At 61.4% G+C, this 57,540-nt stretch carries 53 protein-coding genes and 1 tRNA gene (1 of these 54 only partly in view); 42 read left to right on the top strand and 12 right to left on the bottom strand.

What is annotated here, in order from left to right:
* Positions 1-884, bottom strand: partial view of an asparaginase gene (locus tag AU074_RS10210; RefSeq protein WP_076014615.1) — the 5' portion only. 205 nt of this gene lie to the left of the window's left edge; the window shows 884 of its 1,089 coding nt (coding positions 1-884); it begins with the start codon at positions 882-884; the stop codon falls past the left edge of the window.
* A gap of 568 nt (positions 885-1,452) precedes the next feature.
* Between AU074_RS10210 and AU074_RS10205 the strand changes: the two genes are divergently transcribed.
* From AU074_RS10205 to AU074_RS10175, 7 genes are read left to right on the top strand one after another with little or no spacing between them, the layout of a single operon-like run.
* Entirely contained in the window at positions 1,453-2,412 is a 960-nt protein-coding gene (locus tag AU074_RS10205) for a sugar ABC transporter substrate-binding protein (RefSeq protein ID WP_076014614.1), read from the top strand.
* Between the two features lie 58 nt (positions 2,413-2,470).
* On the top strand, positions 2,471-4,024 hold the full coding sequence (locus AU074_RS10200; RefSeq protein WP_076014613.1) for a sugar ABC transporter ATP-binding protein: 1,554 nt from the start codon (positions 2,471-2,473) through the stop codon (positions 4,022-4,024).
* On the top strand, positions 4,021-4,998 hold the full coding sequence (locus tag AU074_RS10195) for an ABC transporter permease (RefSeq protein ID WP_076014612.1): 978 nt from the start codon (positions 4,021-4,023) through the stop codon (positions 4,996-4,998). Before AU074_RS10200 ends, AU074_RS10195 begins: the two co-directional genes overlap by 4 nt.
* 3 nt (positions 4,999-5,001) lie before the next feature.
* On the top strand, positions 5,002-6,024 hold the full coding sequence (locus AU074_RS10190; RefSeq protein WP_076014611.1) for a LacI family DNA-binding transcriptional regulator: 1,023 nt from the start codon (positions 5,002-5,004) through the stop codon (positions 6,022-6,024).
* 23 nt (positions 6,025-6,047) lie between these two features.
* Positions 6,048-6,965 (top strand): ribokinase, encoded by a 918-nt coding sequence (gene rbsK / locus AU074_RS10185; RefSeq protein WP_076014610.1) that lies wholly within the window; start codon positions 6,048-6,050, stop codon positions 6,963-6,965.
* Entirely contained in the window at positions 6,962-7,366 is a 405-nt protein-coding gene (rbsD, locus tag AU074_RS10180) for a D-ribose pyranase (RefSeq protein ID WP_017478841.1), read from the top strand. Before rbsK ends, rbsD begins: the two co-directional genes overlap by 4 nt.
* Before the next feature lie 25 nt (positions 7,367-7,391).
* Entirely contained in the window at positions 7,392-8,420 is a 1,029-nt protein-coding gene (locus AU074_RS10175; protein ID WP_076014609.1) for a nucleoside hydrolase, read from the top strand.
* 33 nt (positions 8,421-8,453) lie between these two features.
* On the opposite strand, the gene AU074_RS10170 is transcribed toward AU074_RS10175, so the two are convergent.
* Positions 8,454-8,666 (bottom strand): hypothetical protein, encoded by a 213-nt coding sequence (locus AU074_RS10170; protein WP_076014608.1) that lies wholly within the window; start codon positions 8,664-8,666, stop codon positions 8,454-8,456.
* 143 nt (positions 8,667-8,809) lie between these two features.
* On the opposite strand from AU074_RS10170, the gene AU074_RS10165 reads away from it, so the two are divergent.
* The gene (locus tag AU074_RS10165) at positions 8,810-9,115 is read left to right on the top strand and encodes a hypothetical protein (RefSeq protein WP_076014607.1); all 306 of its coding nucleotides are present in this window, start codon (positions 8,810-8,812) and stop codon (positions 9,113-9,115) included.
* A 147-nt stretch (positions 9,116-9,262) separates the two neighbouring features.
* Complete coding sequence (locus AU074_RS10160) at positions 9,263-9,583, top strand: I78 family peptidase inhibitor (protein ID WP_076014606.1); 321 nt, start codon at positions 9,263-9,265, stop codon at positions 9,581-9,583.
* 73 nt (positions 9,584-9,656) lie between these two features.
* Here AU074_RS10160 and AU074_RS10155 read toward each other — a convergent pair whose 3' ends face one another.
* Together AU074_RS10155 and AU074_RS10150 are read right to left on the bottom strand one after the other, a co-directional pair.
* Entirely contained in the window at positions 9,657-9,869 is a 213-nt protein-coding gene (locus AU074_RS10155; RefSeq protein ID WP_007905882.1) for a cold-shock protein, read from the bottom strand.
* Between the two features lie 289 nt (positions 9,870-10,158).
* Entirely contained in the window at positions 10,159-10,473 is a 315-nt protein-coding gene (locus AU074_RS10150) for a hypothetical protein (protein ID WP_083676663.1), read from the bottom strand.
* 364 nt (positions 10,474-10,837) lie between these two features.
* Between AU074_RS10150 and thrS the strand changes: the two genes are divergently transcribed.
* The 9 genes from thrS (at position 10,838) to AU074_RS10105 (ending at position 18,291) form a co-directional block, all read left to right on the top strand.
* The gene (thrS, locus tag AU074_RS10145) at positions 10,838-12,760 is read left to right on the top strand and encodes a threonine--tRNA ligase (protein WP_003219944.1); all 1,923 of its coding nucleotides are present in this window, start codon (positions 10,838-10,840) and stop codon (positions 12,758-12,760) included.
* Positions 12,760-13,311: a translation initiation factor IF-3 gene (gene infC, locus AU074_RS10140; protein ID WP_172979313.1), complete on the top strand. Its 552-nt coding sequence runs from the start codon at positions 12,760-12,762 to the stop codon at positions 13,309-13,311. The genes thrS and infC overlap by 1 nt, the downstream gene beginning before the upstream one ends.
* 59 nt (positions 13,312-13,370) lie before the next feature.
* Complete coding sequence (gene rpmI, locus AU074_RS10135; protein ID WP_002553160.1) at positions 13,371-13,565, top strand: 50S ribosomal protein L35; 195 nt, start codon at positions 13,371-13,373, stop codon at positions 13,563-13,565.
* A 28-nt stretch (positions 13,566-13,593) separates the two neighbouring features.
* A complete protein-coding gene (gene rplT / locus AU074_RS10130) occupies positions 13,594-13,950 on the top strand; it encodes a 50S ribosomal protein L20 (RefSeq protein WP_003219940.1) in 357 nt (118 codons plus the stop codon).
* Between the two features lie 109 nt (positions 13,951-14,059).
* Complete coding sequence (pheS, locus tag AU074_RS10125) at positions 14,060-15,076, top strand: phenylalanine--tRNA ligase subunit alpha (RefSeq protein ID WP_003219939.1); 1,017 nt, start codon at positions 14,060-14,062, stop codon at positions 15,074-15,076.
* A gap of 26 nt (positions 15,077-15,102) precedes the next feature.
* Positions 15,103-17,481 carry a phenylalanine--tRNA ligase subunit beta gene (gene pheT / locus AU074_RS10120; RefSeq protein WP_076014604.1) on the top strand — a complete coding sequence of 793 codons (2,379 nt, stop codon included), beginning with the start codon at positions 15,103-15,105 and terminating at the stop codon, positions 17,479-17,481.
* 3 nt (positions 17,482-17,484) lie between these two features.
* Entirely contained in the window at positions 17,485-17,787 is a 303-nt protein-coding gene (ihfA, locus tag AU074_RS10115; RefSeq protein ID WP_002553164.1) for an integration host factor subunit alpha, read from the top strand.
* Complete coding sequence (locus AU074_RS10110; RefSeq protein WP_003219935.1) at positions 17,768-18,124, top strand: MerR family transcriptional regulator; 357 nt, start codon at positions 17,768-17,770, stop codon at positions 18,122-18,124. Before ihfA ends, AU074_RS10110 begins: the two co-directional genes overlap by 20 nt.
* A gap of 90 nt (positions 18,125-18,214) precedes the next feature.
* Positions 18,215-18,291 (top strand) — tRNA-Pro (locus tag AU074_RS10105).
* A gap of 83 nt (positions 18,292-18,374) precedes the next feature.
* On the opposite strand, the gene AU074_RS10100 is transcribed toward AU074_RS10105, so the two are convergent.
* From AU074_RS10100 to AU074_RS10085, 4 genes are all read right to left on the bottom strand, one after another.
* Positions 18,375-19,820 (bottom strand): aldehyde dehydrogenase family protein, encoded by a 1,446-nt coding sequence (locus AU074_RS10100; RefSeq protein WP_076014603.1) that lies wholly within the window; start codon positions 19,818-19,820, stop codon positions 18,375-18,377.
* A 146-nt stretch (positions 19,821-19,966) separates the two neighbouring features.
* Entirely contained in the window at positions 19,967-20,812 is an 846-nt protein-coding gene (locus AU074_RS10095; protein ID WP_076014602.1) for a GNAT family N-acetyltransferase, read from the bottom strand.
* Positions 20,809-21,993 (bottom strand): FAD-binding oxidoreductase, encoded by a 1,185-nt coding sequence (locus AU074_RS10090; RefSeq protein WP_076014601.1) that lies wholly within the window; start codon positions 21,991-21,993, stop codon positions 20,809-20,811. The genes AU074_RS10095 and AU074_RS10090 overlap by 4 nt, the downstream gene beginning before the upstream one ends.
* Positions 21,983-23,119, bottom strand: coding sequence for a DSD1 family PLP-dependent enzyme (locus tag AU074_RS10085; protein WP_076014600.1), 1,137 nt, complete (start codon positions 23,117-23,119; stop codon positions 21,983-21,985). Before AU074_RS10085 ends, AU074_RS10090 begins: the two co-directional genes overlap by 11 nt.
* 95 nt (positions 23,120-23,214) lie before the next feature.
* Between AU074_RS10085 and AU074_RS10080 the strand changes: the two genes are divergently transcribed.
* On the top strand, positions 23,215-24,099 hold the full coding sequence (locus tag AU074_RS10080) for a LysR family transcriptional regulator (RefSeq protein WP_076014599.1): 885 nt from the start codon (positions 23,215-23,217) through the stop codon (positions 24,097-24,099).
* Positions 24,100-24,107: 8 nt separating this feature from the next.
* On the opposite strand, the gene AU074_RS10075 is transcribed toward AU074_RS10080, so the two are convergent.
* Together AU074_RS10075 and AU074_RS10070 are read right to left on the bottom strand one after the other, a co-directional pair.
* The gene (locus tag AU074_RS10075; protein WP_076014598.1) at positions 24,108-24,821 is read right to left on the bottom strand and encodes a cupin domain-containing protein; all 714 of its coding nucleotides are present in this window, start codon (positions 24,819-24,821) and stop codon (positions 24,108-24,110) included.
* Between the two features lie 22 nt (positions 24,822-24,843).
* Positions 24,844-25,695 (bottom strand): GNAT family N-acetyltransferase, encoded by an 852-nt coding sequence (locus tag AU074_RS10070; RefSeq protein WP_076014597.1) that lies wholly within the window; start codon positions 25,693-25,695, stop codon positions 24,844-24,846.
* Positions 25,696-26,194: 499 nt separating this feature from the next.
* Here AU074_RS10070 and AU074_RS10065 point away from each other — a divergent pair, with 499 nt between their 5' ends.
* The 12 genes from AU074_RS10065 to AU074_RS10010 all read left to right on the top strand — a co-directional run bounded on the left by AU074_RS10065 (position 26,195) and on the right by AU074_RS10010 (position 40,232).
* Entirely contained in the window at positions 26,195-26,863 is a 669-nt protein-coding gene (locus AU074_RS10065) for a haloacid dehalogenase type II (protein WP_076014596.1), read from the top strand.
* Between the two features lie 21 nt (positions 26,864-26,884).
* A complete protein-coding gene (locus AU074_RS10060; RefSeq protein ID WP_076014595.1) occupies positions 26,885-28,159 on the top strand; it encodes an FAD-binding oxidoreductase in 1,275 nt (424 codons plus the stop codon).
* A gap of 95 nt (positions 28,160-28,254) precedes the next feature.
* Entirely contained in the window at positions 28,255-29,892 is a 1,638-nt protein-coding gene (locus AU074_RS10055; RefSeq protein WP_076014594.1) for an ABC transporter substrate-binding protein, read from the top strand.
* 13 nt (positions 29,893-29,905) lie between these two features.
* On the top strand, positions 29,906-30,862 hold the full coding sequence (locus AU074_RS10050) for an ABC transporter permease (RefSeq protein WP_076014593.1): 957 nt from the start codon (positions 29,906-29,908) through the stop codon (positions 30,860-30,862).
* Positions 30,859-31,734: an ABC transporter permease gene (locus AU074_RS10045; RefSeq protein ID WP_076014592.1), complete on the top strand. Its 876-nt coding sequence runs from the start codon at positions 30,859-30,861 to the stop codon at positions 31,732-31,734. Before AU074_RS10050 ends, AU074_RS10045 begins: the two co-directional genes overlap by 4 nt.
* Position 31,735: 1 nt before the next feature.
* Positions 31,736-33,577, top strand: a complete 1,842-nt coding sequence (locus AU074_RS10040) for an ABC transporter ATP-binding protein (protein WP_076014591.1) — start codon at positions 31,736-31,738, stop codon at positions 33,575-33,577.
* Positions 33,574-33,882 carry a (2Fe-2S)-binding protein gene (locus AU074_RS10035; RefSeq protein ID WP_076014590.1) on the top strand — a complete coding sequence of 103 codons (309 nt, stop codon included), beginning with the start codon at positions 33,574-33,576 and terminating at the stop codon, positions 33,880-33,882. The genes AU074_RS10040 and AU074_RS10035 overlap by 4 nt, the downstream gene beginning before the upstream one ends.
* On the top strand, positions 33,864-35,243 hold the full coding sequence (locus AU074_RS10030) for an NAD(P)/FAD-dependent oxidoreductase (protein ID WP_076014589.1): 1,380 nt from the start codon (positions 33,864-33,866) through the stop codon (positions 35,241-35,243). Before AU074_RS10035 ends, AU074_RS10030 begins: the two co-directional genes overlap by 19 nt.
* A complete protein-coding gene (locus AU074_RS10025) occupies positions 35,240-36,394 on the top strand; it encodes an FAD-binding oxidoreductase (protein WP_076014588.1) in 1,155 nt (384 codons plus the stop codon). Before AU074_RS10030 ends, AU074_RS10025 begins: the two co-directional genes overlap by 4 nt.
* On the top strand, positions 36,391-37,548 hold the full coding sequence (gene argE, locus AU074_RS10020; protein ID WP_076014587.1) for an acetylornithine deacetylase: 1,158 nt from the start codon (positions 36,391-36,393) through the stop codon (positions 37,546-37,548). Before AU074_RS10025 ends, argE begins: the two co-directional genes overlap by 4 nt.
* A 117-nt stretch (positions 37,549-37,665) precedes the next feature.
* Positions 37,666-39,126 carry an NAD-dependent succinate-semialdehyde dehydrogenase gene (locus tag AU074_RS10015; RefSeq protein ID WP_076014586.1) on the top strand — a complete coding sequence of 487 codons (1,461 nt, stop codon included), beginning with the start codon at positions 37,666-37,668 and terminating at the stop codon, positions 39,124-39,126.
* A 20-nt stretch (positions 39,127-39,146) separates the two neighbouring features.
* Entirely contained in the window at positions 39,147-40,232 is a 1,086-nt protein-coding gene (locus tag AU074_RS10010; RefSeq protein WP_076014585.1) for a tartrate dehydrogenase, read from the top strand.
* Positions 40,233-40,942: 710 nt separating this feature from the next.
* On the opposite strand, the gene AU074_RS10005 is transcribed toward AU074_RS10010, so the two are convergent.
* The gene (locus AU074_RS10005) at positions 40,943-41,869 is read right to left on the bottom strand and encodes a glyoxylate/hydroxypyruvate reductase A (RefSeq protein WP_076014584.1); all 927 of its coding nucleotides are present in this window, start codon (positions 41,867-41,869) and stop codon (positions 40,943-40,945) included.
* 193 nt (positions 41,870-42,062) lie between these two features.
* On the opposite strand from AU074_RS10005, the gene gabT reads away from it, so the two are divergent.
* The 3 genes from gabT to AU074_RS09990 are packed head-to-tail and all read left to right on the top strand — an operon-like array spanning position 42,063 to position 44,582.
* A complete protein-coding gene (gene gabT / locus AU074_RS10000) occupies positions 42,063-43,355 on the top strand; it encodes a 4-aminobutyrate--2-oxoglutarate transaminase (RefSeq protein WP_076014583.1) in 1,293 nt (430 codons plus the stop codon).
* A 48-nt stretch (positions 43,356-43,403) separates the two neighbouring features.
* Positions 43,404-44,048, top strand: coding sequence for a 2-haloalkanoic acid dehalogenase (locus AU074_RS09995; RefSeq protein WP_076014582.1), 645 nt, complete (start codon positions 43,404-43,406; stop codon positions 44,046-44,048).
* Between the two features lie 45 nt (positions 44,049-44,093).
* Positions 44,094-44,582, top strand: a complete 489-nt coding sequence (locus AU074_RS09990; protein ID WP_010449292.1) for an Lrp/AsnC family transcriptional regulator — start codon at positions 44,094-44,096, stop codon at positions 44,580-44,582.
* 71 nt (positions 44,583-44,653) lie between these two features.
* On the opposite strand, the gene AU074_RS09985 is transcribed toward AU074_RS09990, so the two are convergent.
* Positions 44,654-46,804, bottom strand: coding sequence for a TonB-dependent receptor (locus AU074_RS09985; RefSeq protein WP_076014581.1), 2,151 nt, complete (start codon positions 46,802-46,804; stop codon positions 44,654-44,656).
* Between the two features lie 434 nt (positions 46,805-47,238).
* On the opposite strand from AU074_RS09985, the gene AU074_RS09980 reads away from it, so the two are divergent.
* The 8 genes from AU074_RS09980 to AU074_RS09945 are packed head-to-tail and all read left to right on the top strand — an operon-like array spanning position 47,239 to position 56,753.
* Positions 47,239-48,942: an ABC transporter substrate-binding protein gene (locus AU074_RS09980; protein WP_076014580.1), complete on the top strand. Its 1,704-nt coding sequence runs from the start codon at positions 47,239-47,241 to the stop codon at positions 48,940-48,942.
* Positions 48,939-49,871, top strand: a complete 933-nt coding sequence (locus AU074_RS09975) for an ABC transporter permease (RefSeq protein WP_076014579.1) — start codon at positions 48,939-48,941, stop codon at positions 49,869-49,871. Before AU074_RS09980 ends, AU074_RS09975 begins: the two co-directional genes overlap by 4 nt.
* A 23-nt stretch (positions 49,872-49,894) precedes the next feature.
* On the top strand, positions 49,895-51,148 hold the full coding sequence (locus AU074_RS09970; protein WP_076014578.1) for an acyl-CoA dehydrogenase family protein: 1,254 nt from the start codon (positions 49,895-49,897) through the stop codon (positions 51,146-51,148).
* 32 nt (positions 51,149-51,180) lie between these two features.
* Positions 51,181-52,233, top strand: coding sequence for an NADP(H)-dependent aldo-keto reductase (locus tag AU074_RS09965; protein WP_076014577.1), 1,053 nt, complete (start codon positions 51,181-51,183; stop codon positions 52,231-52,233).
* Between the two features lie 15 nt (positions 52,234-52,248).
* Positions 52,249-53,112, top strand: coding sequence for an ABC transporter permease (locus AU074_RS09960; RefSeq protein WP_076014576.1), 864 nt, complete (start codon positions 52,249-52,251; stop codon positions 53,110-53,112).
* Positions 53,109-54,767 (top strand): ABC transporter ATP-binding protein, encoded by a 1,659-nt coding sequence (locus tag AU074_RS09955; protein ID WP_076014575.1) that lies wholly within the window; start codon positions 53,109-53,111, stop codon positions 54,765-54,767. Before AU074_RS09960 ends, AU074_RS09955 begins: the two co-directional genes overlap by 4 nt.
* A gap of 37 nt (positions 54,768-54,804) precedes the next feature.
* Positions 54,805-56,205, top strand: coding sequence for an LLM class flavin-dependent oxidoreductase (locus AU074_RS09950; RefSeq protein WP_083676662.1), 1,401 nt, complete (start codon positions 54,805-54,807; stop codon positions 56,203-56,205).
* 59 nt (positions 56,206-56,264) lie between these two features.
* On the top strand, positions 56,265-56,753 hold the full coding sequence (locus AU074_RS09945) for a GNAT family N-acetyltransferase (RefSeq protein WP_076014574.1): 489 nt from the start codon (positions 56,265-56,267) through the stop codon (positions 56,751-56,753).
* Positions 56,754-57,540: the final 787 nt, after the last annotated feature.

The raw sequence follows: 57,540 nt of genomic DNA, 5'->3' as shown, positions 1-57,540 counted from the left end.
AGTTCCTGCAGGGCCGGTACTACCTTGGAAGACACCGAACCATTGCCGGTGCCGGCGTGGATGATGGCTTTCGCGCCGGCCTGGGCCAGGGCCTTGTAGGCAGTGTCGCTTACGTTGCCGTAGGAGTAGGCGATTTCGACGTCCGGCAGACTTTTGATGGTCTTGATGTCGAATTCCGAGTTCATGGTGTGGCGCTTGGCTGGCAGGCGGAACCAGTAGGATTTGCCTTCAACCACCATGCCCAGCGGGCCCCACGCGCTCTTGAACGCTTCAGTCTTGATGTTGATCATCTTGCTGACGTCGCGACCCGACTGGATCTCGTCGTTCATGGTCACCAGTACGCCTTTGCCGCGGGCGTCTTTGCTGCCGGCGACGGCTACGGCGTTGTACAGGTTGAGCATGCCGTCAGCCGACATGGCGGTACCCGGGCGCATCGAACCGACCACGACGATTGGCTTGTCGGTCTTTTCCACCAGGTTGAGGAAGTAGGCGGTCTCTTCCAGGGTGTCGGTACCGTGGGTGATCACGATGCCATCGACGTCCTTGCTGTCGGCCAGTTCGGCGACGCGGCGACCCAGTTGCAGGAGGTTTTCGTTGGTGATGCTTTCGGAGGCAATTTGCAACACTTGCTCACCGCGAACATTGGCGATCTGACTAAGCTCAGGAACGCCGGCGATCAATTGTTCGATGCCGACTTTGGCGGCCTGGTAGGTCGCACTGTTGGCCGCGCTGGCGCCAGCGCCGGCGATGGTGCCGCCGGTGGCGAGGATCACCACGTTGGACAGTTTTTGCTGGGTTTCAGCTTCTTTTGCCTGAGCGGCAACAGGGAACAGCAGCAGGAGGGCTAACGCGCCCGGAACGAAGGTTTTCAAAGCAGATTTCATTATTCTTCTCTCTAGTTTTTGATGAGTGCTGATGCAGGTTCATCTAGAAACACCCGGGCGGTTCTGAACGCCGCGAGGTGCTGAGTAAGAGCAGGATTTGTACCAGCGGTATTTTGTTATTCAATAGAATTTAACTTATTGATTTATATCTATTTTTATTTGATTTTCAGGCAAGGTTTTTCGTTTCGCGTCCGGCTTTCCGAACAAAGCGCCGGGTTGCTGTTCGGTTGTCCGAAAAGGATGACGGGAAAAAGACGGAGTAATACGGGGCAGGCACACCGCAGCCTGTCGTTTTAGAGAACGGTCAGGCGCCGCTGATGTTTAAGCAGAACACTCAATGGTCGAGAGGGCAGGGCGTAGAGCGGATTCATCAAAAGGCTGTTTTCTTCCGTTGACAAATCCCGACAAGCTTCTCATAGTTTGACCTAACGCAAACGTTTGCGAGATGTTTCACGGGGTGCTCCCTGAGTGTCGTGAAAGCTCGTATCAGCCGCCCGGGTGGGATGGCTGCCGAAGCGTTCTTCGGTGCAAGCGTTGCTCACAATAATCATAAGATCGGAGTGAACCCATGAAGCTGCCATTCGCTGGACGTCTTCTTGCTGTCGCTGTGCTTGCTGCCGCATCCGCTGCCCTGCCTCTTTCCTCTGCATTTGCTGCCGAGACCGCCGCCAAACCCAAGGTCGGCCTGGTCATGAAATCCCTCGCCAACGAATTCTTCGTCACCATGCAGGACGGCGCCAAGTCCTACCAGAAAGAACACGCCGCCGATTTCGACATGATCACCAACGGGATCAAGAACGAAACCGATACCTCTGCGCAGATTGATATCGTCAATCAGATGATCCTGTCCAAGGTTGACGCGATTGTCATTGCGCCTGCCGACTCGAAAGCCTTGGTCACCGTGCTGAAAAAGGCCTCGGACAAGGGCATCAAGATCGTCAACATCGACAACCGCCTCGATGTGGACGTACTGAAAAGCAAAAACCTGGATATCCCATTCGTAGGGCCTGACAACCGCAAAGGCGCACGCCTGGTCGGTGAAGAACTGGCCAAGCACCTCACCAAGGGTGACCAGGTGGGCATCATCGAAGGTGTGTCTACCACCACCAACGCCCAACAGCGTACCGCTGGCTTCAAGGACGCGATGGATGCCGCTGGCATGAAGATCGTTTCTACCCAGTCCGGCGAGTGGGAAATCGACAAGGGCAACGCGATCGCCGCTGCCATGCTTCAGGCAAACCCGAACATCAAGGCACTGTTGGCCGGTAACGACAACATGGCCCTGGGCGCCGTCTCCGCCGTGCGTGGCGCTGGCAAGGCCGGCAAAGTGCTCGTGGTTGGCTACGACAACATCGAGGCTATCAAGCCGATGCTGCAGGACGGCCGCGTCCTGGCCACCGCCGACCAGGCGGCTGCCCAGCAAGCCGTTTTCGGTATCCAGAATGCTCTGAAGCTGGTCAAGGGTGAAAAAGTCGATTCTGTGGATGGCATGATCGAAACCCCGGTCGAACTCATCCTCAAGAAGTAATTCCCCGGCAGCACCAAACAGCGTCCGCTCACTCGAGCGGACGCCTGGAGACGTTCCTATGTCATCTTCCGCACCGAACGCTGTCCTCTCGGTCAGCGGTATCGGCAAGACCTATGCCCAACCGGTTCTGTCCGACATCACCCTGACGCTCAATCGTGGGGAAGTGTTGGCGCTTACCGGTGAGAATGGCGCGGGGAAAAGCACCCTGTCGAAAATCATCGGCGGGCTCGTCACGCCGACCGACGGCCAGATGCAGTTCAATGGCCAGGCCTACACGCCGGGCAGCCGTACCCAGGCTGAAGAGCAGGGCATCCGCATGGTCATGCAGGAGCTCAACCTGCTGCCGACCCTGACGGTCGCCGAAAACCTTTTCCTTGATAACTTGCCAAGCCACGGTGGCTGGATCAGCCGCAAGCAACTGCGCAAGGCCGCGATCGAAGCCATGGCCCAGGTTGGCCTGGACGCTATCGACCCGGACACCCTGGTCGGCAGCCTTGGCATCGGCCACCAACAGATGGTCGAGATCGCCCGCAACCTGATCGGTGATTGCCACGTATTGATCCTCGACGAACCCACGGCGATGTTGACCGCCCGTGAAGTCGAGATGCTGTTTGAACAAATCACCCGCCTGCAAGCCCGCGGCGTGGCGATTATCTATATTTCTCACCGGCTCGAAGAGCTCGCCCGTGTCGCCCAGCGCATTGCGGTACTGCGTGACGGCAAGCTGGTGTGTGTCGAGCCGATGGCCAACTACAACAGTGAGCAACTGGTCACGCTGATGGTGGGCCGCGAACTGGGCGAGAAAATCGACCTGGGCCCGCGCACCATCGGCGCGCCGCTGTTGACGGTAAAAGGCCTGACCCGCTCGGACAAGGTCCGCGACGTGTCCTTTGAAGTGCGTGCCGGCGAAATCTACGGCATCTCCGGCCTGATCGGTGCTGGCCGTACAGAGTTGCTGCGCCTGATCTTCGGTGCCGATATCGCCGACAGCGGCACGGTGGCCCTGGGCACCCCCGCGCAAGTCGTCAGCATTCGTTCGCCCGTCGATGCGGTCGGTCATGGCATCGCCCTGATCACCGAGGACCGTAAAGGCGAAGGCCTGCTGCTGACTCAATCCATCGGCGCCAATATTGCCTTGGGCAACATGCCGAAGGTCTCCAGCGCTGGCTTGGTGAATAGTCGTGACGAAACCGCCTTGGCCAAGCGCCAGGTCGACGCCATGCGCATCCGCAGTTCCAGCCCGGCGCAGTTGGTGTCGGAGCTGTCGGGCGGTAACCAGCAGAAGGTGGTGATTGGTCGCTGGCTGGAGCGCGATTGCGAAGTGATGTTGTTCGATGAGCCGACCCGGGGCATCGACGTTGGCGCCAAATTCGATATTTATGCGTTGCTCGGCGACCTGACCCGCCAGGGCAAGGCGTTGGTGGTGGTGTCCAGCGACCTGCGTGAGTTGATGCTGATCTGTGACCGCATCGGCGTGCTTTCCGCCGGGCGCCTGATCGAGACCTTCGAGCGCGACAGCTGGACCCAGGACGAATTGCTTGCGGCTGCATTTGCCGGCTATCAGAAACGTGATGCGCTGCTCAACGACGCAGCGCCTAGGAATACCCCATGAAAACCACTTCCTCCCCCGCAAAACGTGGCGGCAACTTCTACGGCCTGGGCACTTACCTGGGCCTGGCCGGTGCTTTGCTGGCGATGATCGCGTTGTTCTCGTTCCTGAGCGATCACTTCCTCTCGTACGACACCTTCAGCACCCTGGCCAACCAGATTCCCGACCTGATGGTGTTGGCGGTCGGCATGACCTTCGTACTGATCATCGGCGGCATCGACCTTTCCGTAGGCTCGGTGCTGGCTCTTGCTGCATCGGCTGTCAGCGTGGCAATTCTCGGCTGGGGCTGGAGTGTGTTGCCGGCAGCCATATTGGGCATGGGCTGCGCCGCGTTGGCCGGGACCATTACTGGTTCCATCACCGTGGCCTGGCGCATACCGTCGTTCATCGTGTCCCTCGGCGTGCTGGAAATGGCCCGCGGCGTGGCGTACCAGATGACCGGCTCGCGCACCGCATACATTGGTGATTCGTTCGCCTGGCTGTCCAACCCGGTGGCCTTCGGGATTTCGCCTTCGTTCATCATCGCGTTGCTGGTGATCATCGCCGCGCAGCTTGTGCTGACGCGTACCGTGTTCGGTCGCTACCTGATCGGCATCGGCACCAACGAAGAGGCCGTGCGCCTGGCCGGTATCAATCCAAAGCCCTACAAGATCCTGGTGTTCAGCCTGATGGGCCTGCTGGCCGGCGTGGCGGCACTGTTCCAGATTTCACGCCTGGAAGCGGCGGATCCAAACGCCGGTTCCGGCCTGGAGCTGCAAGTGATTGCCGCCGTGGTGATTGGCGGCACCAGCCTGATGGGCGGGCGTGGCTCGGTGATCAGTACCTTCTTCGGCGTGCTGATTATCTCGGTACTTGCGGCAGGGCTGGCGCAGATTGGCGCCACCGAACCGACCAAACGTATCATTACCGGTGCCGTGATCGTGATCGCGGTGGTGCTGGATACTTACCGCAGCCAGCGCGCCAGTCGGCGAGCTTGAGCCATGGCAACGATCAAGGATGTGGCGGCGCTTGCGGGAATTTCCTACACCACGGTGTCCCATGTGGTGAACAAGACGCGCCCGGTCAGCGAGCCGGTACGGATCAAGGTCGAGGCGGCTATCAAGCAGCTCGACTACGTGCCCAGTGCGGTCGCGCGATCGCTGAAGGCCAAGACCACCGCGACCATTGGCCTGTTGGTGCCCAACAGCCTCAACCCGTATTTTGCGGAACTGGCCAGGGGCATCGAGGATTACTGCGAGCGGAATGGCTATTGCGTGATCCTCTGCAACTCCGACGATAATGCCGAGAAGCAGCGTAGCTATTTAAGGGTGCTGCTTGAAAAACGCATCGACGGTTTGATCGTGACCTCCGTGGGCGGTGATGACAGCGGCCTGGCAACGGGCCTGAAAGCGGTGCGTACGCCGATGGTCATCGTCGACCGCGCGCTCGACGGGATCGATGTGGACCTGGTGCGCATCGACCACGAACAGGGCGCTTACCTGGCGACCCGGCACTTGCTGGATTTGGGGCACCGCGACATTGCCTGCATTGGTGGCCCGAGCCATACCCGCGTGGCGCAGATGCGTATGGCGGGCTATTACCGCGCCCTGGCCGAGGCCGGGCTTGAAGTACCGGCCGGCCGCGTGCTGGAGAGTGATTTCACCAGTACCGGCGGGTATGCGGCGGCGGCGCAATTGCTGGCGGATAATCCCCCCAGCGCGATTTTTGCCGGCAACGACATGATCGGCTTCGGCGTATTGCGCGCGGCGGCCGAGCGTAATATCCGGGTGCCTGGCGAGCTGTCGGTGATCGGGTTCGATGATATTCAAATGAGCCAGTACGTGTACCCGGCGCTGACCACGGTGGGCCAGTCGATCCTGCAACTGGGAGAGATGGCCGCCGAGCTTTTACTGCGACGAATTGCGACACCCCAATTGCCGATCGATCAACGCATCGTGACGCCGAGTATTGTCCTGCGCGAGTCGACGGCGCCGTTGACCGGCGTATTTGCCCAATACCGCTGAACCGAATTGATGAGTACTGATGTATGCCAGCAAAAGTAGTGGTAATAGGCAGCCTGAACATGGACCTGGTCACCCGGGCCAGCCGGCTGCCCCGCGCAGGTGAAACCCTGATCGGCCAATCGTTTTCCACCGTTCCCGGCGGCAAGGGCGCAAACCAGGCGGTCGCTTCGGCGCGTCTTGGGGCCGAAGTCGCGATGGTCGGTTGCGTGGGCACCGATGCCTATGGCGCGCAATTGCGCGACGCACTGTTGGTGGAAGGTATCGATTGCCAAGCCGTCAGCACCGTCGACGGCTCCAGCGGTGTGGCGCTGATCGTGGTGGATGACAGCAGCCAGAATGCGATTGTCATCGTCGCCGGCAGCAATGGCGAATTGACCCCCGCCAAATTACAGACCTTTGACAGCGTGCTGCAGGCTGCCGACGTGATTGTCTGCCAGCTTGAGACGCCGATGGAGACTGTTGGCCATGCCCTCAAACGCGGTCGCGAACTGGGCAAGACGGTGATTCTCAACCCTGCGCCGGCCAGTGGTCCGCTGCCTGAGGATTGGTACGCCGCCATCGATTACCTGATTCCCAACGAAAGCGAAGCCTCGGCCTTGAGTGGCGTAGTGGTGGATTCACTGGACAGCGCCAAGGTCGCCGCCACGCACCTGATCAAGGCCGGTGCCGGTAAAGTCATCATTACCCTCGGCTCCGAGGGCGCATTGTTTACCGATGGCCAAGGCTTTGAGCACTTGGTGGCGCCCAAGGTCAAGGCGGTCGATACCACCGCTGCCGGTGACACCTTCGTCGGTGGTTTTGCGGCGGCACTGGCTAACGGTAAAAGCGAGTCTGAGGCCATTCGTTTTGGCCAGGCGGCTGCTGCGCTGTCGGTCACCCGTGCCGGTGCGCAACCGTCCATTCCTACATTGCATGACGTGCAAGGTTTAGTGTCCTCATGAAAAAGACTCCCTTGCTTAATATCGCGCTGTCGCGGGTGATCGCATCCCTTGGCCACGGCGACATTCTGGTGATCGGTGATGCCGGCCTGCCGGTGCCGCCTGGCGTTGAGCTGATCGACCTGGCGCTGACCAAAGGCATCCCGGATTTCGTCAGCACCTTGCGCATTGTTCTCAGCGAAATGCAGGTGGAAAGCCATGTGCTGGCGGAAGAAATCCTGCTCAAGCAACCGCCGGCCCTGGCTGATCTCAATACCCTGACCGAACAGGCCGCCCTCGGCGAGCGCCGCCTGCTCAGCCATGAAGAGTTCAAGCAGCTCAGCCGCAAGGCGAGGGCGGTGGTGCGCACCGGTGAGTGCCAGCCTTACTGCAATATCGCGCTGGTCTCCGGCGTAACGTTCTAGAATTCCCAACGACAAGGAGTGCGTCATGCAACGTGGTACCCAAACCCTGCGACACCTTTTCCGGAGTGTGCTGCTTTTGTCCTTCCTAACTGCTGCAAGCGCCCACGCGGCGGAAAAAATCGACCTGATCATCGATACCGACCCCGGTGCGGACGATGTGGTGGCCTTGCTGTTCGCCATGGCTTCGCCCGATGAGCTGAACATCCGCGCGCTGACCACCGTTGCCGGTAACGTGCGCCTGGACAAGACCTCCCGCAATGCGCGCCTGGCTCGCGAGTGGGCAGGGCGCGAGGAAATCCCGGTATACGCCGGTGCACCAAAACCGATGCTGCGCACGCCGATCTACGCCGAAAACATCCACGGCAAGGAAGGCATCTCCGGCGTCACCGTGCATGAGCCGAAGAAAGGCCTGGCCGAAGGCAATGCCGTTGATTACCTGATCAAGACCCTGAGCACCGCCAAGCCCCACAGCATCACCATCGCCATGCTCGGCCCGCAGACCAACCTGGCGCTGGCATTGACTCAGGCGCCGGAGATCACTCAAGGCATCAAGGAAGTGGTAGTGATGGGGGGCGCGCACTTCAACGGCGGCAATATCACGCCGGTGGCTGAGTTCAACCTGTTCGCCGATCCGATCGCGGCCGAGATCGTGCTCAAAAGCGGCGTCAAGCTGACTTACCTGCCATTGGACGTGACCCACAAGGTCCTGACCAGTGAAGCACGCCTGAAGCAAATCGCTGCGTTGAACAACAACGCGAGCAAGGTGGTGGGCGATATTCTCAATGAATACGTCAAAGGCGATATGGAGCACTACGGCATCCCGGGTGGCCCGGTGCATGACGCTACTGTCATTGCCTACCTGCTCAAGCCTTCGCTGTTCAGCGGCCGTGAAGTCAATGTGGTGGTGGACAGCCGTGAAGGCCCGACCTTCGGCCAAACCATCGTAGATTGGTACGACGGCCTGAAACAACCGAAGAACGCGTTCTGGGTTGAAAACGGCGATGCCCAAGGCTTCTTCGATCTGCTGACCGAGCGTCTTGGTCGCCTGAAGTAAGCGGTTTACCGGTCGGCGTTCGTCGGCCGGGTCTTATTCGCGCTCGGGGTCTGGTGCCCCCATATGATCGGCCGGGTATTTCTCGAATACCTGGCCGATAAATGCCTGCGCGGCCTGAGTTCCCAGCTCCTTGACCAGCAGGTCGATACCGATGATTGCCAACTCCTCCGGGCTGCCCGGGCTATAGGAGCTTTGCCCTTGGGGCCACTTGGCTTTGATGTCGGCGTGGATCGTAACGATGGTCATGGGTGTCTCGCGAGGCTGGAAGGCGGTTGGTGCTGTCTTGCGAGTGGAGTTAACCATTTTGCGCAGCGTTTGGCACTGCTACTTAGGCATGAGGGGAGGGCTGTGCGACACTGTCCGCCTGTTTAATTGCCAGGGCAAACCGCGTGCAGATCGATTTGAACAACCCCGAGAACCTGACGCTGGAGGCTGTGAAACAGTTGCTGGCCTGCGCCAGTGACAACGTTCACACCCAATTGCGCGTCACCAAAGCCGGCATTGCCTACATCTCTTCGGGCGTGGTGGGCGGTGTTGATATCGATGGCCTGCTGTTTCGTCTCGAAACCTGGGCGGCGGGTTCCGGTTATGTTGGCAACGTCGCAGCCAGCGACGAGGTGTGGGTGATGCAGATTTTCAATGCGCTCAAGCAGAACTGGCCGACGCCGCCGTTTGATTACATCGACATCTACTGAGCGCGTTCATATCTGGTGACGATTGATTCGCTGGCGCCCAGCGCCGACTCAGGCAGACTGGCCAACGGCCAATTGTGACAATTCGGAAACCAATCGGCCAAACCGCGGTCGCACGGTCTCTGCCCATTTTTTCTTAAAGGAGGCTTCATGCCTTGGAAGCTCGCATCATTCGGTACTTTGTTGACTGCGCTTGTCTTGACGGGTTGCAGCACCCCGGGTACCTCTGAGCCAGCCAAAGACACTGCCGTGACCGATGCTGGTCATAGCCGCTGTGAGGCGAAGGCTGCCGAGTTCGCAATCGGCCAGAAGGCTTCGCCACAACTACTGGAACAGGCCCGTAGCCGCGCCGGTGCGCAGAACGCACGCATTCTCAAGCCAGACGACATGGTAACCCTGGAATACCGTTCCGATCGCCTGAACCTTAATACCGATGACAACTTGGTGATCAATCGCGTCAATTGCGGCTGATTGCTTCAGCGCTTTTCTCCAGGCCATAAAAAACCCCGTCACATGGACGGGGTTTTTTTAGTTCTGCGCGGAATTACTCTGCGCGAACCTGTGCAGCTTGCATACCCTTTTGGCCTTTCTCAGCCACGAAGGAAACGGTTTGGCCTTCTTTCAGGCTTTTGAAACCGTCGCTTTCGATAGCTTTGAAGTGTACGAACAGGTCGTCACCGCCACCTTGAGGAGTGATGAAGCCGAAGCCTTTTTCATCGTTGAACCATTTAACGGTGCCGGTTTGGCGATTAGACATGGTGTATCTCCAAGAAACATATATTTTCAGTAGTGCTGTGCTGCTCAGGCCAACTGGGCACACCGAGCTATCATAGTCGAAATGTTCGACTTGGGAGCCCCCCCAAGGCATTGTTTGCTAATCAATCGTGTTGTGTTTCATGCCTTGGTTGGCTAAAAGCCCCGAACTACGGGGCTTTTAGGCGAAATATCAGTTGGTAAAAAAAGCCGTAAAAGCTGCGTAATTTGTGAGAAATGGCAGTTTTCAGGGCGTTTTTTGGTCCTTTATCCGGTCTGGTGGGGTGTGAAAATTACTTTTTCTTCACGACTTTGCAGGACGAAATTGCCGCAACAGCTTTGTTCTTCAGCTCGGGGCTCGCGTTCTGATTGGTCATGAGCTCTTTGATCTCGGCACTGCTCAATTCGGCATTGATCTTGTCCGCGCCACATTCACAATGGTCTTTGGCGGTTTTGGCATCAACGCTTTGCTGGGCGGCTGAACTGCAATCCTTGATGAAGCTGTCCCGTGCACCGGCGGGCCAGTTCGACGGGGCTGCGGCGTGCGCACCCAGGGACATGAGGGTCAGGGATGCGGCAAGGGCGAAAGTCGAGGTAAAACGCATAATGAAATGCTCCTGGAGTCATGGACGAACGGTGATTCTCGGTGTGTTTGAGGCGCGCCGTACAGTTCAAGTTCACTTTTGCCCCTAAAAGCAGGGAATTTGCGTTTCGTTAATCGGCGCCGGCACCATGACCGTTCATCTGTGCTAGCATCTTTCGCTTGGCTATTTTCCGGCGCGCCTTATGCCGCCCCGCCAAGCTCTTTTTTGTTTAACTCCAGTCACTCTGGTTCGATTACCGGTTGGCCGAAAGGCTCCTGCCGCTGTAAGGCAGGCGTTCATTATTGAGCGGCCTGGTGTTGGATCTTGTACTGGCTCATCCCAACCCACGTGACCTTTGGTAGGGGTCACCACTAGGAGAGGAGGCGCCATGCCAACTATTACTCTTCCCGACGGCAGTCAACGTTCATTCGATCATTCGGTTTCCGTAGCCGAGGTCGCCGCATCCATTGGTGCCGGCCTGGCCAAGGCCACCGTGGCCGGCAAGGTCGACGGCAAGCTGGTTGACGCCAGTGACCTGATCACCGGCGATGCCAGCCTGCAAATCATCACGCCCAAGGATCAAGAGGGGCTGGAGATCATTCGCCACTCTTGTGCGCACCTGATTGGCCACGCGGTCAAGCAGCTGTACCCAACCGCGAAGATGGTCATCGGCCCGGTCATCGACGAAGGCTTCTATTACGACATCGCCTACGAGCGTCCTTTCACTCCGGACGACCTGGCGGCCATCGAGCAGCGCATGCACGCGCTGATCGAAAAAGATTACGACGTCATCAAGAAAGTCACTCCGCGTGCCGAAGTGATCGACGTGTTCACTGCCCGCGGCGAAGACTACAAGCTGCGCCTGGTGGAAGACATGCCGGACGAGCAGGCCATGGGCCTGTATTACCACGAAGAATACGTCGACATGTGCCGTGGCCCGCACGTGCCGAACACGCGCTTCCTCAAGTCGTTCAAGCTGACCAAGCTGTCCGGTGCCTACTGGCGCGGCGACGCGAAGAATGAACAACTGCAGCGGATCTACGGCACTGCCTGGGCTGACAAGAAGCAGCTGGCGGCCTACATCCAGCGCATCGAAGAAGCCGAAAAACGCGACCACCGCAAGATCGGCAAGCGCCTGAACCTGTTCCACCTCCAGGAAGAAGCGCCGGGCATGGTGTTCTGGCACCCGAACGGTTGGACCCTGTACCAAGTGCTTGAGCAGTACATGCGCAAGGTTCAGCGCGACAACGGCTACCTTGAGATCAAGACGCCGCAAGTCGTTGACCGCAGCCTGTGGGAGAAATCCGGGCACTGGGCCAACTACGCCGACAACATGTTCACCACCCAGTCGGAAAACCGCGACTACGCCATCAAGCCGATGAACTGCCCGTGTCACGTACAGGTGTTCAACCAAGGCCTTAAGAGCTACCGCGAGTTGCCGATGCGCCTCGCCGAGTTCGGTGCCTGCCACCGTAACGAGCCTTCGGGTGCGCTGCACGGCATCATGCGTGTACGCGGCTTCACTCAGGACGATGCCCACATCTTCTGCACTGAAGAGCAGATGCAGGCCGAATCCGCAGCATTCATCAAGCTGACCATGGACGTTTATCGCGATTTCGGTTTCACCGAAGTCGAGATGAAGCTGTCCACTCGTCCGGAAAAACGCGTCGGTTCCGACGAACTGTGGGATCGCGCCGAAGCTGCACTGGCCGCCGCCCTTGATAGTGCGGGCCTCGCGTACGACCTGCAGCCAGGCGAGGGCGCGTTCTACGGTCCGAAGATCGAGTTCTCGCTGAAAGATTGCCTTGGTCGCGTCTGGCAGTGTGGTACCCTGCAGCTCGATTTTAACCTGCCGATCCGTCTGGGAGCCGAATACGTCTCCGAAGACAACAGCCGTAAACACCCGGTTATGCTGCACCGGGCGATCCTCGGTTCGTTCGAACGGTTCGTCGGGATCCTGATCGAGCACTACGAGGGTGCATTCCCTGCGTGGCTGGCTCCGACTCAGGCAGTGATCATGAATATCACTGATAAACAGGCAGATTTTGCCGCTGAAGTTGAAAAAACTCTCAATGAAAGCGGATTTCGTGCCAAGTCCGACTTGAGAAATGAAAAGATCGGCTTTAAAATCCGCGAGCATACTTTGCTCAAGGTTCCCTATCTTTTGGTTATCGGAGATAGGGAAGTCGAGATGCAGACTGTCGCTGTGCGTACTCGTGAAGGTGCTGACCTGGGCTCGATGCCCGTCGCCCAGTTCGCTGAGTTCCTCGCGCAAGCGGTTTCCCGGCGTGGTCGCCCAGATTCGGAGTAATTATTATTAAGCGTGAAATGAGACAAGATAAACGAGCTGCACCGAAAGCCCCGATCAACGAGAATATCTCGGCACGCGAGGTTCGGTTAATTGGCGCTGACGGCGAGCAGATTGGCATCGTCTCGATTGATGAAGCGCTTCGTATTGCTGAAGAGTCCAAATTGGACCTGGTGGAAATCTCCGCCGATGCAATCCCACCCGTTTGCCGGGTGATGGACTACGGCAAATCGATCTTCGAGAAGAAGAAGCAGGTTGCCGCAGCGAAGAAGAACCAGAAGCAGATTCAAGTAAAAGAAATCAAGTTTCGTCCAGGGACGGAGGAAGGGGATTACCAGGTAAAACTGCGCAACCTGGTACGTTTCCTGAGTGATGGGGACAGGGCCAAGGTATCCTTGCGATTCCGCGGCCGTGAGATGGCCCACCAGGAGCTGGGGATGGAACTCCTCAAGCGGGTTGAAGGTGACCTGCTCGAGTACGGTTCGGTCGAACAGCATCCTAAGATGGAAGGACGCCAGCTTATTATGGTCATCGCCCCGAAAAAGAAGAAGTAATCAATAGGGCACGGCAGGCCTTCTGATTATGTTTATCAACTGAATGCGGAGTACCGAACATGCCAAAGATGAAAACTAAAAGTGGTGCTGCTAAGCGGTTTCTGAAAACTGCTAACGGTATCAAGCACAAGCACGCTTTCAAGAGCCACATCCTGACTAAAATGTCGACCAAGCGTAAGCGTCAACTGCGCGGTAGCAGCTTGCTGCATCCGTCTGACGTCGCAAAAGTCGAGCGCATGCTGCGCCTTCGTTAATTTTAGTCAAGAATAGAGGAAGTAACTCATGGCTCGTGTAAAGCGTGGCGTCATGGCGCGTAAGCGCCACAAGAAAATTCTGAAACTTGCTAAAGGCTACTACGGCGCGCGTTCACGCGTATTCCGTGTTGCCAAGCAAGCGGTTATCAAGGCTGGCCAATACGCCTACCGTGACCGTCGTCAGAAAAAACGTCAGTTCCGCGCTCTGTGGATCGCTCGTATCAACGCTGGTGCACGTGTTAACGGTCTGTCCTACAGCCGTTTCATCGCTGGCCTGAAAAAAGCGTCCATCGAGATCGACCGTAAGGTTCTGGCTGATCTGGCAGTGAACGAAAAAGCGGCGTTTGCTGCGATTGTCGAGAAAGCTAAAGCCACCTTGGCTTAAGTACCCCCGACAGTCACCCTGGGTCGCTTCCGCGGCCCAAGGTGTTAAACGTCTTAAATAGGGGAAGAGCCTTCAAGCTCTTCCCCTATTTTGTATCTGGAGTCTGTACATGGAAAACCTGGATGCGCTGGTCTCTCAAGCACTAGAGGCTGTGCAAAGCGCAGAAGATATCAATGCCCTGGAGCAAATCCGGGTTCACTACCTTGGCAAAAAGGGTGAATTGACTCAGGTGATGAAGACCCTGGGGAATTTGCCGGCTGAAGAGCGTCCGCAAGTCGGTGCGCTGATCAACGTGGCCAAGGAGCGTGTTACAGAGGTTCTCAATGCGCGCAAGGCGTCGCTCGAGGAGGCCGATCTTGCGGCCAAGCTCGCCGCCGAGTCCATTGACGTAACCCTGCCTGGCCGTGGCCAGACCTCGGGCGGCCTGCATCCGATTACCCGGACTCTGGAACGTATCGAGCAGTTCTTCACCCACATCGGCTACGGCATTGCCGAAGGCCCTGAGGTCGAAGACGACTATCACAACTTCGAGGCGCTCAACATCCCAGGCCACCACCCGGCCCGGTCGATGCATGACACCTTCTATTTCAATGCGAACATGCTGCTGCGCACCCACACCTCGCCGGTACAGGTCCGCACCATGGAATCGCAGAAGCCGCCGATCCGCATCGTCTGCCCAGGCCGTGTGTACCGCAGCGACTCCGATATTACCCACTCGCCGATGTTCCACCAGGTCGAAGGCCTGCTGGTTGATCGCGACATCAACTTCGCCGACCTCAAAGGCACCATCGAAGAGTTCCTGCGGGTGTTCTTCGAGAAGGAGCTGGCGGTGCGTTTCCGTCCCTCGTTCTTCCCGTTCACCGAGCCATCCGCTGAAGTCGATATGGAATGCGTGATGTGCAGCGGTAAAGGCTGCCGCGTCTGCAAACAGACCGGCTGGCTGGAAGTGATGGGTTGCGGCATGGTTCACCCCAACGTGCTGCGCATGTCCGGGATCGACCCGGAAGAATTCTCGGGCTTTGCCTTCGGCATGGGCGTTGAGCGTCTGGCCATGCTGCGTTACGGCGTGAACGACTTGCGTCTGTTCTTCGACAACGACTTGCGGTTCCTCGCGCAATTTCGCTAGTCGTAACGGATCTTTAGGAGAGCAGGATGAAATTCAGTGAACAATGGCTGCGTGGCTGGGTAAGCCCGCAGGTAAGTCGCGACGAGCTGGTTGCCCGTCTGTCGATGGCCGGCCTTGAGGTCGATAGTGTGACGCCGGCTGCCGGTGTTTTCAGTGGCGTGGTAGTGGGCGAGGTGCTGAGCACCGAGCAACATCCGGACGCTGACAAATTGCGCGTGTGCCAGGTCAGCAATGGCGCGGAAACCTTCCAGGTCGTGTGCGGAGCGCCAAACGTGCGTCCGGGCCTGAAAATTCCGTTCGCGATGATCGGGGCCGAACTGCCAGGCGACTTCAAGATCAAGAAGGCCAAGCTGCGTGGCGTTGAGTCCAACGGCATGCTGTGCTCCCAGGCGGAGCTGCAGGTCGGCGAAGGCAATGATGGCCTGATGGAACTGCCGGCCGACGCGCCGGTGGGCCAGGACATCCGTGTTTACCTGGAACTGGAAGACGCCAGCATCGAGGTCGATCTGACCCCGAACCGCGGCGATTGCCTGTCCCTGGCTGGCCTGGCGCGGGAAGTCGGTGCGCTGTACGCCGCCACCGTCACCCGTCCGGTGGTTGCCGCCGTGCCTGCGGTGCACGACGAAGTGCGTTCGGTCGAAGTGGTGGCCCCTAACGCCTGCCCACGTTACCTGGGTCGAGTGATCCGTAACGTCGACCTGTCCAAGCCAACCCCGCTGTGGATGGTTGAGCGCCTGCGTCGTTCCGAAGTGCGCAGCATCGATGCTGCCGTCGACATCACCAACTACGTGATGCTGGAACTGGGTCAACCGCTGCACGCCTTCGATCTCGCTGAAATCAATGGCGGCATCCGCGTACGCATGGCCGAGGAAGGCGAGAAGCTGGTGCTGCTCGACGGCCAGGAAGTCAGCCTGCGTGCCGACACCCTGGTGATCGCTGACCATTCCCGCGCCCTGGCGATTGCCGGCGTGATGGGCGGCGAGCACAGCGGCGTGTCCGCAACCACTCGCGACATCTTTCTCGAAAGCGCCTTCTTCGATCAGATCGCCATCGCTGGCAAGGCCCGTTCTTACGGCCTGCACACCGACGCCTCGCACCGCTACGAGCGTGGCGTGGACTGGCAACTGGCCCGTGAAGCCATGGAGCGCGCCACTGGCCTGCTGCTGGAAATCACTGGCGGCGAAGCCGGCCCGATCATCGAAACCGTCAGCGAGCAGCACCTGCCGTCGGTTGCACCGATCGTCCTGCGCGCCAAGGCCGTTGAGCAAATGCTCGGCCTGGTGATCGACCCGGTTGAAATCGAGCGCCTGCTGTCGGCCCTCGGCCTCGGCATCTCTGCTGGTGAAGCAGGGCAGTGGCACGTAGAAGTGCCAAGCCATCGCTTCGATATCAGCCTGGAAGTCGACCTGATCGAAGAGCTGGCCCGCCTGTACGGCTACAACCGCCTGCCGGTTCGTTACCCGCAAGCGCGTCTGGCCCCGCAGCCGAAAGCTGAAGCCCGTGCACATCTGCCGGAACTGCGTCGCCTGCTGGTTGCCCGTGGTTATCAGGAAGCGGTGACCTACAGCTTCATTGATCCGAAGCAATTCGAACTGTTCAACCCGGGTGTCGAGCCGCTGTTGCTGGCTAATCCGATCTCCAACGACATGGCCGCCATGCGCTCGTCGCTGTGGCCGGGCTTGGTGAAAGCGCTTTCCCACAACCTGAACCGTCAGCAAGACCGCGTGCGCATGTTCGAAAGCGGCCTGCGTTTTGTCGGTCAACTGGATGGTCTGAAGCAAGAGCCGATGCTGGCTGGCGTAGTCTGCGGCAGTCGCCTGCCGGAAGGCTGGGCACAAGGCCGCGACACCGTCGACTTCTTCGACGTCAAGGCGGATGTGGAAGCGGTGTTGGGCTTTGCCGGTGCGCTGGATGTGTTCACGTTCACCCCCGGCAAACACCCTGCGTTGCATCCCGGCCAGACCGCACGTATCGAACGTGAAGGTCGCCTGGTGGGCTTCGTTGGCGCGATTCACCCTGAACTGTCGAAAACCCTGGGGCTGGACCGTCCAGTCTTCGTTTTTGAGCTAGTCTTGGCTGAAGTGGCCTCGGGCAAAATGCCTAAATTCAGCGAGTTGTCGCGTTTCCCTGAAGTACGACGTGATCTGGCGCTGATTGCCGATCAAGGCGTTGCGGCCAGTGCTGTTCTGGACGTAATCCGTGAAAATGCAGGGGAATGGCTGACAGACCTCAGGCTATTTGACGTTTATCAGGGTAAAGGCATTGATCCGCATAGAAAAAGCCTTGCAGTTGGCTTGACCTGGCAGCATCCATCGCGCACTCTTAATGACGATGAGGTGAATACGACGACACAAAATATCCTCACCTCGCTCGAACAAAGGTTAAACGCCACGTTAAGGAAGTGACGTATGGGGGCTTTGACGAAAGCTGAGATGGCGGAACGTCTGTATGAAGAGCTGGGCCTGAACAAGCGCGAGGCCAAGGAATTGGTCGAGCTGTTTTTTGAAGAAATCAGGCACGCTCTTGAAGACAACGAACAGGTCAAATTGTCCGGCTTCGGCAATTTTGACCTGCGGGACAAACGCCAGCGGCCTGGCCGCAATCCAAAAACGGGAGAAGAAATCCCGATCACGGCTCGCCGTGTGGTCACCTTTCGTCCAGGGCAGAAGTTGAAGGCCCGAGTTGAGGCTTATGCTGGAACCAAGTCATAACGACGAACTGCCCGTCATCCCAGGCAAACGCTACTTCACCATCGGTGAAGTCAGCGAGCTCTGTGCGGTAAAACCGCACGTGCTGCGCTATTGGGAGCAGGAGTTTCCTCAACTCAACCCCGTCAAACGCACCGGGAACCGTCGGTATTATCAGCGCCAGGATGTGCTGATGATCCGGCAGATCCGCGCGTTGCTGTATGACCAGGGGTTCACCATCAGCGGCGCGCGCCAGCGTATGTCCGGTGATGAAGCCAAAGACGACACCACCCAATACAAGCAAATGATCCGCCAGATGATCTCCGAACTCGAAGATGTGCTGGTGGTTTTGAAGAAGTAATTCCGGCTTTTAAAATACTTCCACATTTCAAAAGCTTGCGGTATATTCCTGATCGCTTCGTTGCGAAGCGAACCCAGTAAAACGCCTAGTCGGGGCGTAGCGCAGTCCGGTAGCGCACTAGCATGGGGTGCTAGGGGTCGAGTGTTCGAATCACTCCGTCCCGACCATATTTTTCAATGACTTAGCCCAAGCGGTAACGCTTGGGCTTTTTCATGCCTGCAAAATTACTCCCTCACCACAGCCCCATAACTCATTCCCCAAACCCAATAATAGCCTTGGTTTCCAGGTACTCCTCAAACCCCTGCACGCCATACTCCCGACCATTCCCTGAGCGCTTGTAGCCGCCAAACGGCGCCATCGGATTCCACGCCGGGTAGTTCAGGTGCACTTGCCCCGCACGAATACGCGACGCCACGGCACGTGCCTGCGTCAAGTCGTGGCCCTGAACGTGGGCGCCCAGGCCGTATACCGTGTCGTTGGCGATGGCGACGGCTTCATCTACCGTCTCATACGCAATGATGCACAGCACCGGGCCGAAGATTTCTTCCTGGGCAATGCGCATGGCGCTATTCACTTCGGAGAAAACCGTGGGGCGGGTATAGAACCCCTTGTCAAAACCCAGCACACGCCCAGGCCCACCGCACACCAGTTTCGCACCCTCGTCGAGGCCGGCCTGGATCATCGCCTGGACGCGATTGAACTGGGCTTCGTTGGCGATGGGGCCCAATTGCGTTTCTTCCGATTGCGGGTCGCCCACGATGAGCGCGTTCGCGGTCGCCGCCGCCAGGGCTTCGACCTCGGCCAAGCGGTTTTTTGGCACGATCATGCGGGTCGGCGCGCTGCACGATTGCCCGACGTTGCGAAACGCGGACATCACCCCCAGCGGTACGGCCTTGGCGAAGTCGGCGTCGGGCAGCAGCACATTCGGAGACTTGCCCCCCAGTTCCTGGGTGACGCGTTTCACCGTTGGGGCTGCCGCTTGGGCGACCAGCGCACCTGCGCGGTTGGAGCCGGTGATTGAGATCATGTCGATATCCGGATGTGCCGCCATGGCTGCGCCGACCTGAGCACCGCTTCCATTGACCAGGTTGAACACCCCAGGCGGCAGGCCTGCGTCATGCACCAGTTGTGCGAACAGCAGGGCACTCAGCGGCGACAGTTCGCTGGGTTTCAAGACCACGGTGCAACCGGCAGCGATGGCCGGGGCGACTTTGGCGGTGATCTGATACAACGGCCAGTTCCACGGCGTGATAAGACCGCAGACACCTATGGGTTCGCGCTGGATGGCGGTACCGCCTTCCACCGTCTGGAAGCGATAGCTGGAGAGCAAGTCACGGGCGACCCGAACGTGCTCTGCCGCCAGCGGCACCTGCATCGCCCGAGCGAAGCCGATGGCGGCGCCCATTTCCAGGGAGAGCGCCTGTGCAAGTTGCTCTTTGCGCTCAAGGATAAGTTCGTGGATTTTCCCAAGCACCAGCGCCCTGGACGCCGCGGGCGTTGCAGACCAACCGGCAAACGCCGCACGTGCTGCCGCGACGGCCCGATCCACATCCTCGGCAGACCCGCTTGCGACCTGTGCAACCACCTCCTCACTGGCCGGGTTGACCACGGGCAAACTGGCGGCAATGATCGGGGAAACCCAGCAGCCGTCGATGTAAAGCTGCTGAGACGTTTGGTTCGAAACGTGTATGGTCATCCAACTGGCTCCCTGGAGCGGCAATAGGCGCTGCGAACAGCAAGGCCCGGTGTCTGGCTAAGCTAGCAAAAGGTCCCAGCCCAAAGATGCCGTTATTCAACGTTGCAAGGGATAATCTGCTGAATCTGGCAGGCTGGCTTTGCGACCTAGCCGATTGCTTGCGTCACCAGCGCAAACTGGGTGATGCCGGCGCTTGATTGCGGGGGCACACCCAGGACCATTCGCGGCGCTTTGTCGACGCATGGCAGCCCCTGGCTCTCCAGCCAGTCGGCCAAACCACAGGCGGTGGGAATGTCGAAGCGCACGAACTGACCCGGAATCAACCGCAGCAGGTGAGTGATCAACTGTCGGGCCTGTTCCTGATTGTGTGCAACGACAGGACCAATGATATGGCCCCGACCAAATCGGCGGAGCAGGGCGCAACCGTTGAGTTGCCCTTCGACCTCGATGCCAACCACGTGCTCGGCAGTGGGCAGCAGGTCGTTGAGTACCTCGGTGCGGTCCAGGCCGCTGCCGGCATTGGCCAGTTCGATCACCTTCGGGTAATCAGCCAGGCTCAATACGCGACAGTGGGCATGCCGGGTCAACGGCATGGGTGCCGGAGCTTGCGGTACGCCCTGATGTTGCTGAATGTGCGCAAAGTCGACGAAGCCCAGGCTGGTGTACAACGGCGCCCCTGACTCGGTTGCATTGAGGATTGGCGTACGCGGGGCCGTAGCATACAGGCACAGGTTCATCAGTTGGCGCCCGATGCCTTTGCCCTGGTGTTGCTCGCTCACAATCACCAGGCCGATGGAGGAATAAGCCCCCTGATGGCAGGCGAATGCCACGCCCACTAATTTGCCGTCATGTTCAGCGACAAAGCCTTCGGACGTGCGTTGCACCATCGCCCAATCTTCCTCGCGGTGAGGCCATTTCAGGTGCACGGACAGCGCGTGGGCGGCGGGCATGTCGGCGGCGGTGACTGTGCGATAAACGTAGGCGTGGCTCATATCAGTTTTCCTGTAGTGGGGGCGTTTGCAGGTACCGTAGAGGGTTGGGTAAACCGCCGGATATCGAAGGGGCTGATCAAGGTGCTGGTGCTGCCGGTGCTGATCAGCTCGGCCATGACATCCCCCACGCCGGGGCCAAGCTGGAAGCCGTGGCCACAGAAACCGAAGGCATAAAACAACCCGTCCACGCTGCCGCTCGGGCCCATCACCGGTAGGGAGTCCGGGGTGTAGCTCTCGATACCGCTCCACACGCGGATGATGTTCAGCTTTTCGGCCCCCGGTAACAGTCGCCGCATTTGGCGCATCTGGTTGAGCAGGCTTTCGGGTTTGAAAAACGCCCGTCGGTTGATCATGTCCGGCGTACAGCGGTTGCCGCCGCCGATGACGATGTTGCCGCGCGGGATCTGGCGGAAGTAGATCACCTCTTCCTTGATTTTGGTGAACACACCGATCACGGTCGGCAAGGCGTAGGGCACCGGTTCCGTGACCGACATCTGCGGGCCGTTGGGCTCCAGCGGTACCGGCTCACCAAAGCGCTCGGACAAGCGGGCAGCCCAGGCGCCGGCGGTAATCAACAGCTGCTCGGCGACGAACAACTGCCCATCGGTGGTGGTGACCTGGAACAAACCATTGAGCTTTTCCACGTCGGCGACTTCGGTCTTTTCTTCAATTCGTGCCCCGAGACGCCGGGCTGCACGGGCAAACGCCGGCGCTGCGAGGCGCGGGTTGGCGTGACCATCGTGAGGGGCATAGGAGCCGCCTTTCACCTCCGGGCCGAGGAAACCAAAACGCCGGTGCAGCTCGGCGCCGCGATAGATTTTCAAGTCCAGTTGCGCGGCTTCCGGCGCGGCGGCGTAGGCCTCAAGTTCAGCAATTTCATCTTCGCGATAGCACACGCGCATGTGGCCACTGGGGATGAACTCCAGGTCGTCATCGATCAGCTCGGGCAGGCGTTTCCACAGCGCCCAGGAACGATTGGCCAGCTCCAGTTGCCCCAGGTAGCGGCCCTGGCGGCGTACGTTGCCGAAGTTCACACCGCTGGCGTACTGACCGATCTGGTCGCGTTCCAGCAGCGTGACCGAGCAGCCTCGCCGCCGCAGGAAAAACGCCGACGAGGCGCCCATGATGCCGCCCCCGATAATCAGCACCTGGCTTTTCGAACCTGGTTGATTACCAGCCATGGAGGCGGCTCCAGGTGTGCACGTCGCCTATGGCGTCCACGGCGTGATAGTCCGGGAACTGCGCGCCAGTGGCGCAGGCATGGTTGGGGAGAATGCGTAGCCGGCTACCGATGGGGAAGCGTGTAGCAACGTCGTCACTGGCGGTGGCGCCCAGGGTGACGATGCCATGTTCCTGGTTGGCGCCCGTGACCAGCGCGCCGTCGATCCAGTCGCCGGCTTCGGTACACACTTGGCCATAACCGAAGTCCTGGCGCTGGCGCTGTGTGCCACGGTCACGGCTCATGGCCATCCAGCCGGCGTCGGTGATGATCCAGCCTTTGTCCGGCTGATGGCCGATCACCGTGGTCAGTACGCTGAGTGCCAACTCGTCGGCCTGGCACACGCCAATGTTGCGCATCACCAGGTCAAAAAACACATACACGCCCGCCCGCACTTCGGTGACCCCGTCCAGGTTCAGGGCCGAGAGGGCCGTGGGGGTTGAGCCGATGCTGACCTCGGCGCACGCCAGCCCGGTTTCGCGAATGTTGTGGGCGGCGCGTACACAGAGGGCACGTTCCTGTTCGGCCAGCGCTTGCAGGGCTTCAAGGGTGTCCAGCTCGTAACTGGAACCCGCGTGGGTCATCACCCCCCGCAGGCGCATACCGCCGTCGTTGAGGATGTGCGCCACGTCAATCAGCACAGGGTCTTGCGCGGCCAGGCCTGAGCGATGGCCATCGCAATCGATTTCGATCCATACGTCGAAGTGTTCGTCATGTTGCTGCGCGAACGCGACGATGGCGCGGGCGCCTGAGACGCTGTCGGTGAGCAGGCTCAAGTTGCAGCCTTTGCGCCGCAGGGCCAGGGCCTGAGGCAGCTTGCCCGGTGCGATGGCAACGGCGTAGAACACGTCGCTGATGCCTGCGGCAAAACAATGCTCGGCTTCTTTGAGGGTGGAAACCGTGACGCCGCTGGCGCCTGCGTCAATCTGTGCCTGGATCACCGGCAAGCACTTGCTGGTTTTGATGTGCGGGCGCAAACGTACGCCAAGGGTGCCCATGCGCTGTTGCATACGCTGGAGGTTGTGCTGCATTCGCGTAAGGTCGATGAGCGCGGCAGGCGTGTCTAGGGTGGAAATCTGCATGGACATGGCGGGACTCAAGTGGCTGGGTACACCCTGAACTCTACTCAGCTGTCCTTAACTTGTGGTTCAATCATGGCTAATCAATCATTAAGTAAAATTGAATGATTTCCATCGAAGACTTGCGGTTGGCCGTCACCCTTGCGCGCTCTGAATCACTGAGCGCTGCGGCCAGAGCCCTGAACGTCACCCCGCCGGCGCTCTCCATGCGCCTGCGTAAATTGGAGACCTTCCTGGGGCTGACCCTGGCCAATCGCGATGCCCGACGCCTCAGCCTTACGGCAGATGGCGAGCGGTTCTCGCGGGAAAGTGCGCTGCTGCTGGAGCAGCTTGAAGCACTGCCGGAGTCTTTCAGGCAACAGGATGAAACGCTGGTGGGCACCTTGAGGCTGGCGGCTCCATTTGGCTATGGTCGGCAGCGAATCGCACCGCTGTTGGCACGTTTTGCCCGAATTCACCCACAGCTGTGCCTGCACCTGGATTTACGCGAGACCCCCTGGCCTGATCGTCATGACAGCGATGCGGTGATTCACATCGGCCATCTCAATGACAGCCTGTGGACAGCGCGGCCGCTCACGCCAAACGAGCGCTGGTTATGCGCGAGCCCAGCCTACCTGCAAGCCCACAGTGTGCCGTCATCACCGGATGAACTGGCGTCCCATCGCTGCATTTGCATTCGTGAAAATGATGAAGACGTCACGCTCTGGCACCTGCGCAAAGGGCAGGGCCGCAAGACGCTGCGCGTGGAGCCGGCGTTGCTGAGCAACGATGGCAGCGTTGCCCGGCGATGGGCCGAGCAAGGCTTGGGGTTGGTGTTGCGTTCGCAGTGGGATGTCAGCGACGCCGTTGCCAGCGGCAGCCTGGTGCGCGTGTTGGCAGACTGGAGTTTTGACAGTGCGCCGATCATCCTCCTGGTGCCGTCGCGCAAGCTTCGCAGCCCGCGCGTCCAGGCATTGGTGGCGTTTATGGAGGAGGCGCTGAAAGCCTGATTTGCGCCTTATTTCACGGCGTAAACCTTGCGTACGTACACCGTACTGGTCCACGCGCACGGTGCGCCTTTGGCCACGAATACCGTGTCGCCACGGTTGACCGTCACCGCAACTCCCTCGTCGTCTTGCAGCGTGACGCTGCCTTCGAGCAGGTGCATCAATTCATGCAGTTTGTGCGGGCGGCCGTGGCGGGCGTAGGGCGTCGAGTCCCAGATGCCGATGCGCAACTCAGTGACCTCATCATCGAACAGGTTGCACGCGCGACACTGCGGGGTAGGGCCGATCAGGATCTGTGGCTCGGGCGCGGCGGAGGGATTGAGCAGGGTATGCCGGGCGAGCAAGGTCAGGCCCGGGCGCGCCGGAGCATCGGCTTGGTCGACGGCGCAGAACGCCCATTGGCTGCCTGCGCTCGCCTGCACCGTCAGGCGTGTGCCACGACCGATCACGGCGCTGCTGCCGACCCCCAGCTCCAATGTCTGTTCTGCACTGTCCAGCACCACATGGCCTGCGTGCACCACCAGTGTTTCGCTGTGGGGGAAGTCTTCGATCACGGCTTCGCCGCTAAATGTCACCAGCCCTGCGGACACGCCATCATCGCCCAGCCAGGCGAGTTGGCGGGTGTCGCCGAAGGGGTCCAGCGCGCTCAAGGCGCCGGTATTGAAAGACGTGGCAACGCGGCTGCCGTCGGCGCGAGCCAACAGCAGGATACGGGGAGATGACATGGGGAATGCTCCGGGAGGAAAGTCAGCCGATCGCCTGGGTGATCAGGGCAAAGGGGTGTACGCCGTGGCTGGCCCGGGGCGGCGTGCCCAGAGCCATCTGCGCGACGGTGTCGATGTTCTTCAGCCCGGCGTGTTCGAGCCAGTCGCTGAGGCCGCAGGCGACGGGAATGTCGATGCGGACAAAGGCATCCGGCACCTGGGCCAGCAGTACCGCGATCAAGTGCTTGGCCTGATCAATGTTTTCGGCAACCACCGGGCCAATGCAGCGCCCACGACCAAACGGCCGCAGCAGGGCGAAGCCGCGTAGCTGGCCGTCGCGCTCGATGCCCACCGCGTGTTCCACCTGCAGGTCACGCAGTACTTCGCGGCGGTCCAGGCCACTGGCGGCTTTGGCCAGCGCGAGCAGGCTGGGGTGGTCGTCGGCGTGCAGGGCGCGGCAGGTTTCGCCATCGGCCAGTCCCGGCAGGGCGGGCACTAATACCTGGCCCTGATGCTGCTGCACCCGCCCAAATTCGACGAACCCCTGGCTGGTATACAGCGGGGCGCCGGCGAGGGTGGCGTTGAGGACCGGCGTGCGCGCATCGCACGCGGCGAGGGCTTTTTCCATCAAGCGACGGCCGATGCCCTGGCCCTGGTAGTCATTGCTGACGATCACCAGGCCGATGGTGGCAAAGTCGCCCTGGGGGCAGGTGAAGGCGCTGCCGATCAGGCGCTCGCCATCCATCACCACGAAACCGTCGCTGACACGTTGCAACATGGCCCAGTCTTCCAGGCGGTGAGGCCATTTGAGTTGCACCGACAAGGCATGGGCGGCCGGCAGATCGGCCGCGGTCATCGGGCGGTATACATAAGCAGGGTGTGGCAGGGCGGACATGGCGAGCCTCCATAGAGCGTTTTGTGCAGCACGAGGCTGCTTGTATCCCACCTGTTTTAGAGGCTGGCAAGTGGGTCGGGAATATTCGGTAGATTCCTTGGGCTGTGTGTTGCGCGGCCACAGTTACTACTTAATTGGGGTGGGGGGGCAGCAGCAAATGCCAAGGCGCTTTTCCGGGTACATCTTCCTTGCGCGGTCACGGCAATGTACGCAATCCCAACCAGCCACACTTTCTGCCGCCCTCACCCCCGTCCTTAAGCCTTTCTGCCCCTGAAAGCCCCCATAAAGCGCACAAACACAGGCCCTGCCCAAGCCTGGCGCGCACCGCAAAGTCTGCTGAGCCCGGCCACCAAAACGGTGGTTTGTATTGAGCGAAGGTCTTTTTAGACGGCATATGCTGATTTCACAGTGGTGTAATGAACCTGTGCTGCAACGAGGCGTACGCGCCGCCAGGGCAGTGAACGCTTGTCACACTCAACGAACTTCAGGACCGCACTCAATGAGCTTTCTTCGTCCCAAATTCATTACGTTCGACTGCTACGGTACGCTGACCAACTTTCATATGGGCACCATGACCCGCGAGCTCTTCGCCGATCGCATCACCCCTGGGCAGATGGACCAGTTCGTCAAGGACTTCTCCGCCTACCGCCTCGACCAGGTCATGGGCGACTGGCGCCCCTACGATGAAATTCTCAAGACCGCCCTGGCCCGTACCTGCAAGCGCTGGGGGATCGAGTATCGCGAGGAAGGCCAGCTGTATTACGACGCCGTGCCGACCTGGGGCCCCCACGCGGACGTGCCGGCCGGTCTGTCGAAGATTGCCGACAAGATTCCCTTGGTGATCTTCTCCAACGCCAGCGACAGTCAGATCATGTCCAACGTCGACAAGCTCGGCGCGCCGTTCCACAAAGTATTCACTGCCGAACAGGCCCAGGCCTACAAGCCGCGCCTGGCCGCCTTCGAATTCATGCTCGACAACCTGGGTTGCGGCCCGGACGACATCTTGCATGTGTCTTCCAGCTTCCGTTATGACCTGATGCCGGCCCATGACATGAAGATCAAAAACAAGGCGTTCGTTGCCCGTGGCCACGAAGTGCCAGGCAATGCGTTTTACGGTTACCAGCAGATCACCGACATCGGTGGGCTGCCAGCGTTGGTCGGTCTGTAACAGCACACCAAGGGGTAAAGCATGGGCAGTGAATCCTATTGGCTAGACACCGCACCGGCATTTACCGGTGCCCATCCGGGCAGCTTGCCCAAGCAGGTCGATGTTGCAGTGGTCGGCGGTGGGTTCACTGGCCTTGCGGCGGCGCGGGCGTTGGCGCTCAAGGGCGCCAGCGTAGTGGTATTGGACGCCGGGCGAGTGATCGGGGAAGCCTCGGGCCGCAACGGTGGGCAGTGCAACACCGGGGTGGCTCAGGACTATGCCGGTTTGCACGCCAGCCTCGGCGCCGATAAGGCCCGCGCTTATTACCAGGCCTATGAAAGTGCGGTGCACTCCGTGGTTTCGCTGGTCGAGCAGGAAAAAATCGCCTGCGACCTGGTGCGCAACGGCAAGCTCAAGCTGGCGGCCAAGCCCCTGCATTACGAAGGCCTGGCCCGCACCTGTGAGCTGATCCGCCGGGAGGTGGACGCCGACGTCGAATTGCTCACCGCCGAGCAGACCCTCGCCGAAGTCAACTCGGCGCAGTTCCACGGCGGCTTGCTGCAACGCAACGGCGTGCAGATGCATGTGGGGCGCTTTGGTGTGGGGTTGGCCGAAGCGGCGGCCCGGCGCGGCGCGATGATTTACGAGCACACCGAGGTCAAGGACTGGAAGGCCAAGGCCGGCGGTTATCAGGTCAACACCGCCAAAGGCTCGCTGCACGCCGGACAAGTGTTGCTGGCCACCGGCGCCTGCCAGCATGGCGACCTCGGCTGGTACCGCCGGCGCATTGTGCCGGTGGGCAGTTTTGTCATCGCCACCGAGGTCTTGCCCCAAGCGCTGATCGATCAGTTGCTGCCGCTGCGCCGCGCCTATGTGACCAGCCGCATGATCGGCAACTACTTTCGCCTGACGCCGGACAACCGCCTGCTGTTTGGCGGGCGTGCACGGTTTGCCATGTCTGACAGCGTCTCCGACGCCAAGAGCGGCAAGGTGCTGCAGGCGGCGATGCTGAATATGTTCCCGCAGTTGGCGCACGTGAAGATCGACTACTGCTGGGGTGGCCTGGTGGACATGACGTCCGACCGCCTGCCCCGCGCCGGCCAGCATGGCGGCGTGTTCCATTCCATGGGCTATAGCGGCCATGGCGTGCAGATGTCGGTGCACATGGGCCAGGTCATGGCCGACGTCATGGCGGGCAACACGGCGGCCAACCCGTGGCGTGAACTGGAGTGGCCGGCGATTCCCGGGCATTTCGGCAAACCCTGGTTCCTGCCGTTCGTGGGCGCCTATTACCGTTTCCAGGACTATTTGCACTGAGTTGCCGTTGTTGCGTCACCGTCGTTTGCGTTTCCAGGACGCTCCGGACATCCGTGAGCACTCGATTCTCCCGATTATCGACAGGTAGCCTTGCTATGACTGACAACAAAAACACACCCGAGCTCATTTCCGGCCAGGAAAGCCTGCGGGTGTTCGAAAGTCTCAACCGCGGCATGTCACGCCGTAACGCTTTGCAAATGCTGGGCGTTGCCGGTGTGGCCGCCGCCGGTGCGGGCAGCCTGTTCGGCAGTGCCGGCAAGTTGTTCGCCGATGAAGCGGCCGCCGAGGGCAAAGGCAAGCCGGGCGGCAAGATCCGTGTCGCCGGCATGTCCAGCTCCACCGCCGACACCCTCGACCCGGCCAAGGGCGCGCTGTCCACCGACTATGCACGCCACTACATGTTCTACAACGGCCTGACCCGTTTCGATAAGCACCTGGTTCCGCAACTGGAACTGGCTGAACGCATCGACAATACCGACGCCACGGTGTGGACCATCACCCTGCGCAAAGACGTGACCTTTCACAACGGCAAGTCCCTGACGGCCGCCGACGTGGTGTTCTCCCTGAATCGCCACAAAGACCCGCTGACCGGCTCCAAAGTCATGCCGCTGATGGAGCAGTTCGCCGAGATCAAGGCCAGCGGGCCGAACGAGGTGCAAATTCGCCTTAGCGCGCCCAACGCCGAGTTGCCGTCGATCCTCGCCGTGTCGCACTTGTTGATCGTTCCCGAGGGCACCACCGACTTCAACAAAGGCATTGGCACCGGCCCGTTCACTGTCGGTGAGTTCAAGCCGGGTGTGCGCTCGATTGCCGTGCGCAACAAGAACTACTGGAAACCGGGCTTGCCGTACCTCGACGAGATCGAGTTCATTGCCATCGCCGACGAGCCATCGCGGGTCAACGCGCTGCTGTCGGGCGACGTGCACATGATCAACGAGGTCAACCCGCGCTCCACCACGCGCATTGCCGCGAGTGCCAAACACCGGGTCGTGGATGCGCCGTCGGGCAACTACACTGACTTGATCATTCGCCAGGACCAGTTACCCGGCAAAAGCCCGGAATTCACCCAGGCCATGAAGTTGCTGCTCGACCGTGAGCAGGTCAAGTCTGCGGTGTTCCGGGGATTTGCCGTGGTCGGCAACGACCACCCGATTGCGCCGGGTTCGCGTTACTTCAACGCCGACTTGCCGCAGACGGTCTACGACCCGGAAAAAGCCAGGTTCCTGCTGAAGAAAGCCGGCATGGAAAGCATCACCATGCCCGTCATGGCATCGCCTGCCGCCACCGGTTCGGTGGACATCGCCGTGCTGTTGCAGCAATCGGCGAAACAGGCCGGGCTCAAGCTGGATGTGAACCGCCTGCCGAGCGACGGCTACTGGTCCAACCACTGGATGAAGCACCCGTTGAGCTTCGGCAACATCAACCCTCGGCCGAATGCCGACGTGATGTTCTCGCAGTTTTTCCAGTCCAAGGCGCCGTGGAACGAGTCCGGCTGGCAGAACGATCAGTTCGACCAGCTGTTGATGCTGGCCCGTGGCGAAACCGATGACGCCAAGCGCGCCAAAATGTATGGCGACATGCAGACCCTGGTGCACGACCACTGCGGTATCGGTGTACCGGTATTTATCAGCAACATCGACGGTGTCGACCAGCGCATCAAAGGCTACGGCACCAACCCGCTGGGCGGTTTCATGGGCTACATGTTTGCCGAGCAGGTGTGGTTGGACGCGTGAGGAGGGCGGTGCGATGAATAGCAATACACTGTGGTTGATCGCCCGGCGTTTCGGCGCCGGGGCCGTGACCTTGTTGATCGTGTCCATGGTCGTGTTTGCGATCACGGCGGTGCTGCCGGGGGACGCGGCGCAGCAATCCCTCGGCCAGTTCGCGACCCCTGAGCAGGTGGCGGCACTGCGCCTGAAGCTGGGGCTGGACCAGCCCGGTGTGTTGCGTTACCTGCACTGGTTGATGAGCCTGCTCACCGGCGATCTGGGCGTGTCAGTGTCCAACGCCATGCCGGTGGGTGAACTGATGGCGGGCCGGGTGCCCAACACCCTGATGCTGGCGGGCGCTACGGCGCTGGTCTCGGTGCCGGTGGCACTGGTATTGGGGATTGGCTCGGCGATGGGCCGGGGCGGGCGCATCGACAGCTGCCTGAGCTTTATGACCCTGGCGATGGTCGCGGTGCCGGAGTTTCTGGTGGCAACCCTGGCGGTGCTGATTTTCGCGGTGAATCTCGGCTGGTTGTCGGCGCTGTCTTACGCCAGCGACATCACCTCGCCGCTGCAATTCATGCGCACCTATGCCTTACCGGTGATGACGCTGTGCTGCGTGATCGTCGCGCAAATGGCGCGCATGACCCGCGCCGCCGTGATCGACCAACTCGACAGCCCCTACGTGGAAATGGCCCGCCTCAAAGGCGTCAGTCCGATTCGCATTGTGCTGCGCCATGCCTTGCCCAATGCCATCGGGCCGATTGCCAATGCCATCGCCCTGAGCCTGTCCTACCTGTTGGGCGGGGTGGTGATCGTCGAAACCATCTTCAATTATCCCGGCATTGCCAGCTTGATGGTCGATGCCGTGACCAACCGAGACATGGCGCTGGTGCAGGCGTGCACCATGTTGTTCTGCGCGGCCTACCTGGCGTTGGTGCTGATCGCCGACCTGTGCGCAATCCTGTCCAATCCGAGGCTGAGAAACCAATGAACCCGATCATTGCGAAATCCAAGCCTGTGTCCTCCGCGCTGGCCCTCGCCAAGGTTTCCAGCGGCCCGTCCTGGCTGGGGCTGGTGGGCGCCGTGGTGTGCGTCGCCTGGTTGCTGGTGGCGCTGTTTGGCCCCTGGCTGGCGCCACACCCGGTGGGTGAAGTGGTGTCCGACAACATCTTCGAAGGCTTCAGCCTCACTCATCCGTTCGGCACCGACTACCTGGGCCGCGACATGCTCAGCCGGGTGTTGGTGGGCGCGCGATTCACCGTCGGGCTGGCGCTGGTGGCGGCGTTGTTGGCCAGCACCTTTGGCACCGGGTGTGCGCTGCTCTCGGTGGTCTCGCCCAAGTGGCTGGACGAGATCATCAGCCGCATCATGGATGCCTTTATTTCGATCCCAAGCAAAATGCTTGCGCTGATCATGGTCTCGGCGTTTGGCTCGTCAGTGACGCTGCTGATCTGCACGGCGGTTATCAGTTACATCCCGGGCTCGTTCCGCGTTGCCCGCAGCATGGCGGTGAATATCGAGGCCCTGGAGTACGTGCAGGTTGCGCGCACTCGCGGCGAAGGCCGTTTGTACGTGGCGTGCATGGAAATCCTGCCGAATATGCTCAACCCGGTATTGACCGACCTGGGCCTGCGTTTCGGCTACATCGTGCTGTTGCTCAGCGGCATGAGTTTTCTTGGCCTCGGCGTGCAACCGCCAGACGCCGACCTCGGCTCGCTGGTGCGCGAAAACATCGGCGGCCTCAATCAGGGCGCGCTGGCCATCATCATTCCGGCGCTGGCCATTGGCACACTGACCATTGGTGTGAATCTGCTGATCGACTACCTGTCATCACGCCGTAGTCGACGCACGGGAGGCCATTGAAATGACCCAATTGATTCGCGTCGAAGACCTGCGCGTGGTGGCCTGCGGTGAGCACGGCGAGGTAGAAATCGTCAAAGGCGTGAGCTTTGCCCTGGAAAAAGGCGAAGTGCTGGCGTTGATCGGTGAGTCCGGCTCGGGCAAGACCACCATCGCCCTGGCCTTGCTCGGCTATGCACGGCGCGGCTGTCGTTTGTCTGGCGGGGTGGTGCAGGTCGGTGAACACGACATGCTCGCCTTGAGCGAAAAACAGCTGCAGGGCCTGCGCGGCAATCGCGTGTCCTATATCGCCCAAAGCGCCGCAGCGGCTTTCAACCCGGCCAAAAAGCTCATCGACCAAGTGGTGGAAGGCGCATTGATCCATGGCCTCGGCACCCGGGTCGAGCTGGAAGCCAAGGCCATCGGCTTGTTCCGCGACCTGGCCCTGCCCAATCCCGAACGCATTGGCCGGCGCTACCCGCACCAAGTCTCCGGCGGGCAACTGCAGCGGGTGATGGCAGCGATGGCGCTGATCAGCGACCCGGTGCTGGTGGTGCTCGACGAGCCGACCACGGCGCTGGACGTGACCACCCAGATCGACGTGCTGCGCGCCTTCAAACGCGTGGTGCGCGAGCGCGGCGCCACGGCCGTTTACGTGTCCCATGACTTGGCGGTGGTCGCGCAAATGGCCGACCAGATCGTAGTGCTCAATGGCGGGCAGATTCTCGAGCAAAGCGCCACGGCGCCGCTGCTCAAGGCGCCGACCCACGAGTACACCCGCAGCCTGCTGGCTGCTGCGCGGCCAGACACCACCATTCGCCCGCCCAGCGGGATTGCCGAAGACGTGCCACTGCTGACCATCAGCGGCCTCACCGCCGGTTACGGCAACAAAAACATGCACGGCATGCCGTCGATTCGGGTGCTCGAAGACATCGATCTCACGGTGCGCCGTGGCCAGGCCATCGGCGTGATCGGCGAGTCGGGCTCCGGGAAGTCCACGTTGGCGCGGGTGGTGGCCGGGCTGTTGACTCCGGCCCTCGGCGGCCTGACCTTCGACGGGCAACCCTTGGGCGGCAGCCTCGCCGAGCGTAGCCCGGAGCAGTTTCGCCGTATCCAGATGGTGTTCCAGAACGCCGACACCGCGCTCAACCCGATGCACAGCGTGGCGGCCATCCTCAGCCGCCCGCTGAAGATGTATTTCGGCCTCAAGGGCGCTGCCTTGACGGCGCGCGTCGGTGAGTTGCTGGACTTGGTGCGCCTGCCGCGTTCCCTCGCCGAACGTCGTCCCAACGAGCTGTCCGGCGGGCAAAAGCAGCGGGTCAACCTGGCCCGCGCGCTGGCGGCCAAGCCCGACCTGATCCTGTGCGATGAAGTCACCTCGGCCCTCGACACGGTGGTGGGCGCGGCGATCCTCGAACTGCTGCGCGACCTGCGCCAGCAACTGGGGGTGTCGTACCTGTTTATCAGCCATGACATCTCCACCGTGCGTGCGTTGTGCGATGACATTGTGGTGATGTACAGCGGCCACAAGGTGCAGGCCGGCAACCGCCAGTCGTTTGCCGAGCCACCGTTCCACCCCTACACCGACCTGCTGATTCACTCGGTGCCCGAATTGCGTCAGGGCTGGCTGGAAACCTGCGACACCGCGTGCGAAACGCTGCCGGTGATTGGCGAGCGGGCCAACGTGCCGGAACTGTGCACCTTCCTCAATCGCTGCCCGGTACGCGTCGACGGCCTGTGCAACCGTACTGCGCCAAGTCGCCGAGCCCTCGACAACGGCGGTGAAATCCTTTGCCACCACGACAGCGCCCAGTTGCTGAATACCCAGCGGGGCGTCATCACCACCAGCTTGGGAGCCTATGCATGAAGGGGCGTTTTGTGAGGTTGGCCGAACAGGGCCGGCCGACGGTCAGCCTGACCGTGGATGGTGCAGCCATCGAGGCCTTGCAGGGCGACACCCTGATGGTCGCGCTGTTGACCCAGGGCAACGCGCTGCGCCAGTCGGAATTCGACAGCGGGCGCCGCGCCGGTTTCTGCCTGATGGGCGCGTGCCAGGACTGCTGGGTATGGACCCGCAGCGGCGAACGCCTGCGTGCCTGCTCCAATGAAGTCCGTGACGGGCTGGACATCGTTACCACACAACCGGAGGCGACATGGCCACTGCACGGGTAGTTATTGTGGGCGCTGGACCTGCCGGGGTGCGCTGCGCCGAAACCCTGTTGGCGGCGGGTATCAAGCCGATCCTGATTGATGAAAACCGCCGCGACGGTGGGCAGATCTACCGCCGTCAGCCCGACGGCTTCACCCGGGACTACACCACCCTGTACGGCAGCGAAGCCGCCAAGGCCCAGGACCTGCACCAGAGTTTCGATCGCCTGCGCGGTGCCATTGACTACTGCCCCGACACCCTGGTGTGGAACCTGACGCCGGGGCAACTGTGCTGCGTGAGCCAGGGCCGCCATACCACCGTGGAGTATGACGCGCTGATCCTGTGCACCGGCGCCACCGACCGCTTGATGCCCATCGAGGGCTGGCAACTGGCGGGCACCTACAGCCTGGGCGGGGCGCAGATCGCTTTGAAAAACCAGGCCGTGTCCATCGGCCATCGCGTGGTGTTCATGGGCAGCGGGCCGTTGCTGTATCTGGTCGCCAGCCAATACGTCAAGGCCGGCGCCGAAGTGGCTGCGGTGCTCGATACGTCTCCCTTTAGCCTGCGCCTGAAGGCCCTGCCCAAACTGCTGGCGAGGCCGGGCTTGCTGTTTACCGGGATCAAGCTGCTGGCCCAACTGTACCGCGCCAAGGTGGCGGTGCACTTGGGGATCAAGCCGCTGCAAGTCATGGGCGACGCGGCCAATGGTGTGATGGGCGTGCGGTTCACCACGGGCAGTGGGCGGGTGGCTACGGTGCAGGCCGATGCCGTTGCGCTGGGCTATCACCTGCGACCGGAAACCCAGTTGGGCGACCTGGCTGGCTGCGCCATGGCGTTCGACCACGCCTCCAGCCAATGGTGGTTGGCCACCGACGACGCCGGGCGCACCTCGGTGAAAGGCGTGTATGCGGCCGGTGACGGTTCGAAGATTCGCGGCGCCGATGCCGCCGAGCATGCCGGGCGCCTGGTGGCGTTGGCGCTGCTCGAAGATCTGCAGCAACCGGTGAACGCCGCGCTGCGTGAGGAGCAACAGCAGGCCTTGGCGGTGATGGATCAGTTTCGCCTTGGCCTGGCCCAGGCGTTCCCCTGGCCCAGCGAACAGGCCAAGGCCCTGCCGGACAGCGCCATCGTGTGCCGCTGCGAGATGATCAGCGCCGGCGAGTTGCGCCGCACGGTGAAAGAGAAGGGCGCCTGCGAGGTCAATCGCGCCAAGGCGTTCAGCCGCGTGGGCATGGGCCGTTGCCAGGGGCGTTATTGCTCCCAGGCCGGGGCTGAAGTGATCGCCGCCGCTGCCGGTGTGCGGGTCCAGGAGGTCGGTCGCCAGCGCGGCCAGGCGCCGGTCAAACCCTTGTCGATGCTGATTACCGAGGAGGTATCGCCATGAGCGTTCAAAAAGCCGATGTGGTGATTGTCGGCGGTGGTGTGATGGGCTCGGCGACCGCGTTTTTTCTGCGTCGTCGCGGGCATTCAGTGATCCTGCTGGAGCGCGACCAGATCGGCCAGTACGCCAGTGGCGTGAACTTTGGCAATGTGCGGCGGCAAGGGCGCTTCCTTGGTCAACTGGCCCTGGCCAACCGCTCCTGGGCGCTGTGGAAGCGCCTGCCGGAACTGATCGATGACGACCTGGAGTTCATCCCCAGCGGCCACATGCGTGTATGTTACCGCGAAGATGAAATCGCCGAGCTGGAAGCCTATGCGGCCGCGCCGGAAGCTGAACAGCTGGACCTGAAGATTTATCGCGGTGCCGAGCTGCATCGACGTTTCGGCTTCCTCGGCCCCGACGTCAAGGGCGGCTCCTATGCGCCTCACGATGGCCACGCCAACCCGCGTCTGGCCGCGCCGGCGTTTGCTCGCGCCGCGCGGCGCCTGGGGGCGCAGATTGAAGAGCGCACTGAAGTCGCCGAGGTGCAGAAGGTCGGCGCTGACTTTCAGATCACCACCACCGATGGGCGCCAGTTCCACGCCGCGCAACTGTTGATCACCGCCGGCGCCTGGGGCCAGAAACTCTCGGCGCAGTTCGGCGAACCGGTACCGCTGGACACCCACGGCCCGCAAATGGCGGTGACTGAGCCGGTGCCTTATGCGCTGCCGACGGTTATCGGCGTGTACACCAAAATTCCTGAAGAAGTGATCTACTTCCGCCAGATTCCCCGGGGCAATATCGTCATCGGCGGCGGTTACCGCAGCAAGCCGGATATGCTCAACCGCCGCGCCTATGTGGAACCGCGCAGCATCCTCAACCAGGTCAGCCAGATGCGCCGCCTGCTGCCGGGCGTGGGTAACCTGAATATCATCCGCGTGTGGAGTGGCATCGAAGGCTACCTGCCGGACTCGCTGCCGGTGATGGGCGCCAGTGGCACTGTCGACGGCCTGTTTTATGCGTTCGGTTTTTGCGGCCACGGCTTCCAGCTCGGCCCGGGCGTCGGTGATGTGATGGCCGAACTGCTGAGCACCGGGAGCACCAGTACCCCGATCGAACCGTTTTCCATCACCCGCTTCGCCCCACCTGCCGAGCAACGGAGCCAGGCCTCATGAAACCCCGCGTTCTCGAGATTCTCAAACAACTGATGGCCTTCGACACCGTGTCGTCGGAATCCAACCTGGCCCTGATCGACTACGTGCGTGACCTGCTGCTGACCAAAGGCATCGAGTCGCTGATCGTCAAAGACCAGAGCGGCAAGAAGGCCAACCTGTTCGCCAGCACCGGGCCAAAGGAGCGGCCCGGTGTCTTGTTGTCCGGGCACACCGACGTGGTGCCGGCGGCGGGGCAGGCCTGGACCTTTCCCGCCTTCGCCGCCACCGTGCAGGATGGGCGTATCTATGGACGCGGCAGTTGCGACATGAAGGGCTTTATCGCCCTGGCCATCGACGCGATGCTGGATGCCGCCGACCACAGCCTGAACCGCCCGCTGCAACTGGCGCTGTCCCATGACGAAGAGATCGGTTGCGTCGGTGTGCGCCGCTTGCTCGACGTGCTGCACCTGGCGCCGGTGCGGCCGTTTCTGTGCGTGATCGGTGAGCCGACCAATATGCAGTTCGTGCTGGGCCACAAGGGCAAGGGCTCTTACCGCACGTATTGCCGGGGCCAGGAGGCCCATTCGTCCCTGGCGCCACGCTCGGTCAATGCGATTCATGTGGCGTGCGACTTTATCGCTGCCCTGCGCGAGAGCCAGCAGCAACTGCAACACCACGGCGCACAGGACAGCGACTACGACGTGCCCTACAGCACCGTGCATGTGGGGCAGATCGTCGGCGGCAAGGCGCTGAATATCGTGCCCAACCTGTGCACCCTGGATTTTGAAGTACGCAACCTGCCGGCCGACGATCTGGACCAGTTCCTGGAGCAGATGCGCGAGCGCGCTGAAGTGATCGTGCGCGAGGCACAGAAGTTGTCCAGCGTGGCGGCCATCGAGATCGAGACCATCAACGTGTATCCCGGCCTCGACACGCACCCAAGCGTCGAGGCGGTGCGCTTTCTCAAGCAATTCGCCGCGCCGGGCACCGGCACCTCCAAGGTTTCGTTCGGCACCGAGGGCGGCCTGTTCAAGCAGCGCCTGGACGTACCGGTGGTGGTGTGCGGGCCGGGTTCCATCGAGCAGGCGCACAAGCCCGACGAGTTTATCGAGATCAGCCAGATGGACGCCGGCGAGCGCTTTTTGCAAGGCTTGCTCGGTTCGCTGACGGCCTAGCAGAGCCTGCCGTCCTGGGGTGAATTTCAGCACGGCACGCTGCTTAACGCGTGCTTTCGGCATCCTCGTTTGCGGCACCTCCCTAGACTGGAGCGTGTCTCGGATCAGGACTCGACCATGCTCAAGAATCGCTTGCAAGACCCCAGCCTGCTGGCTGAACTCGCCTATGTGGATGGCCAGTGGATCGCTGCTGACAGTGGCGCCACCCTGGACATCCGCGACCCCGCTACCGGCCACTTGCTCGCTCAAGTTCCGGCGATGGACGCGGTGGATMCCCGCCGCGCCATTGAAGCCGCCGAACGTGCCTGGCCCGCCTGGCGTGCACGCCCGGCCGCCGAGCGTGCGGCGCTGCTGGAGCGCTGGTACCAGGCGATGATCGACAACCTTGATGACCTGGCGCTGATCATGACCAGCGAACAGGGCAAGCCGCTGAACGAAGCCCGCGGCGAAGTGCGCTACGGTGCCGGTTTCGTCAAATGGTTCGCCGAGGAAGCCCGCCGGGTCTACGGCGAAACCATGCCCGCGCCCAGTGGCGACCGACGCCTGCTGACCCTCAAGCAACCCGTGGGCGTGTGCGCCGCCATTACCCCGTGGAATTTCCCCAACGCGATGATCACCCGCAAATGTGCGCCTGCGCTGGCCGCCGGGTGCCCGATCATCGTCAAGCCGTCGGACCTCACGCCACTGTCGGCCCTGGCCCTGGCGGTGCTGGCCGAGCGCGTCGGCATTCCGGCCGGGGTGTTCAATGTGATCACCGGCTTGCCCGCCGGCATTGGCCAAGAGCTGACCGGCAACCCGGCGGTGCGCAAGATTTCCTTCACCGGCTCCACCGCCGTCGGCCGCCTGCTGATGCGCCAGAGCGCCGAGCACATCAAGCGCCTGAGCCTGGAACTGGGGGGCAATGCGCCCTTTATCGTCTTCGACGACGCCGACCTGGAACAGGCGGTGGCCGGGGTGATGCTCAGCAAGTTTCGCAACGCCGGGCAAACCTGCGTGTGTGCCAACCGCATCCTGGTACAGGCCGGTATCTACGCGCGTTTCGCCGCGCGCCTGGTGGAGGAGGTGAGCAAGCTCAAGGTCGGTAACGGCCTGGAGGAAGGCGTGACCATCGGCCCGCTGATCAACCCGGCGGCGGTGAACAAGGTCGCACGGCATATTGACGATGCCCTGAGCCAGGGCGCGAAGTTGTTGTGTGGCGCGATCCCCTCGGGTGACAGCCAGTTTGTGCAGCCCACGGTGCTGGGTGACACCCACGCCGGCATGTTGCTGGCCAATGAAGAAACCTTCGGCCCGGTGGCACCGCTGATGCGCTTTACGGATGAAGCCGAGGCGCTGGCCCTGGCCAATGCCACGCCGTATGGCCTGGGCGCCTACTATTTCACCCAGGACCTGCAGCGCTCGTGGCGTTTTGGCGAAGCGTTGGAGTTCGGCATGGTCGGGCTCAACACTGGGATCATCTCCATGGAAGTGGCGCCGTTTGGCGGTATCAAACAATCGGGCCTGGGGCGCGAGGGCAGCAAGTACGGCCTGGACGAATACCTTGAAGTCAAAGCCTTCCATATCGGCGGCTTGAACTGAATTTTTGCGAGGCACGCACCATGAGCAAGGCATTCAGAATCGCCGCGATTGCCGGCGATGGCATTGGCAAGGAAGTGTTGCCCGAAGGGCTGCGGGTACTGGAACAGGCCGCCAGGATCTGGGACCTGAACCTGAGCATCGAAGTGCTCGACTGGGCCCATTGCGATTACTACCTGGAACACGGGCAGATGATGCCCGAGGACTGGTTCGAGCAGCTCAAGGGGTTTGATGCGATCTACTTTGGCGCCGTGGGGTGGCCGGACAAAGTCCCGGACCATATTTCCCTGTGGGGTTCGTTGCTCAAGTTTCGCCGCGACTTCGACCAGTACGTGAATATCCGCCCGGTGCGGCTGTTTCCCGGGGTGCCGTGCCCACTGGCCGGACGCGAGCCTGGGGACATCGACTTTGTGGTGATTCGCGAGAACACCGAGGGCGAATACTCCTCGGTGGGCGGCAAGATGTTCGAGGGCACCGAACATGAGTTCGTGCTGCAGGAGTCGGTATTCACCCGGCGCGGCGTCGACCGCATCCTCAAGTTCGCCTTCGACCTGGCCCAGTCCCGCCCGCGCAAGAAGCTCACGGCGGCGACCAAGTCCAACGGCATTTCCATCAGCATGCCCTACTGGGATGAGCGCACCGCATTGATGGCCGCCAACTACCCCGAAGTGAGTTGGGACAAGCAGCACATCGACATATTGTGCGCGCGGTTTGTGCTGCAACCGGACCGGTTTGATGTGGTGGTGGCTTCGAACCTGTTCGGCGATATCCTCTCCGACCTCGGGCCGGCGTGTGCCGGGACAATCGGTATTGCGCCGTCGGCCAACCTCGACCCCGAGCGGCGTTTTCCGTCGTTGTTCGAGCCGGTGCACGGTTCGGCACCGGATATTTACGGGCAGAACATTGCGAATCCCATAGCGATGATCTGGTCGGGGGCGTTGATGCTGGATTTCCTTGGCAACGGCGATGAGCGTTATCGGGCGGCCCATGACGGAATCTTGCAGGCGATTGAGTCGGTGATTGCCGAGGCCGTGGTGACGCCGGATCTGGGCGGGAAGGGCTCTACTCAGGATGTCGGGCTGGCGATTGCCCAAAGGCTCCCGATTTAAAGCGCGCACGGTCAAAAAAAGTGGGAGCGGGCTTGCTCGCGAATGCAGTGGTTCAGTTGAAATATCTTTGGCTGACACCCTGCATTCAGTTGGCCTGGCGCGGGGCACGGTGTCGCCGAGTTTGAACAGTTTTGTGCGGTGGCTGGAGGAGCGCGGCCTGGCACTCACACCGTAGCAGCTGTCGAGCTTTAGCGAGGCTGCGATGACGTCGGCACAGTCGACATTGATGTTGCCTGACCCACCGCCATCGCGGCCTCGCTAAGGCTCGACGGCTCCCACATTTGATCTTTGTCAGGCACCAAATTGCAGGGTGCCAGCTTGGCCATCAGTGCGTCGGTGCCTAATTGCATCAGTCACACAGGTTTTCTGTGGGAGCTGTCGAGCTTAAGCGAGGCTGCGATGACGTCGGCACAATCGACATTGATGTTGCCTGACCCACCGCTATCGCGGCCTCGCTAAAGCTCGACGGCTCCCACATTTGATCTTTGTCAGCCGCCAAATTGCAGGGTGCCAGCTTGGCCATCAGCGCGCCGGCGCCTGATTGCATCGGTTACACAGGTTTTCTGTGGGAGCTGTCGAGCTTAAGCGAGGCTGCGATGACGTCGGCACAGTCGACATTGATGGTGGCTGACCCACCGCTATCGCGGCCTCGCTAAGGCTCGACGACTCCCACATCAAGTCAGGTGCTCCCACATTTGGATCTGCATACATCAATAACCCTTGCCCCGATCCACCTCACCCAGCATCGGCTCGCCGCGCTCATACCGCCGGATATTCTCCAGCAACCCCCCAAACGCACTCGCCGGTTGGGTCATCGCCGCGATATGTGGCGTCAGCATAATCTGCGGGTGATCCCAGAATGGATGATCCGCCGGCGCAGGTTCCTCCTGCAGCACATCCAGCACTGCACCGCTCAGTTGCCCACTGCCCAATGCCTCCAGCAAGTCTTCTTCCACCAGATGCCCGCCACGCCCCATGTTGATCAGCGCCGCCCCATGCGGCAATTGCGCAAACAGCTCCCGGTCGAGAATGCCTTGGGTCTGCTCGGTCAACGGCAGCACACACAACAGAATGTCGCACTGGCTGAGGAACGTCGGCAGTTGTTGTTCGCCGGCGTAGCAGTCCACGCCTGCCAACTGATAAGCACTGCGGGCCCAGCCCGACAGCGCAAACCCCAACGGCGCCAACGTCGCCAGAATCTGCTGGGCCTGGGTGCCCAGGCCCATCACGCCAACCCTGCGATTCACGGCCGGCTGTAACAGGTGCGCCTGCCAGCAACGCGCCACTTGCTGTTGGCGATAGCGCAACATATCGCGGTGCAGGCTCAGCACCGCCCAACTGGCGTATTCGCACATGCCGCGGGTGATGCCCGGGTCGAGCAAGCGCACCACGGGCAGGTCGGGCGGCAGGCGGGAGAGGTCCAGTTGGTCGACCCCGGCCGACAAGGCAAACAGCACTTTCAGGTTGGGCAGTAATTGCATGAGGTTGTCGGGCGCCTGCCAGGCGGCCAGGTAGTCCACGTCTTCGGCATTGCCGATGTCGGGCCAGGCGCGCCATTCGATCTGCGGCGCGTGTTCGGCGAACAGTGCCTGCCAATGTTGGCCGCGCACCGGGTCAGCTTTGTAGAGCAAGGCCATGGGCATTTCCTGCAGGGTTCGGGTAGTCATCATCATCCCCCAAGCCCGGCGCAGGATCTGTTGAAAGGCGGGGGCAAAACAGTCGATCCGAATTTCTCACGGGCTAAGTTCGGCGTAGTTGGTTGCCCGCACGCCGTACTCTGAACAGCATCGCAACCACTTTCCGGTTGCCGCATTCACGATGGGAACTGCCATGAATAGCAAGGTCGACGAAACCCCTCATTTGCTGCGTCAGCGCGATCAGTTCGTGCCCCGTGGCCTGGTGACCGCTCACCCGCTGGTGATCGACCGTGCCCAGGGCGCCGAGTTGTGGGACGTGGATGGCAAGCGTTACCTGGACTTCGTCGGCGGGATCGGCGTGCTGAACATCGGGCATAACCATCCCAAAGTGGTGGCTGCGGTGCAGGCCCAGTTGCAGAAGGTCTCCCACGCCTGCTTCCAGGTGGTGGCCTACCAGCCTTACCTCGACTTGGCACAGCGGCTGTGTGAAATGGTCGGCGGACAGGAAGCCTATAAGGCTGCGTTTTTCACCTCCGGCGCCGAGGCCGTGGAAAATGCGGTGAAGATTGCCCGTGCCCACACCAATCGTTCGGCGGTGATCGCCTTTCGGGGCGGCTTCCATGGTCGAACCTTGCTTGGCACCACGCTCACCGGCATGAGCCAACCCTACAAACAGAACTTCGGGCCGTTTGCGCCGGAGGTGTTCCACACGCCGTATCCGAATGCTTATCGCGGGGTGACCAGCGAGATGGCACTCAAAGCCCTGGATGAACTGCTGGCGACCCAAGTGGCGCCGGAGAGGATCGCGGCAATCATCATCGAGCCGGTGCAGGGCGACGGTGGCTTCCTCACGGCGCCTGCGGAGTTTCTCCAGGCGCTGCGTGCGTTGGCTGACAAGCACGGCATTGTGTTGATCCTGGATGAGATCCAGACCGGTTTCGGCCGTACCGGTACCTGGTTCGGCTTCCAACACGCCGGCATCCAGCCGGACCTGGTCACGGTGGCCAAGAGCCTGGCCGGCGGCTTGCCATTGTCCGGTGTGGTCGGCAAGGCGCACATCATGGATGCGCCGTTGCCCGGCGGCCTGGGCGGCACCTACGGCGGCAATGCGTTGGCGTGCGCGGCGGCACTGGCGGTGATCAGCGCGTTCGAGCAGGAACAATTGCTCGAACGCGGCCAACGGCTGGGCGAACGCCTGCGCCAGGGCCTGCTCGGTTTGCAGGCGCGCTACCCACGTATCGGCGATGTACGCGGCACCGGCTTCATGTTGGCAATCGAACTGATCCAGGATGACCCGGCGCGCACCCCGGACGCCGACCTCAACCAACGGCTGATCGATGAGGCCCGCGCCGGCGGGTTGCTGGTGATCAAATGCGGCGTGTATCGCAACGTATTGCGCTTTCTCGCGCCGTTGGTGACGACCGAGGCCCAGGTCGACGAAGCCTTGCAGATACTCGACGGCGCCTTGGCACGGGTCTTGAACTGAGCCTGTGCTTGTTCAGGGTGAACCGCATCATTGGAGACTTGACCCCACATGGGACTGACAGATTATCGAGCGTTGCTGATCGATTGCGATGAAGTGCTGGTGGACCGCGACTCGGGTGTGTTGGCCGCCTTGCAGCCGCTGCTCGACAGCCGTGGCGGGCACCCGTCCAGGGAGCAAGTGCTGGCCGAGTACAACACGGTGGTCGCCAATCTCTACCCGCGCTTCGCCGAGTTGGGCTTCAGTGGCGTGCTGTGTTTCGCCCATCGCCAACTCGCCGAGCGCTGGGGGCTCCACGCCAGTTGGGAGGAGGGCATGAGCTTTGCCCGCAGCGCCGGCAGTTGGGCGCTGTTCGAGGATGCGCCGGGGGCTATGCTGTACCTGCGCAAGTTCTATCGTTTACGGGTGCGTGGCGACCGTGACGCGGAGGATCGTGGCGTGTTGTGTGAGCGGCTGGGTATTGCACCGGAAGATTTCATTTCCCTGGCCGATGACCTGCAATGGCTCAGCGAACAAGCGGAGGATGTGCAACCCGTGCTGCATGTGACACGACCGTCGGTCGCGGCGCACGGGGTGTTCGACCGCTGCCTGATCGGCCGCCAACGGCCCCGGCAGCCTTCGCCGTGCGCGGCGGAGTACTGCATCAGCAGCATGGCGGATCTGGTGGCTCAGCATCAGCTGTCTTTACGGCGCTGATTTTGCTAGAAGATTGTCTTACAAACGGCAGTCAAGAGGTACGTAATGGAAGGGCAAGTGAAGCTGGACCGGATCGATATCAGTATTCTGGTTGAACTGCAAAAGGACGGCCGGATGACCAATGTCAGCCTCGCCGACGCCGTGGGCCTGTCTGCCAGCCCGTGTTTGCAACGGGTCAAGCGGTTGGAGTCGGCGGGGTATATTTCCAGCTACAAGGCGCACTTGAACCTGGCCAAGATTACCGATTCGGTCACGGTGTTCACCGAGATCACCCTCAGCGACCATAAGCGCGAAGACTTCGCCAAGTTCGAATCCAATATCCGCCTGGTAGACGAAGTGCTCGAATGCCACCTGATCAGCGGTGGTTACGACTACCTGGTGCGCTTCATGACCCGCAGCATCCAGCATTACCAGGAAGTGGTGGAGAGCCTGCTGGACAAGAACATTGGCATCTCCAAGTACTTCAGCTATATCGTCATCAAATCGCCCGTGCTCAAGGACGGCGTACCCCTGCGCAAACTGCTGCGCCACTGAATCTTTCGGTGATGGGCTCGGCGGCCGAGGTTACGACTAACCCCAGCCGCCGATGCTTGATCAGTGCAGGCTTAGTAGCGCATTTCCACCGCCACATAAGCCCCAATCCCATCCCCCGGATACAACGACGCCGTATCCTGCCCCTTCGCGTCATACAGCGGCTGCACCGCCGTCACGTACTTCTGATTGGTCAGGTTTTTCACATCCAGCGAGACCTTCCAGTCCTTGCTCGGCGTTTCATACCCCACGTTCGCCCCAAAGATGGTGTAGGAGGGCGCATAGAAGCTGTTGGCATAGTCCACCGCCGTACGCGAGGCCGACTGCACATTCACCCCGGTATAGAAGCCCGCCGGGTGCTGATACTGCACCTCGCCCTGATAGATATGCTTCGGAATCCCCGGCAGTTGGTTGTCGCCGAAGGTCGGGTCGTGCCGGTAGTAGAAGTCGTTGTAGGTATACACCTGGCGCAGGGTGACTTTTTCACCCGAGGTGTTTTCCCACAGGCGCGTATTCAGGCCGGCCTCGATGCCTTGGTGGATCGTCGGTGTGGCGTTGAATGCACCGGTGATTGCAACTGCGGTGGATGTCGCCGGAATGATCTGCACGTTGAGCAATTCATTTTTCACCCACGAACGGTAAAGCGCCAGGCTGCCGTCGAAGATGCCCGATGAACCCTTGATCCCGACTTCCACGGTATTGGCTTTCTGCTCAACCAGCGGCCTTACGTACGGCGAGGTCGGCCCGGAGCCGGAGTATTCCCACGACGCCGGTGGGTCGACGGAGCGGCTGACGTTGGCGAACACTTGCAGTTGCGGGGTGAACTCGTAACGCACGCCGACCCGCGGTGCCAGGCTCCAGTTGTCGTAGGTCACATCGCTCGGGTAAGTGGTGGTGTTGGCCACCTGGGCTTCCTTGACGTCGGCATGGCGGCGTACGTTGATCGCCGAGACGCCGCTGGTCAGCCACAGGCCGTCCACCAGTTCCAGGTCGTTGCCCACGGAGAATACGTGATCGAACGATGAGCTGTAGTCGACGAACTTGCGGGTCTGTTTGTTGGCGAAGGTGGAGTCGACCTGGCCCTTGAGGTGTTCGGTGGAGGTGAAGGCCAGGCTGGAGCGGCTTTCGTGGCCGAACAGGGTGTCGCGGCGGTCGTAGTTGATCACCGCGCTCAGGTCATGCCAGTCCCAGTAGCTGGGGTTGCTCGGGCTGTTCGGGCTGTTGTTGTGGGCGTACTGGTAGTAGACGAAACCCACTGACAGGGTGGCGTCGTCCTCAAAGGTGTAGGTGGTCTTGCTGCCCAGCCATACGCTGCCGGGGCGACGGCTGCCGGCGCCGCTGCTTTCGGCGGTGGCACTGGCGCGGTCGGAGTGGTGCTTCACCGCATCCAGGGTGGTGGCGCTCGGGTCGTTGTGGAACTCGTCGCGGTAACGCAGCATCACCCGGGTTTCGAGTTGCGGGCTGAAGCGGTAGCCAAAGTTCGCCACTACGCCCTGGCTTTTCGACAGGCTGTAATCGCGGTAGCCATCGCTGCGGAAGTTGTCGGCATTCAGGTAGTAATCGAACGCGCCCTCGACGCCGCCGACGCTCAGGCTTTGCTTGTTGTAGCCGTAACTCCCGGTTTCCGCGCGCACCCGCAGCCCGGGCGCGGTGTAGCCAGTCTGGTTGACGAAGTTGATGGCGCCGCCAAGGCTCAGCGCGCCGTACTGGAAGGCGTTGGCACCGCGCAGGATCTCGGTGTAGTTCACCCCCGAGCCGTTGAGGAATTCGTAGGGTGTGCCGCCCGGGCCGGTGATCGGCAGGCCATCGAACAGGAACTTGATGCCCTCACGGAAATACCCCGGCGAGGTGTTGGCCCCCGAGCCACGGATGGAAATCTTGGCCGCGTCATTGCCACCGGTGGACTGCACGAATACACCCGGCTGATAGGCGAGGGTGTCCTGCAAGGTGGCGGTCCGTCCCTTGGCCACCTGCTCGCTGTCGACCACGCTGGTGCCGCCGGGCACCTCGGACAACTGACTCTTTGCCGCCTCAACGGGCGTGATTTTTTGTGCCTCTACCGTCACGGTCTTTAGCCGTGTACCGGTTGTCGGTGTGACCTCATCATCTGCCTGTGCGCTGGCGGAAAAGACCAGGGCCGAGCCCAGTCCAAACATCGCCAGCCAAGTTGCTTGCCGCACGGCAAGTGTCAACTTTTGCAACTCTCCCCGAAAGATTGGATCCATTAAGCGTGTTCCTTGTGAATAGATAAAGATAGCCCCAGCTTTCTATTCGAATAGTCATGCCTGTTTCGCTCTGAGCAGTTTCTATGCCAACGCTATTTGCCAAGGATTACGGGTGCTTAGTGGGAGGTAAGTGTTCTGCGGGATACTTTGTTTTGAATCACTGTTTGATTTTCAACAGTCAACTTTATTGGCCGGATTTACGGCAACTGTCGCGGACGCAACAGTTGATAAGCAGTGTGTAAGGCAGCCAACAACTCAAGGTCGTATAACGGGTATAACCATATAAGTGTTTGACAGGGTTGCGCCAGTTTTGTAAGGGTTTCGCGCTTGTTTTGTAGTCAGAATGGCGTTTCTGAAAGACTGGCATGCTCACTGCATTACACCCTGTAGTTGCAAACTTTCGGTGTTTATCGAGTTCCTCTAAGGAAGCATCATTGACAACCATTCTGAAACTGTCGGCGGTTATTTTACTGTCCCTGGCTATAAATGCCTGTTCACCTGCTGCGGCACCACAACATAAAACTTCGGCGGCCGATGGCGTCGTCACTAATGGTGTGGTGACTTATTCAGCGACGGACTTCTATGAGCCGTCACCGGGTCGCAGCGGTGGAACTTTGCGAGTATCCGCCGCCTCCGACGCCGGCAGTTTCGATGTTCACGCCTTATCCAATGGCAACATCCAATGGATGGGCCGAATTCTCTACGACTGCCTGGTGTATCAGGACGAGCAGGGCAATATCAGCCCATGGCTGGCCCGCTCCTGGGACATTTCCGAGGACGGCAAGACCTACACCTTTCACCTGCGCGATGACGTGACCTTCAGCGACGGCGAGAAATTCAACGCCCAGGCGCTGCAAACCAACCTGGAGCACATGCGCGATCCGGCGACCAAGTCCCCGCTCGCTGCGGCCTACATCGCGCCATACCTGGGCGGCAAGGTCATCGACGACTACACCTTCGAAGCCCACTTGCGCGAACCCTACACGCCATTCCTGGATGTGCTGGCGCAGTCCTGGCTGAGCATGATCTCGCCAAAACAGATCCACGAAGCGCCCAAGACCATTGCCGAACATCCCATCGGCAGCGGCCCGTTCCTGTTGCAGAGCTACACCCGTGACCAGGGCGCGGTGTTCATCAAGCGCCCCGGCTATAACTGGGCGCCACCGGTGACGCGGCACAAGGGCGAGGCCTACCTGGACCGTATCGAGTTGAGCTACGTCCCCGAAGCCATGATCCGCTTCACGGCGCTGGAGTCCGGCCAGTCGGATTTCGCCCTCGACGCGCCGGCCCAGAACGCCGCCGCGATCCGCGCTAACCCGGACCTGGTGATGCGTAGCCGGATTCGCAAAGGCAACCCGAGCCGCAGCATGACCTTCAACGTTGAACAGCCACCGTTTGACGATGTACGCGTGCGCCGCGCAGTCGCCAAGGCCATCGACCGCGAAGGGCTGGCATGGATTTCAGGCTTCGGCGAATACATCGCCAAGGCGGATTTCCTGGCGGCCAACACCCGGTTTTATCAACCCAACAACGACGCCTTGGCCTACGACGTCAAAGCCGCCAATGCGCTGCTGGACGACGCCGGCTGGACCGGGCGCGACGCCCAGGGTTATCGAACCAAGGACGGGCAGCGCCTCAAGGCAACGATGCTGTCCTATGACAACCCGGCGTTTCCCGCCAGTGTCTCGGTGGCCATCCAGGCCGACCTGAAAAAAGTCGGCTTCGAGATGCCCATCGAAATGCTGCCGCTGACCCGCGTGACCGAGAAACGCTACGCCGGTAAGTTCCAGGCGCTGGCCGGCGGTTACTGGCACACCAACACGCCCGACGGCCTGTTTGTGCTCTATCACAGCCAAGCCATCAGCACCGACAAGATGATCGGCCAGAACGTCGGGCGCTTCCGCGATGCCGAGCTGGATCGGGTACTCAGCGCCGCCCGCCAGTCCCGCGACCCGGTTGAGTTGCAGGCGCTCTACGGCGAAGCGCAAAAGCGCCTGACCGAAACGGTCCCGGCGGTGCCTTCGGTGGAAAGCCAGGTGCTCACCGCGTATGGCCGGCAAGTCCAGGGCGTGATTTTTGATACCTCCCACAACGTACCGTTCTTCACCAGCATCTGGCTGGACCGGGGGCAACCATGAGCCTGTTCAAATCCATCGCCTGGCGCCTGCTGGCGGGCATTGGCGTGCTGTGGGGCGCGGCGACGCTGACCTTTCTCGCCGTCAACTTCAGCGGCGGCGACACGGCGCTGGCGATCCTTGGCGGCCCAGACTCGATGCCCACACCGGAGCTGCTGGCCCGGGTGCGTGCCGAGTACGGCCTGGACCAACCGCTGCTCGTGCAATACGGCAATTACCTGGTACGCCTGGCCCATGGTGACCTCGGCGAGTCCTACCGCCTGCGCATCCCGGTGCAGCAGGCGATTGCCGAGCAGATCGGCGCAACCATTCAACTGTCCCTGAGCGCGGCACTGCTGGCGGTGGTGTTGGCCCTTGTGTGCGCGATCCTCACCGCCAACCGTTCGCGTTGGGTGCGCTCAGTCGTTTCCGGCAGCGAGCTGGTGCTGTCGTCAGCGCCGTCCTTTGTGATCGGCATGCTGTTGTTGCTGGTGTTTTCGTTTCATTGGCACTGGTTGCCGCCGTCCGGTTCCGTGGGCTGGCGTTCGTTGATCCTGCCCTCGATTGCGCTGGCGTTGCCGGTAGCCGCGGTGCTGACCCAACTGCTGCGCCAGTCCCTGGAAGACACGCTCGAACAGCCCTTTATCGCCATGGCCCGCGCACGCGGCCTGTCCGAAACCGCTGTGCGCCTGCGCCATGCCTTGCGTCACGCGCTGGTGCCGTTGGTGACCCTGGCCGGGTTCGTGTTCGCGAGCCTGCTGGGCGGCGCGGTGGTGGTGGAATTGCTGTTTGCACGCCAGGGCATCGGGCGCTTGATGCTCGATGCCACCAGCAACAAAGACGTGCCGATGGTGCTGGGGGTGACCCTGCTCGCAGCCACGGTGTACGTGCTGGTGAACCTGGCCGTCGATTTGATCAACCGCTGGATTGACCCCCGGGCCAATCAAGCGTGAGTGTCTTTGAAGAAGGAAAAACCATGAGTGCTTCGATCCCCGCTGCGGTGAGTTATGCCGACTTGCAACAGCGTTTCGCCGACGTATTTACACGGATAGCCGACACCGCCGTTGCCCGCGAGCAGCAACGCGAGCTGGCCCATGATGCGGTGGCGTGGCTGCGGGAGGCCGGCTTCGGTGCCCTGCGCGTGCCCCTGGCCCAGGGCGGCCTGGGGGCGAGTTTGCCGCAGTTGTTTCGCCTGTTGATTGAACTGGGGGAGGCTGATTCAAACCTGCCGCAGATCGTGCGCGCGCATTTCGGTTTCGTCGAAGGCCGGCTTTCCAGCCGCGACAGCGAGTCCCAGGATTACTGGTTCGCCAAAGTCGTCGACGGCGAGCTGTGGGGCGCCGCCATGGCCGAGCGCACCGACACCACCCGCAACTCGGTGACCCTCAGCGCAGTCGACTCCGGCTGGCAACTGGACGGCGAGAAGTACTACTGCACCGGCACGCTGTACGCCAACTGGATCGCCGCCGTCGCCCTGGATGGCGAGGATTTTGTCAGCCTCGCGGTACGTACCGACGCGCCGGGTGTCACCGTCGAGGATGACTGGGATGGCTTTGGCCAGCGCCTCACCGGCAGCGGTACCACGCGATTCAAGGCGGTCGACGTACCGGCGCAGCACATCGTGCGGCGCTTCAAGAAAGACGAACTGCGCGCCGAGTCCTACCTGAGCGCGTTCTACCAGTTGTTCCACCTGGCGACCCTGGCCGGCATCGCCAACGCCGTGCTGCGCGACGCCACCGAATTCGTCAAAGGCCGCACCCGCGCGTTTGGCGTGCCGGGGCAATCGAGCCCCAAGGATGATCCGCTGGTGCAGCGGGTGATCGGTCGCCTGTCGAGCCTGGCCTATGCCGCCCGCACCCAGGTGCTGGCTGTCGCCGAGGTGCTGCAAGAGGTGCACGAAGCGGAGCAGGGCGGCTACGCCAACGAACAGCATTACACCGAGGCTGAGATCCGCGCCTTTCAGGCCCAACAGATCGTGCTGGAACAAGTGCTGGAGGCCACCACGCTGCTGTTCGAAGTCGGCGGCGCCTCCGCCACCAGTGAGTCGCGACGTTTCGACCGGCATTGGCGCAACGCGCGAACCCTGGCCTCCCATAACCCGGCGATCTTTCGCGAACGAGCCCTGGGCAATTACTACCTCAACGACATCACCCCGAATGCCGCCTGGCGCAGCCTGCAAGCCGCCGACGCCGAGCAGCAGGCCGCCCGCGACGAAGCGAGTGCGGTATGAGCCTTCAACCCTTGAATAAAAAAGGATCACCCATGCGTTACCGCCAATTGGGCAACAGCGACATTCAAGTCAGTGTACTGGGCCTCGGCACCATGACCTGGGGCCACCAGAACACCGAAACCGATGCCCATCAGCAGATTGATTTGGCGCTGGCCGAAGGCATCAACTTCATCGACACCGCCGAGATGTACCCCACGCCCACCAAGGCTGAAACCTGGCGCACCACCGAGCGCTATATTGGCAGTTGGCTGGCGGCCAGTGGTCGCCGGGACGAGGTGATCCTGGCGAGCAAAATCGCCGGCCCGGCCCGTGACCCCAGCAGCCAGCAGCACATCCGCGACGGCCTCAGCCACCACGACCGGCGCAACATCGTCGAAGCCCTGGACGGCAGCCTCAAACGCCTGAACACCGACTACCTCGACCTCTACCAGCTGCACTGGCCCGACCGCACCACCAACATCTTCGGCCAGCGCGAATACCCCTATCAGGCAGACAGCCAGAACGTGGCCATCGAGGAAACCCTGGCGGTGCTGGCCGATCAGGTGAAGGCCGGCAAGGTGCGCCACATCGGCGTTTCCAACGAAACTCCATGGGGCGTGGCCGAGTTTCTCAAGCAAAGCGAACGCCTCGGCCTGCCGCGAATTGCCAGCGTGCAAAACCCCTACAGCCTGCTGAATCGCCTGTACGAGGGCGGCCTCTCGGAGTTCACCCACCGCGAAGGCGTCGGCCTGCTGGCGTACTCGCCGCTGGCCTTCGGTGCGCTCACCGGCAAATACCTGGGCGGCGCACGTCCCGAGGGTTCGCGGCTGTCGGCGGTGTACCGCACCTTCAACCGCTATGACAGTGCCTCGGCCCAGGAGGCCATCACCGGCTACTTGGAAATTGCCCGGCAGCACGGCCTGACGCCGGCCCAGTTGGCCCTGGCCTTCATCATCGACAAACCCTTCGTCACCAGCGCGCTCACCGGGCAAACCAGCCTGGCGCAATTGCGCGACAACCTCGGCGCGCTGGACGTGAGCCTCAGCGACGAGATCAAGGCGCAGGTCCAGGCCATCCACCAGCGCATTCCCAACCCTGCGCCCTAGAACGAGGAGCCTGGCATGACGCAGACCATTGATACGTTGAGCGGCATTCGCCCGTTGCGTCTTGCCGGGCTGACCCGGCTGCGGCCGGGCCTATTGCTCGCCGGGGTGTTTGTTGCCCTGCTGCTGTTGGCCGCCGTTGTTCCGCAATGGCTAGCGCCCTATGACCCGCTGGAAGCGTCGGCGCGCCTGGCGTTCCAGGCGCCGAGCAACGTGTATTGGCTGGGCACCGATGAGAACGGGCGCGACGTGCTCAGCCGGTTGATTTATGGCGTGCGCTCGTCGCTGTTCATGGGCATCGCCGCTACGGCGCTGGGACTGGCCTGGGGCACCTTGCTCGGGTTGATCGCCGGGCTCGGTCCGCGTTGGCTGGATGGCGCCTTGATGCGCGGTATCGACGTGTTGCTGTCGTTTCCCGACCTGTTGTTGGCGCTGGTGATCATCACTTTTTTCGGCCAGGGCACGGCCAACTTGATACTCGCGATTGGTATCGCTGGCGTGCCGCGTTATGCGCGGCTGGTGCGGGCGCAAACCCTGAATGTGCGTAATGCCGGCTACGTCGAATCCGCCGTCACCCTCGGCCAATCCCATCTGGCGGTCGTGCTGCGGCACATCCTGCCGAATGCCTTCAAGCCGGTGCTGATCCTCGCCACCATCGGCGTCGGCGGCGCGATCACCGCCGGCGCCGCCTTGAGTTTCCTCGGCTTCGGCGCACCGCCGCCCGCGCCGGAGTGGGGCGGGATGATGTCCATCGGGCGCAGCTTCCTGGCCAACGCGCCGTGGCTGGTGGCCTGGCCCGCCCTGATCATCACCCTGACCGTTGTCTCCATCAGTGCCATCGGCCGCGAACTCTTGCGCCGCAGCGAAGGAAAGCCCCTATGACGATGAACATCCATACCCTCGGCCCGCTGGTCGACATCCGCGACCTGACAGTACGTTTCGGCCAGGCCGAGCCGGTGTTGCACGGCGTCAGTCTGCAGTTGCATCGCGGTGAATGCCTGGCGCTGGTAGGGGAGTCGGGGTCCGGCAAAAGCGTCACCGCCCGCACCCTGGCCGGCCTTACGGGCAAGGACGCTCATGTCCAGGCCGCCAAGCTGGCCTTCCAGGGCGTCGACCTGCGCCAGCTCAACGAACGGGCCTGGCAGCAACTGCGCGGTGCGAGCATCGGCTTTGTGATGCAGGACGCCCTCGGCGCGCTGGACCCGCTGCGCCGCGTCGGTGCCGAGATTGAAGAACCGTTGCACCTGCACACCGCATTGGGCCTGGAAGCCCGCCGCTTGCGGGTGCTGGAACTGCTGCGGGATGTCGGCGTGCCGGAACCGGAACTGCGCGCGAGCCAATACCCGTGGCAGCTCTCCGGCGGTTTGCGCCAGCGTGCGCTGATCGCCTCCGCCATTGCCTGCAATCCACGGCTGATCATCGCCGATGAGCCCACCACGGCACTGGACGCCACGGTGCAGGCCCAGGTCATCGCGCTGCTGGAAAGCCTGCGGGGTGAAGATAATGCGCTGCTGATGGTCAGCCATGACCTGTCGGTGGTCTCGCGCCTGGCGGACCGCGTGGCGGTGATGCGCCACGGGGTGATCGTGGAGGAGGGCAGCACCGAGCAGGTCCTGCAAGACCCGCGTCATCCGTATACGCAACTGCTGCTGCGGGCGGCCAAGGCCGTGCACTTCCAGCCCACACGCCGGTTGCTTACGGCAGTTGAACTGGAGCCTGCTCCCGAAGGCGAGGTGCTGCTCGAAGCGCGTGATCTCTCCAAAACCTTTGTCGGCCCCGACGGCAAAACCCGCACGGTGCTGAACCAGGTGTCGTTGCAGCTGCGCCGCGGCGAAACCCTGGGGGTAGTGGGTGAATCGGGCTGCGGCAAGACCACCTTGACCCGCCTGATACTTGGCCTGGAAACCGCCGATGCCGGCGAGGTATGGATCAAGGGCCAGCGCTGGTCCGACCTCGACACCCGGCAAAAACGCGAAGCCCGGCGTGTGGTGCAAGTGGTGTTCCAGGACCCCCTCAGCTCCTTCGACCCGCGCTACACCGTGCAGCGTGTGCTGTTCGAAGCGCTGGTGGTGGCCGGCGTTCCTCGTCACATACGACGCGACCGTGCCTTGGAACTGCTGGAACTGGTGCGCCTCGATGCCAGCGCCTTGTCCCGCCGGCCCATCGAACTCTCCGGCGGCCAACGCCAGCGCATTGCGATTGCCCGGGCGTTGGCTTCCGAGCCACAAATCCTTATCTGCGATGAACCGGTCTCGGCGCTGGACGTGTCGGTACAGGCACAGATTCTGGAGCTGCTCGACGACCTCAAGCGCCGCCTTGGCCTGGCCTGCCTGTTCATCTCCCACGACCTGGGGGTGATCAACCACGTCAGCGAGCGCGTGCTGGTGATGAAGGCCGGCGAAGTGGTGGAGTCCGGCTCGGTACGCGCCGTGTTCGACCGCCCGGCCCACGCCTATACCCGCGCGCTGATCGACGCGATCCCGACCCTTGAAACCGACTACGCGCCAGTCCCGTTCTACCTGAACGTAGCGATCTGACGTATTGGAAAACGTATCTACGAAAGGAGTGCTCCAGGTGCCCAAGCAACTGCACGTGAATTTGTTTGAGATGAACTGCGTCAGTCACATCGTCCATGGTTTGTGGGTGCACCCGGACAACAACCGGCACCGCTTCAACGACCTCGACTACTGGACCGAGCTGGCGCAGTTGCTGGAATACGGCACTTTTGACGGTGTGTTCCTGGCCGATGTGATCGGCACCTACGACCGTTTTCGCGATGGCCCTGAAACCTCGTTGCGTGAAGGCATGCAGATCCCCAGCAACGACCCGCTGCTGGTGATTCCGGCGATGGCGGGGGTGACTAAAAACCTCGGTTTTGGCGCGACTTTTTCCACCACTTACGAACCGCCGTTCGCCTTCGCCCGCCGCATGAGCACCCTCGATCACCTGACCAAGGGCCGGGTGGGCTGGAACATCGTCACCTCGTACTTGCCGAATGCGGCGCGCAACTTCGGGCACGACACAGAGGTGGTCCACGATCACCGTTACGAGATCGCCGACGAATATCTGGACGTGTTGTACAAACTCTGGGAGGGATCCTGGGACGACGACGCGGTGATTGTCGACCGCGAGCGCCGGATCTACACCGACCCGGACAAGGTGCGCTACATCAACCATGTGGGGGAGCACTTCAAGGTTGCCGGTCCGCACTTGTGCCAGCCTTCGCGGCAACGTACGCCGGTGTTGTTTCAGGCCACCGGGTCACCGGCGGGCATCGAGTTTGCCGGGCGGCATGCTGAAGTGGTGTTTACCGGGGGCAATGATGCGCCGGCGGTGCGGGCGAATATCCAGGCGATGCGGCAGAAGGCGGTTGAGCATGATCGCGATCCGGCGGGGTTGAAGTTTATTGTGATGGCCGGGGTGATCGTTGGGCGTACCGATGAGGAGGTGAGTGCCAAGCTCGACAGTTATCGCAAGCTGGTGAGTGTTGAGGCGTCGTTGGCTCATGGGCAGTCGGCGATCGATTTGACGGCGTATCCGCGGGATACCTTGATCAGTGATCTGGTGAGTCGTCAGGTCAAGGGGTGGGAGAGTTTGAGCCGGTATAGGTTGGATTCCACGGTGGGCGCGGTGTTGGCCCAGCTTGGCGGCTTCAACCGTGAGCGTTTTTTCGTTGCCGGTACACCTACGGTGGTGGCGGATGCGATTGAGAAATGGCTGGATGAGGATGGGATCGACGGGATTAACCTGAGGCAGTATCTGTCGTTCGAAACGGCGCGGGATTTTATTGAATTGGTGGTGCCGGAGTTGCGTCGTCGTGGGCGGTTTCGTGAGCGGTACAACGAGGGGGAGACGCTGCGGGAGCGGTTGTTTGGGGTTGGGCGGGCGCGGTTGCCGGGGGACCATTTTGGAGCGCGTTATCGGGATCCGGCGGCGTTGCTGAAGCCGGCTTTGCCGTTGCGGTTTCCTGCGTGAGTGGTGTGCCTGAGGGGGTTCTGTATTTCAGGGCTGCCAGGGTGGAGGATGCGCCGCGGTTGGCGCACATTCATTTGCAGACCTGGCAGGCTGCGTACCGGGAGATTTTGTCCGAGCGTTTTCTTGCTGACCTGAACAGCGGTGTGTCGCAGCGCACGGCGTTTCTGGCCCAGGCCATAGCCGGTAGCACGTCGTCGGTGTGGGTGGTGGAGTTGGACGGGGAGCTTGTGGCGTGGGCGTCGTTTGGTAGCAGTCGGGATGTGGATGCATCGTCGATTACCGGGGAATTGCGGGCGCTCAATCTGTTGCCCGGCATTTGGGGGCAGGGGATTGGCACGCAGCTTTGGGGGCGGGTTCGGGAGCAGTTGATCGAAGCCGGTTTCATCAGTGCGACCGTTTGGGTGGTGCAGGGGAATCGGCGCGCTCTGGGTTTCTACCAGGCGCTTGGGTTTGTGGCTGAACCGCAGACTGAAAAGACCGTGGTGGAACATGATGAGCCGTTGCCGTTGGTGCGATATCGGGTGCCTTTGGTGGGTTCTGTGGAATGAGGTTTGAGTACATATCCGTTGCTGCGGTAACGGCCACTTAGGGTTCCGCTCTTACAGCGGGTCACTTTTGAAAAGCGCAAAAGTAACCAAAACGCTCTGCCCCGCCTGTCGGCACCTCGCCTAGGCTCGGTGTTCCCTCACTCCGGCATTGCTCCGCGGGCCGCCGCGACGGGCCATCCATGGCCCGGCGCGGCTAAACCGGCGTCCTGCCGGTTTACCCGCTCCGCACTGCCTGCGTTCGGCCTCGGGCTGAATGGGGCAGTCAGATCAAAATCAAAAGCACAGCGGCCTACCGGCCGGCTTGAGTGTGGTGAAGCAGAGGCAAGATCCAGAGCGAAAGCAGAGCTGCTTTTCTGTGGGAGCGGGCTTGCTCGCGAAAAACCTGAGAACGCCGCGTTGAATCAGGATGCCATCGTCATCGTTAACGACCTTCGCGAGCAAGCCCGCTCCCACATTTGGACCGTGCCCGCTTTAGCTTCTGATCTTGCTGTTGCTGTTGCTTCACCACACTCAAGCCGGCCGGTAGGCCGCTGTGCTCTTGATCTGCTGTTGATCTTGATCTTAGGCGCCCCGTTAAACCACGCTGGCCGAACGCAGGCTTTGGAGCGTGGGTAACCCGGCAGGACGCCGGGTTAGCCGCGCTGGGCCAAGGATGGCCCATCGCGGCGGCCCACGCTCCAAAGCCGGAGTGAGGGCACTCCGAGCCTAGGCGAGGAGCCGAGTGGTGGGGCAAGAGCGTTTTGCTTACTTTTGCGCTTTTCAAAAGTGAGCCGCTGTAAGAGCGGAA

This window comes from Pseudomonas sp. ATCC PTA-122608 (assembly GCF_001952855.1).
Taxonomy (GTDB): Bacteria; Pseudomonadota; Gammaproteobacteria; order Pseudomonadales; family Pseudomonadaceae; genus Aquipseudomonas.
This window is presented reverse-complemented; position numbering and strand designations above follow the sequence as displayed.

Coding starts and splice junctions, on each gene's coding strand:
- AU074_RS10005 (WP_076014584.1), bottom strand. CDS start 41,869: ATGGCCTTGCTCTACAAAGCTGACCCGGTGCGCGGCCAACATTGGCAG.
- AU074_RS10205 (WP_076014614.1), top strand. CDS start 1,453: ATGAAGCTGCCATTCGCTGGACGTCTTCTTGCTGTCGCTGTGCTTGCT.
- AU074_RS10200 (WP_076014613.1), top strand. CDS start 2,471: ATGTCATCTTCCGCACCGAACGCTGTCCTCTCGGTCAGCGGTATCGGC.
- rbsD (WP_017478841.1), top strand. CDS start 6,962: ATGAAAAAGACTCCCTTGCTTAATATCGCGCTGTCGCGGGTGATCGCA.
- AU074_RS10175 (WP_076014609.1), top strand. CDS start 7,392: ATGCAACGTGGTACCCAAACCCTGCGACACCTTTTCCGGAGTGTGCTG.
- rpmI (WP_002553160.1), top strand. CDS start 13,371: ATGCCAAAGATGAAAACTAAAAGTGGTGCTGCTAAGCGGTTTCTGAAA.
- pheT (WP_076014604.1), top strand. CDS start 15,103: ATGAAATTCAGTGAACAATGGCTGCGTGGCTGGGTAAGCCCGCAGGTA.
- AU074_RS10010 (WP_076014585.1), top strand. CDS start 39,147: ATGAGCAAGGCATTCAGAATCGCCGCGATTGCCGGCGATGGCATTGGC.
- AU074_RS10110 (WP_003219935.1), top strand. CDS start 17,768: ATGCTGGAACCAAGTCATAACGACGAACTGCCCGTCATCCCAGGCAAA.
- argE (WP_076014587.1), top strand. CDS start 36,391: ATGAAACCCCGCGTTCTCGAGATTCTCAAACAACTGATGGCCTTCGAC.
- AU074_RS10195 (WP_076014612.1), top strand. CDS start 4,021: ATGAAAACCACTTCCTCCCCCGCAAAACGTGGCGGCAACTTCTACGGC.
- AU074_RS10050 (WP_076014593.1), top strand. CDS start 29,906: ATGAATAGCAATACACTGTGGTTGATCGCCCGGCGTTTCGGCGCCGGG.
- AU074_RS09990 (WP_010449292.1), top strand. CDS start 44,094: ATGGAAGGGCAAGTGAAGCTGGACCGGATCGATATCAGTATTCTGGTT.
- AU074_RS09960 (WP_076014576.1), top strand. CDS start 52,249: ATGACGCAGACCATTGATACGTTGAGCGGCATTCGCCCGTTGCGTCTT.
- AU074_RS10025 (WP_076014588.1), top strand. CDS start 35,240: ATGAGCGTTCAAAAAGCCGATGTGGTGATTGTCGGCGGTGGTGTGATG.
- pheS (WP_003219939.1), top strand. CDS start 14,060: ATGGAAAACCTGGATGCGCTGGTCTCTCAAGCACTAGAGGCTGTGCAA.
- AU074_RS10075 (WP_076014598.1), bottom strand. CDS start 24,821: ATGTCATCTCCCCGTATCCTGCTGTTGGCTCGCGCCGACGGCAGCCGC.
- AU074_RS09965 (WP_076014577.1), top strand. CDS start 51,181: ATGCGTTACCGCCAATTGGGCAACAGCGACATTCAAGTCAGTGTACTG.
- gabT (WP_076014583.1), top strand. CDS start 42,063: ATGAATAGCAAGGTCGACGAAACCCCTCATTTGCTGCGTCAGCGCGAT.
- AU074_RS09955 (WP_076014575.1), top strand. CDS start 53,109: ATGACGATGAACATCCATACCCTCGGCCCGCTGGTCGACATCCGCGAC.
- AU074_RS10065 (WP_076014596.1), top strand. CDS start 26,195: ATGAGCTTTCTTCGTCCCAAATTCATTACGTTCGACTGCTACGGTACG.
- AU074_RS10090 (WP_076014601.1), bottom strand. CDS start 21,993: ATGGCTGGTAATCAACCAGGTTCGAAAAGCCAGGTGCTGATTATCGGG.
- AU074_RS10070 (WP_076014597.1), bottom strand. CDS start 25,695: ATGTCCGCCCTGCCACACCCTGCTTATGTATACCGCCCGATGACCGCG.
- AU074_RS10155 (WP_007905882.1), bottom strand. CDS start 9,869: ATGTCTAATCGCCAAACCGGCACCGTTAAATGGTTCAACGATGAAAAA.
- AU074_RS10060 (WP_076014595.1), top strand. CDS start 26,885: ATGGGCAGTGAATCCTATTGGCTAGACACCGCACCGGCATTTACCGGT.
- AU074_RS10035 (WP_076014590.1), top strand. CDS start 33,574: ATGAAGGGGCGTTTTGTGAGGTTGGCCGAACAGGGCCGGCCGACGGTC.
- AU074_RS09985 (WP_076014581.1), bottom strand. CDS start 46,804: ATGGATCCAATCTTTCGGGGAGAGTTGCAAAAGTTGACACTTGCCGTG.
- thrS (WP_003219944.1), top strand. CDS start 10,838: ATGCCAACTATTACTCTTCCCGACGGCAGTCAACGTTCATTCGATCAT.
- AU074_RS09995 (WP_076014582.1), top strand. CDS start 43,404: ATGGGACTGACAGATTATCGAGCGTTGCTGATCGATTGCGATGAAGTG.
- AU074_RS10080 (WP_076014599.1), top strand. CDS start 23,215: ATGATTTCCATCGAAGACTTGCGGTTGGCCGTCACCCTTGCGCGCTCT.
- AU074_RS09970 (WP_076014578.1), top strand. CDS start 49,895: ATGAGTGCTTCGATCCCCGCTGCGGTGAGTTATGCCGACTTGCAACAG.
- AU074_RS10160 (WP_076014606.1), top strand. CDS start 9,263: ATGCCTTGGAAGCTCGCATCATTCGGTACTTTGTTGACTGCGCTTGTC.
- rplT (WP_003219940.1), top strand. CDS start 13,594: ATGGCTCGTGTAAAGCGTGGCGTCATGGCGCGTAAGCGCCACAAGAAA.
- AU074_RS10040 (WP_076014591.1), top strand. CDS start 31,736: ATGACCCAATTGATTCGCGTCGAAGACCTGCGCGTGGTGGCCTGCGGT.
- AU074_RS10030 (WP_076014589.1), top strand. CDS start 33,864: ATGGCCACTGCACGGGTAGTTATTGTGGGCGCTGGACCTGCCGGGGTG.
- AU074_RS10170 (WP_076014608.1), bottom strand. CDS start 8,666: ATGACCATCGTTACGATCCACGCCGACATCAAAGCCAAGTGGCCCCAA.
- rbsK (WP_076014610.1), top strand. CDS start 6,048: ATGCCAGCAAAAGTAGTGGTAATAGGCAGCCTGAACATGGACCTGGTC.
- AU074_RS10055 (WP_076014594.1), top strand. CDS start 28,255: ATGACTGACAACAAAAACACACCCGAGCTCATTTCCGGCCAGGAAAGC.
- ihfA (WP_002553164.1), top strand. CDS start 17,485: ATGGGGGCTTTGACGAAAGCTGAGATGGCGGAACGTCTGTATGAAGAG.
- AU074_RS10190 (WP_076014611.1), top strand. CDS start 5,002: ATGGCAACGATCAAGGATGTGGCGGCGCTTGCGGGAATTTCCTACACC.
- AU074_RS09975 (WP_076014579.1), top strand. CDS start 48,939: ATGAGCCTGTTCAAATCCATCGCCTGGCGCCTGCTGGCGGGCATTGGC.
- AU074_RS10045 (WP_076014592.1), top strand. CDS start 30,859: ATGAACCCGATCATTGCGAAATCCAAGCCTGTGTCCTCCGCGCTGGCC.
- AU074_RS10100 (WP_076014603.1), bottom strand. CDS start 19,820: ATGACCATACACGTTTCGAACCAAACGTCTCAGCAGCTTTACATCGAC.
- AU074_RS10085 (WP_076014600.1), bottom strand. CDS start 23,119: ATGTCCATGCAGATTTCCACCCTAGACACGCCTGCCGCGCTCATCGAC.
- AU074_RS10095 (WP_076014602.1), bottom strand. CDS start 20,812: ATGAGCCACGCCTACGTTTATCGCACAGTCACCGCCGCCGACATGCCC.